Raw genomic sequence first — 57,671 nt, 5'->3', positions numbered from 1 at the left:
TAAATACTTTCCATCGATATATCTTGGCGGAAGATAGGAAACGACATCCGACAGCAATTCCGCTATTTTGCTGAGACAAGCGCCGATTATAATATTTCCCACCTCCGTTAACGTTTCCTTTTCCAGCAAATTAATGGACATGTTTGCAGGCATTTCATTATATTCTTCCAGCAATGAAATGAATAATTTACCGCTATTTCTGGAAAAGGCAAGATATGCAATACCTTTGAATTCAGATGTATAATGTTGTTCAACGATATGCAAATCTTCACCACTTTCAAAAGCGGTGCCAATAAAATCCCGCAGCTCTTTTGAATGCACTATCTTTATCTCAGGAACGTTTAATGTCGCATGCAATTCAATAACCTCGGAAAGTGACGCCGCCGCATTTCCAAATGCAATATTAATGATCTCTTTGAGCGCATCTATTTGTAATTCGCTCAGAAAATTCCCCGAAGTATCGTTCATTTTTTCTCTTTACTTTCCTGGATCTCTCTTGCCTTTGCTATGGCATTAATTATATCTTCTTTTTTAGGAGGCTTTCTCAACAATGTTAATGCACCCAACCCTTTCACTTTTTCAATAGTCTTTAGCTGAACATCCGCAGTTATCACAATGACCAGTGCGTTTTTATCGATTTTTTTTATCTCTTCAAGCGCCTGAATCCCGGACATAACAGGCATTGTTATATCCATGAAAGTTAAATCAGGCGAAACCCTTTTAAACTCCCCAACACCCATAAAACCGTCAAATGCTTCGTATATCTCATATGAGGCCTCTTTTAATATACAATTTTTTACCCCCAATCTGGCAACAATAGAATCATCTACAATCAAAATTTTTTTAATCATAATTTACCTTTTTCAATAAATATCATTAGGGATGTATAGCCATAAGCGTATAGTTTTCTAAAAAATGAATTGATACAAGAGGCGGCAATCCCTTGTTCAATGCGCTTACGATGTCATTATGTTTCGAAAAGACCTAATTTGTTTGGCTATATTTAATCTCAGGGCTATTGCATGACACAAAAACCCCTTCATTCCTATTGATATTGTAAAAATGACTCTTTATCGGAACCAAGAGGTGGAGGTTTCTTTTGGATTGAACTTGGCGTGGCATTCGTCACACCCATTCACCACTTTGAAAAATGCTGCCATTGCTTTATCCTTGTTCTTTTCCTGACATGCATTCACTAATTCAAGCGTATCTAAATGGAATTGGACGTCCAGCTTTACAAATTCTGTCGGCAAATCATCCTTATTTGCCCCTGTATATACGACGGGGCTTGAATTTTTCAATTTTTTTGTATCTTGCTGAATAGCTTTCCAGTCTTCTTTGTTAATAGAGGCCTGCAAATGTTTCAGCAATACCTTAATATCTTTCATGTGAACGATAAAGCCTTTTTCATTTTTAATAAAATCATGTTCCCCTTTGGAAGAAACCTCTGATTGATCCATCGCGGTTGCAGATATTTCTTCTTCATGCCTTTCCTTTTCACTTTTTCCGCAACCTGCAATACATAAAATGAGTATCGCAAAACTAATATATTTTTTCATATTCGGCACCAATTTACCTTTTTAAAAAAGTTAACACAATACGGACATATTAAATTTTTTACTTTGAAAAATCAATCGCATTAATGGTGTAAGGGTTTTTTAATTCAATATCCCCAATGTTTTCCCTATTTTTTCAAAACACCCTACAGCCCACAAAAGGTCGTTTTCGCTATGAGCAGCAGAAAGCATTGCACGCAGACGAGCCTTACCAACAGGAACGGTCGGATACCCGATTGATTGTATAAAAATCCCCTCTTCATACAATTTCCGGCTAAACTCTTTTGCCAATTTGGCGTCTCCAACCATTATTGGAGTTATTGGCGTTTGCGTTCTCCCTATGTCAAAACCTGTATTTTTCATTTGTTTCTGGAACAATGCGGTGTTTGACCATAGTTTTTCAACCCTAACCTTCGATTCCATAAGGATATCCACTGCTGCAATACATGCCGCTACATCAGGGGAGGTTGCAGCGCTTGAAAAAAGAAAGGGGCGCCCCTTTTGGGACAGATAGTCTGTCAATTTTTTACTCCCCGCTACATAACCACCCACTACTCCAAATGCCTTTGATAGCGTGCCAACCTCGATATCTACTTTCCCCTGCAGTTTAAAATAATCAACAATGCCTCTCCCGCCTTCCCCTAAAACACCCTCGCCATGTGCATCATCAACCATCGTAATGGCATTGAATTCATCCGCAATGTTAACAATTTCCGGCAAGGGGGCGATATCTCCTTCCATGCTGAACACGCCGTCCGTGATTATCAACCGTTTTCCGGCATTACTTTCCTGCGAAATTTTTCTACACAAGTCATCAGGGTTACAATGTCCATACCTGATAATTTTTGCCCCGGAGAGGCGGCATCCATCAATAATGCTCGCATGATTCAGTTCATCAGAAAAAATGACGTCATTTTTGCCAGCAATAGCGGGAATGACTGCCAGATTTGCGCAAAATCCTGATTGAAAGGAAATGGTACTCTCTACGCCCTTAAAAAGAGCAAGTTTCCTCTCCAGCTCACAATGCAACACAGTGGTCCCTGAAATAGTTCTTACCGCAGAAGGCCCTACGCCATATGCATCTATCGCCCCCTTCGCAGCAGATTTTAACCGGGGGCTATTCGCAAACCCGAGATAATTATTTGAGCAGAGATTTAACACCTTCTTTCCATCTGCGGTGATCCATGCATCCTGAGGGCCTTCAATGGTTCTTATGTTGACGAAAAGTCCCTCTTCTTCAAGTTTTTCCAGTTCTTCGTGAATAAAATTAAGGCGGCTCATGACTCCGGAGTCCTTTCTTTAACAGTTGCAGGGGTCTTTCAAATCCATGCAAACGGAATGAAATTACGGCATGACCTGCAAAATAACCTTTCCACACATACCATCTCTCATTAACTGCATGCCCTTTTCGTAATCTTCCAGTAAAAACGTGTGTGTAATAACCGGTCCAGGATCCACCAGCCCGGAAGACAGAAACCTGGACGTCTTATACCACGTAGAAAATATCTTTCTGCCGGTAATCCCATATATACGTATTTTTTTAAAAATAACCTCTCTATTCAAATCAATATCAACAGGGGTTTCATATATCCCCAAAACCGATATTCTTCCACCGGGAGTAAGAGACTTCAGCCCCTGATCAAGCGCCAGTTTATTGCCGGAAAACTCCAGAACCACATCTACGCCATTTCCCTCCGTAGCTTCCAGCACACAGTTCAGGATATCTGTGTTTTTCGGATTCGCCACAATATCCGCACCCATCTTTTTGCCGATATCCAGCCGATAATCATTTGGGTCAGAAACAATAATGAGAGAAGCCCCGCACGCCCTTGCTATGCCAACGGCAAAGAGACCAATGGGACCTGCCCCCAAAATAAGCACCGTTTTTGAAGATATGTCCTCAGACATTACCGTATCAACGGCATTTCCAAACGGCTCCTGAATTGTCGCCCATTCGTCAGGAATACGAGGATCATCTTTCCACAACACATGCTCAGGCAAGCTAAGGTATTCGGCAAACGTTCCATCGTAATCAATCCCTAATAATTTACTTTTTCTGCATACTTCTCTGTATCCATTCTTGCATTGGTAACAGTAGCCGCATGAAATGTGAGTTTCCGCAGAAACCCTCTCTCCTGCTTTAACAAACGTAACCTCTTTCCCAATCTCCTGCACATAACCGGCAAACTCATGGCCTATAATACGGGGTGGCGTAAAGCGCTGCTGCGCCCAATATGTCCAGTCATCAATATGAACATCCGTTCCGCATATAGAGGCAACCTGAACTTTAATCAAAACATCCTTTGGGCCAAGCTTTGGTTCCGGCATATTTACCAATTCCAGTCCTCTGGAGCGATTTGCTTTCACTACCGCCTTCATACAAAAACCCTTTCACAAAACACCGTATATTTATAACGCAACTACAAGCGGTATTAAGGAAACCTGCCTGCCGCATAATCAGACGTCGGAAGTCAGAATTCGGAGATCAGACTTCAGACTTTTGATTAAATCGATTTGCATTCATATTCATAGTCATAGACAATATTCATACAACAGCATGGAGGAAACGGCTATTGCGGCAGTCTCAATTCTTAGGGTAGAACTTCCCAGAGTTACCGGAATGCAGCCTTTTTCAACGGCACGTTCAATTTCATTATCAGTAAAACCACCCTCAGGGCCTATGAGGCAAACAATCTTTTTTGCAGAAGGCCTTTCGCGCAAAATAGCTTTCAGGGACAGTGCTTGATGCCTTAAACATGGAATGAGTGAAAGGTCGTAATCGCATAAAGTTTTCAAAAAATCTTCTATCGCCACACCAGCCGTAATTTCAGTAAGAACGTTCCGTTTGCATTGTTTGGAGGATTCAATGACTATCTTATTCCATCTCTCCCGCTTTTCCGCTGACGTTTCTTTTATCGCCACAACGCTCCTTTCACAATGAAGCGGAATCAAAGTGTGTATCCCCAATTCAGAACATTTTTGGATTAAGATGTCGGAAAATTTTCCTTTAGGAATAGAAACAGCTATGGTAATTGAGACGCTTGGCTCCCTGTCAATGGACTGGGAACTCTCAACAAATACTTTTAACCCGGCACGTTGCGTTTCAACAACAACCGCCTTGTATTCCATGCCTTTTCCATCGAAAAGGGTAATTCTGTTTCCCTGTTTTGCTCTTTTGACGTGTAAGATGTGGTGTGCTTCTTTTCCTTCAATCCAAATCTCTGAATGTATGGAAGCATTGGGTATGAAAAACCGATCCTGGTGCATTTATTGAGATGAAACCGTAGAGGCGTAACTTAACGCTCTTGCATAATTTATTATCGTATGATTGGGGCAGACATCAACACATTTGCCGCATGATGTACACTTTTGGTAATCAATTACTGCAAGATTGTTTTGTACATGAATTGCGTCATATGGACATTCCTTCTCGCAGCGTTTACAAGCAATGCAGGAATCCTGGCATATTTTCTTTGCAACAGCGCCTTTATCTAAGGATTTACATCTCACATGCACCATTTTTGATTCAGGCAATATGCTGATGATTTCCCTTGGGCATACTTCCGCACATTTTCCGCAACCTGTGCAACGTTCCCTTATTACTTTTGGCAAACCGTCCTTTCCCATGTACATAGCTTCAAATTTACATGCTTCAACACAAGTACCTAAGCCCAAACATCCATAATCACAGCCAAAAAAACCGCCGCTAATAATGTTTGCCGCACGACAATCCTTTACCCCATTATAGATAAATCTGTTCGTAACACCTTTTGCATGACACATTACAACGGAAAAAACCCGTTCCTTACTTTCAAATTCGACCCCCATAATATTGGCAACAAGTTCCGCCACAGAAGACTGTCCAACAGTACAGCCAGTAACAGGCGCTTTCCCTTCCACTACCGCCTGTGCAAAGCCACCGCACCCTGGTTGCCCACATGCCCCGCAATTTGCGCCGGGAAGCACCTCGTTAATCCTTTCGATACGGGAATCCACTTTCACGGCAAAGGTATCAGAGGCAATGGCCAAACCTATGCCAAAGATCATTCCTAATATGCCAAGTGTAATTGTTGCGCTTAAAATTAATTCCATTTTTTTTGTACCCTGTGCGTGCTTCGTATTTAATATATTTCTGGCTACAGATAAGTTATATCTAGTTATTATAACAATTTACTGTTATGCCATTGTTCCAATCATTTGATGAATTGGTTTGCCTGCAGGGACCATCGGAAAAACATTTTCATTCGGGTCCACCCTGAAATCCATGACGACGGGTTGTTTTGTGGAAAACGCTTTTTCCAAAGTAGGACGCACATCCTCCTTCTTTTCTATCAAAAATCCTTTCGCGCCATACGATTCCGCCAACTTTACAAAATCCGGATTCCCGTTTAAACTCACACTGGAGTAACGTTTATCGTAAAACAACTCCTGCCATTGCCGTACCATACCAAGGTACCCGTTATTAAGAATAACAATCTTTACCGGAATATTCAACCGAACAGCGGTGCTCAGTTCCTGAATATTCATCTGGATACTTCCATCCCCCGCAATATCCACCACAATTTTATCCGGACATCCCAATTGCGCTCCAATTGCCGCAGGAAATCCGTATCCCATGGTACCCAATCCCCCGGACGAAAGGAATGTTCGCGGCTTAGTATATGTATAGTACTGTGCCGCCCACATCTGATTCTGTCCAACTTCAGTAGTTATAATTGCCTCACCATTCGTTGCTTCATATATTTGTTCTATCACATACTGAGGCTTTATAAGATCCCCGCTGTTATTATATGTTAATGGATTTTGTTCTTTCCATTGCTTGATTTTATCGAACCATTCCCTTCTCTCGACAAAACTGATATGTTTATTAAGTTCTCTCAAGGTATTTTTAGCATACCCCACAACCGGTATATCTACCTTGATATTTTTACTTATGGAAGAAGGGTCTATGTCAATGTGGATAATTTTTGCGTTTGGCGCAAATTCATCAATTTTGCCCGTGATACGGTCATCAAACCTCGCACCAATTGCAATCAATATATCACATGCAGTAACTGCAAAATTTGCATATGCAGTTCCGTGCATTCCCAGCATACCCAAAGATAAATTATGATTTTCCGGAAAGCCCCCTAGACCCATAAGGGTTGTGGTGACGGGAATATTCCCTTTTTCCGCAAGTTCCAATAATTCCTTTGCGCTATCTGAAGCAATAATGCCGCCACCTGTATACAATACAGGGCGCCTTGCATTATTAATTACCTCTGCGGCAATTTTTATTTGACGAATATTACCTTCATACGTAGGTTTATATCCTGGCAAATCTACTTCGGGAGGTATTATTTCTTCACACTCACCCATAGTGACGTCAACGGGCAAATCTATTAAAACGGGACCCTGTCTGCCTGAATTTGCCAAATAAAATGCTTCTTTTACTACTCTTGCTAAATCTTTTACATCCTTAACTAAATAGCTGTGTTTTGTTATGGGGCGGGTTATTCCAATAATATCAACTTCCTGGAAGGCGTCATTACCGATAAGAAATGTTTTTACCTGTCCCGTCAAAGCAACCATCGGAACGGAATCCATGTATGCCGTTGCAATAGCAGTTGTTAAGTTTGTAGCGCCAGGGCCGGAGGTCGCCAAACATACACCTACTTTGCCCGTTGCCCTCGCAAATCCATCAGCCGCATGACCTGCGCCCTGTTCATGTCTCGTTAAAATAAATTTAATCTGCGATTCATATAATGCATCAAACAAAGGAAGAACAGCGCCGCCTGGAATGCCAAACACATATTCTACCCCTTCCCTTATCAATGCATTTATTAGAATGTGAGAGCCTGTTTTAATCATTGGTTTTTGTAGAAGATAACACAAAAGTTTAAAGCAAACATAAGAACACCTACAGAAAACACACTTTCGCGTTCTATTTCTTTACGGTATGTTCAAAGAGGTATGTTTAAATTGAACAGCAAGAAGCCAATTGATGTGAAAATATTGAGTTGTGAACTCTTATATTTCTAGCCGTAAGGTTTACTACTTTGCAGACCTCATACATCTTCGCTATCAAAATCGCTGGAATCCAAATCATCCATATCTTCATATTTTGGAGGCTTGTAACCTGGCAGTTTAGACCTTTCCACTTCCTCTTTATAGGCGGCAAGAACTTTTTCCTGTATTTCTTCTCTGCATTTTGAATTTATCGGATGTGCGGTATCTGCATGTAATTTTAACCTTCCCGCACCCTTTGATGCCCGCTTTTCATCTAGTCTTGTACCACAATCGTTACAGTATTGAGACATAAGGTGGTTTTTCCCGCCACAACCCGGGCATCGGTCTGTAAGCTTTCTGCTTGGCATTGCCACAAAAGCCCCTTTATGCCCCTCGATAACCTTCAGATCTCTAACAACAAAATCGTTATCAATCGTAATGCTGCAAAACGCTTGTAATCTGTTTTTTTTCGCTTCGGTCAGCTTCACCCTAACTTCAGTTATATTCACGGCCATCCCCTTTCCTGTTCACTTAGTTATGCCTTCGAAATCACTGGTTACCACAAAAACATCACCAATACCAAACGTTTTTAATTTTTGTCCTATATTATTTGCATCACTTCCACTTCTGCATAATCCATACATTGCAGAACCGCTTCCTGATAAAAGCACTCCACAAAAATCAAATTTTCTCAATTTCTGTCTAATTTCTTCAAGTTGAGGATAGAGCTTAAAAACGACGTCTTCTAACCGATTGTGCAAACACTTCCCCAGCAGAGTAGCATCGTCTGACTCTAAGAAACGCAAGGTGAAACTAACATCTTTCAAATTTTTTGTCAAGCCAATTTTGAAATTTTTATATATGGTAGCAGTACTTACCTCAAAGCCCGGATACACTATTACATAATGATATATTACCCGGGATGGGAATGGCTGAATAATTTCCCCCCTTCCTCTGCAAATAGCCGTATTCTCGCCTACAAAAAAAGGGACATCGGAACCAAGCCTGCTTGCAAACAACATTAATTTTTCACTATCATACCCAAGCCGCCACATCTTATTTATGCCGATTAAAGTAGCTGCAGCATCACTGCTCCCGCCGCCAAGACCTGCCCCTACCGGTATATTTTTTTCTAAAAATATCTTTACCCCTCTGGAAACTCCCGATTCTTTTTGCAATAATCGCACCGCTTTAACAATCAGGTTATTTTCACCCGTTTCAAGTCCTGGATTTGAACAACTGAGTTCCAGACCTTCATTGTCTTCCAAATAAAGGTAATCGCATAAACACACCTTTTGCATAACGGTTTCGATTTCATGATATCCATCTGGACGTTTCCCCAAAATCTCAAGAAACAGATTGATTTTTGCAGGCGCTGCAATTTTTATTTTCCCCCGATCTTCCCAAAACTTCATGACATGTTTCCCACGGTAATGTTTTTTTCGAAAAAAGATATTTGTGTTTCTCTATAACTTCTCGTATCGTACAACTTTAAAAACAAAGCCCCCGGCGGCATCTCCAGCGTTATCTTTCTATGCTGAAACACAACAATGCCTCCCGGACAAACAATGTCTTTTTCGAATAAGGTTGACAAGAGCATCAGCAATTTTTCTCTATAAGAACTATTGTCGGCAAGGGGATATGGCGGACAGGCAAAAACAATATCAATCCCGTCGGTATTTTGCTCCAGAAAGGGGATGGTTTTAAGCACATCACATCTTACGATTACCGACTTGTTAAGCAGTTTTGTTGCGCGGATGTTTTTTTCTATCGCCTGGATTGCAAACGTGCCATTCTCCACAAACAAACATGATTTTGCACCCCTGCTTAACGCCTCTATCCCAACAGCCCCCGTACCGGCATATAAATCCAGCACGCGACTATCCGGGAGGATCTCCGCCAATATGTTAAACAGTGATTCTTTCACATTATCCGGTATTGGCCTTGTTTTGTTCCCTTTAGGAGAACAAAGCAAAACACCCTTTGCACTTCCCGCAATTACACGCACAATTTTGTATCAGACTCTCTCTTGTTATTAATACATTGATAAAAACAAACGACGGCACAAAAACCCTCTGTTAATTCACAACATTGCCCACTTTTAGAAAACCTTGATATAAAGTAACGAATGCTTTCAAACCTCAGCCATCCCCAGGCAAACACCACACAACCCCTGATAAATTTACCTCCATAATCACAAACTGATTTTAGAAATTTAAGCATTCAACTATGGCTTAAAATTGTAATATTCTTTAAATACTTTCCGGAAAATATTTATTTTACTATATCTCCATCTCTTTCCAGATACGAACAAGCAACCCATGTTATTTTATAAAAATATCAAGCGCACAAATGGTACGTATATATTAGTCCCAAGTCAAATACAAATTCCGTATTGACACATTTAATAGTTTTTTGTAATATTCATCCTTATATTTTGGACATTTATTAGACATTACCGATACTATTTCACGTAAAAAACATCTTCATAAAACTCACAAATAAAACAATTCTATTTTCGCCCGGAATTTTTAAATAATGGTTTTTATATTCAAGAGTACCTCTTAAAATTACTAATTCTCTCTTTTATTGATTTCACACCAAAAATGCCCTTTTTGGAATCTTACAACTTTTTAAACAAAGAAACAGGAAAAAAATGACCGAAAATATCAGAAAAGATCTTCCTAACCTCCGTGAACGTCTCATTAACATAAAGGACTCTCTTTGATGTAGTAAGCAAAGAAAAAGAGCTAACCGAACTTGAAAACAAACTATCTTCTCCGGGGTTTTGGGAAAACAAGGACAAGGCGCAGCAGATTGTTAATAAATTAAAAACTCTCAAAGGAATTGTATTGCCTCTGCAGGAATTACAAAAAACTTACGAAGAGATAGAGTTTCTGGTTGACCTTATGGAAGAAGAAAGCGATGAAAGAACAACCGCGGAGATAGCTGGGGATATTGCATTATTTACACAAAAACTTGAAAAACTCGAGCTACATACAATGCTTGGCGAAGCCCATGACCATTGTAACGCCTACCTGAGTATTTACGCCGGGGCAGGAGGAACGGAATCATGCGATTGGGCTTCTATGCTTTTTCGTATGTATTCACGCTGGGCAGAAAAAAAAGGTCACACACTCTCTCTCATTGATTCACTCACGGGGGAAGAAGCCGGACTAAAAAGAATTACCGTTCTCATCGAAGGCGAGTATGTTTATGGGCATTTAAAATCTGAAATTGGTGTACACCGTTTAGTAAGAATTTCTCCATTTGATTCTAATGCCAGAAGACATACTTCTTTTGCCGCTGTTGATGTATTGCCGGAAATAGAAGAGGAAGAGGAAATAGAAATAAACGACAATGAATTACAGGTAGATACATACCGTTCATCAGGGGCAGGCGGGCAGCATGTAAATAAAACATCTTCTGCGGTTCGTATTACTCATTTGCCTACCGGAATTGTAATAGCATGCCAAAGTGAACGCTCACAGCATCAAAACCGAAGACGGGCAATCAACATGTTAAAAGCAAAGATATATCAAATAAAGGAGAAGGAAAAGAAAAGGGAATTATCTGCCGCCTATGACGAAAAAGGCGAAATCGCCTGGGGAAACCAGATACGATCATATGTATTACAACCGTACTCGCTCGTTAAAGATTTACGAACGGGCAAGGAAAGTGGTAATACACAGGCAATGTTAGATGGTGAAATAGAGGGGTTTATTGAAGCTTATTTAAAATGGAAAATGGCAAAATCAAATTTATTAACAAAAATGAGGAATTATGACAACGTTAAAACATGACGACCCGGAAGTCTGGAATGCTATACAGGAAGAAGCTAAAAGGCAGCAGGAAACAATTGATTTAATCGCATCAGAAAATATATGCAGCCTTGCCGTACAAGAAGCACAAGGTTCTCTTATGACCAACAAATACGCGGAGGGATATGTTAACAAGCGATGGTATGCAGGTTGTTCGAATGTAGATACCGTAGAGCATTTGGCCGTGCAAAGGGCAATGCAGATATTTGGCGCTGAGCATGCTAATGTACAGCCAAATGCAGGTTCGCAGGCAAATATGGCAGTATGTTTTGCCGTACTAAAGCCGGGAGACCGGGTACTGGGCATGGACCTCTCACACGGCGGACACTTAACACACGGCTTTAAAAAGAATTTTTCCGGGATGATGTACGAAATATCCCACTATGGGGTAAAGAGAGAAACTGGCTGCATAGATTACGATGAGTTACGCAACATAGCTCTTGAATTTAAACCAAAACTCATTATTGCCGGGGCAAGCGCCTATCCGCGAATTATTGACTTTAAAAAATTCAGGGCTGTTGCAGATGAAATCGGCGCTTATTTTATGGCAGATATCGCGCATATCGCTGGCCTGATTGCGGCAGGCGTTCATCCTTCTCCGGTTCCTTTTGCCGATTTTGTTACCACAACAACCCATAAAACATTACGCGGGCCCAGGGGTGGTCTTATTTTGTGTAAATCCAAATATGCAAAACAGATTGACGCAACGGTGTTTCCCGGAATCCAGGGAGGCCCTTTTATGCATAGTATCGCTGCAAAGGCAGTAGCCTTTAAGGAAGCGATGTCTGACGAATTTAAAAAATGCCAGCAACAAACAGTTAAAAATGCACAAGCCATGGCCAATGAATTTGTTAAAAAGGGATATGACATAGTTTCCGGCGGTACGGATAATCACTTATTTCTCGTTGATTTACGCAACAAGAACATCACTGGCAAAGAAGCACAAATACTGCTTGAAACTGCTAATATAGTACTGAACAGAAACACCATTCCTTATGATGAAAGAGGGGCAAATGAACCGAGCGGTATTCGTATCGGAACGCCGACAATTGCTTCCAGAGGAATGGACGAAAAGGATTCAGTAAAGATTGCAGAATGCATTGACAAAATTTTATCCCGCCCACATGATGACCATGCAAAAAATGCTGTTAAAAACATTGTAAAAGATTTATGCGCCGCTTATCCATTGCACGAATCAGGTGCTTGCCAGTCAACAAAATAGAGATTAATGTGCCCATTAGTTTTTATTTACAAACTATCTTATGCAACAGGCTGGATTAAATCCAGCCTGTTTTTATATGCAAATAAAAATGACTCAAAACTTTAGTGCAAAAAATATTACTGTCATTGGAAATGGTGGCTGGGGAACTGCTCTCGCCATTTTATTATACAATAAAGGCAATAAAATCAGTCTTTGGGGACATGACAAGTCTTATACTGATTATTTAAACGAAAAAAGGGAAAACACAAAATATTTAAAAGGCATTACCATCCCTCCGGATATTGCTATTACTTCTGAAATTACCGGCACATTAATGGATACACAATTTATCCTATCCGCGACTCCCACTCCTTATTTGCGTTCAGTGCTGCTTAAATTTAAGGAGGTATTTGTCGACAAAACTCCCATCATCAGTATTACCAAAGGGATCGAAAATGAAACACTCATGCGGCCAAGCGAAATTATCCACGATGTACTAGGAGACCCGCCGGTATCTTTGCTTTTGGGACCTAGCCATGCAGAAGAGGTTGCCCATGGCTTGCCAACGACTATTGTTGCATCTTCAAATGATTTATCTTTAGCACAAACCGTACAGGAACTTTTTACAACTGACCGGTTTAGAGTTTATACAAATACAGATATAATTGGTGTAGAAATAGGAGCTGCCTTGAAAAATGTGATTGCAATTGCCGCCGGCATATGCGACGGATTAAGTCTGGGAGACACTACAAAAGCGGCGCTCATCACCCGCGGTTTAGCGGAAATAAGCCGTCTTGGCACTGCTATGGGTGCAAAAAAAATAACCTTCTCAGGGCTTTCCGGACTGGGCGATTTAATAACTACCTGTATCAGCCCTTATGGAAGAAACAGATGGGTGGGAGAACAAATCGGCAAAGGAAAGATGTTGGAGGAAATATTACGTGATATGAAGCAAATCGCGGAAGGGGTGTGGACAACTAAATCGGTTATCGAACTTTCAAAGAAATACCGTATTGAAATGCCAATTACCCATGAAATTTATTCCGTATTGTTCTCTGGGAAAAAACCATTGGAGGCGCTCAACAACCTAATGCTGCGCACCCCAAAATCAGAGATAGAAGAAATTTATTAAAATGCTGCATTAAAATTTTTCCAACACTTTGGTTTTAAAAAAAAGCATGGGCGAAGCATTTGCCAGCCTGGATATGAACGCATTTATACAATTTATAGCAAATGCTTCGCCCATGCACTATGGCGTTCTATTAACAAAAAAATCCTGGCAAACCGCACTGTTCACCAGGATTTTTTTTGATCTACAAAGTTGATTATCTCCTTCTGGCCAGTTCAAAATCAATAGTAGCAGTTTTTCCCGTCTCTACCGTGACCTCTTGTGATAATCCTTTGAGTTTTTCATGCCAGGTCTTCACCGTATATTTTCCAGGAGGAATATTATTGATGGAATAATTTCCCTCCTTGTCAGTCATAGCAAAATAGGGATTTGCCAGCGAAAGAACATAACCGGCCATTTCCGCATGCACATTACAAAGAAGCGGTGTTTCTCCCAAAACATCAAATTTCACCTCTTTTACAACACCAGTTGGGTATGTACCCAGATTAAACTGTAATGCCGCGGTCGGCGGAGAAAAGACATTATGGCGAACCGCATCGCTATTGGGGAAATCCACCACCGTATCCTTTTGCAAAGCCACCACCCTTGGCACATACGTAAGATTAAGCTGATCAACAACAGCATGTTCAGACGGTGGGGGGAAATCATTATTGCCAACGGTTTCAAGGAACACAACAACATTCTCATTTGTCCTTTCCCTTTTACATGTTACTTTCCCTGTAATAGAACCACCGTTCTCAATCTTTGGGATATTTTGAACCACCCTCTTCAATTTTTGCTGCGCTTCTTCCAATTTCTTCAGGGCCTCAGCCGCCTCCTCGGCACTTAAAGCTTCTTTTTCTTCTGCATAGAGAGTTTTCAACGCAATTGGCATTGATACTGCAAATGTCATCGCAAGAATACCATAAATTAAAATCCTTTTCATAAGCCTTCGCCTTCCTCCATTTGAAAATTTACATAAAATTACACGAGCTAACAAATGTATCAACTTAAGTCAACATTTGTTAGCTCGTTATCACTATCACTTTATATCTAAAAAATTATGCATCAACTTTTATTAATTCACCATTCAAAAACTTCTTCATGAAATCATTCTCATTGCCGGCAGTGTATCCGGTTTTAACAGGATCCCAAACGCCTTTTCCTCCCATGCCACCATTCTCAGCCTTTGTGATCTTTACTAATGTTTCCTTAGGCACGGTATTAATACAATGATTATCAGCTTCGAAACCGAAAATAAACTTCATCCCGATTTTAGCCTTATGGAAAAGGCTATCCAACTGGTGCATTGGCATCGACCAATCCCTTGTAATACTCTGCTGTGAACCGTAGCGGAAGCTGGACTGATAACCGCTCGGAGACAACGCCCTACCATCCGGTCTTGTCTCATGTGCTTGTACCGTTTTGTCTGAGGAAATCCAGGCTGAATGTTTCATCATTGTACAATTATACGGGTACGCAGGATTATACTTCGCCCTCAACATAAGCCTTGATACCTTATAGAAAGAATCGTTTGGTTTCCATCCTTCATATGGTCTGTCGGCAGGGTTTGCATCAACATAAACATAATCTCCGTCCTCAATGCCTAAATCTTTTGCGGCCTGAGGATGAATATGTATTTGATGTTCACCGACGCCAGGCATTCTTTTATCCATCCTGTACGGATCTCCGAAGTTATTGTTCCAGATAAAGTTCCAATCCGTAACTGCCCACTGCGAATGCACCGTATGCCTTGACTTTGGAGTCACGCAGTAGAAGTGATACCCTTTTTCCCACAGGAAATTCTTAGTTTTCTTTGTCTCTTCCCATGATTTCTTGATATTCCTGACAGTCCTATCCTCCCAGTGTTCAGCACTTTCCGGGATGCCATAGTCATCTGGCCGAATATAAGGATTCGTACTCACAATCGCATTTGGTAAATATGGCGTAGCTTCAGGCCCTTCGCGATGGACAATAAAGTTTTCTCCATATTCAATAATTTCCGGCTCATCATTATAAGCCTGTAGCCTTCCCGTTGGGGTATAAAACGGCAAGCTTTCGTGTACCTGTTCCCAGAATGGCTGTCTCGGATATGTCCGGTATAACATTAACGCAACACCCGGCTCTCCATACTTTCCATTTAATATATCCTCGCATGTGTACCCTTTCATGGTCGTGCTACCATCTAGCAATCTGTTGATATATACACTCGCTCTTCCTTCAAGGGCAAATTTCCAGTTGTCTTCAAATCTCGTATCTCTTAGCAATTCACCCAATTTCGACGCCATACCCGCAAGTATTTTCACATCGTCTTTTGATTCATACACAGGGGTTATGCCCGTTTTCCCCCATATTTGAATAAAAGGATTTGAACAGGAAGTGGTGATTTCAAATTCCTGGAATTCAACCCATGAATTTGCCGGAAACGCAAAGTCAGCGTATTCTATCGAACCTGTTATCTCAATATCGGTTGACATAATCTGCTCAATGTTTGGATTAACATTCTTCAACATTTGGTAGACATGCTTCGCATTATTGATAAGATTTACGTTGGTAAACCACATAATCTTCGTTGGCGTTGGCATGTGCGTTTTCCCAGTAAACACCTTACGTCCATATTTTGGAGTATTCACAATCAAGGGCCTTTCACTGTGATTCCAATAGGCAACTTCTTCATCCAGTGCACGCCCTTTGATATTTAAGTCTTTTGCAGATGCATAAGGGTCTAAATTAGGTTTAAACACATCTTCTGCTACCCATCCATAAAACCCAGGACCACTCCATTTAGAAGCCTGAAAATTGCCAGCTTTATAATTTCCTGCCCACGTGTGCGAACCAGACCCAAAGTATCCAACATTGCCAGTTAACATTACCGGTAAATAGTAAGACCTGTTCATCAACGTTGCATGGAAGTAGTGATTTACCCCTTCCCCGTAATGAATTGCAACAGGTTTTATCGTGGCAATGTCTTTCGCCAGCCTTTCGATCAGTTCTTTAGGAGAATTGGTCATGTCAACCACAGAATCAATATCATAATCCCTAAGATGTATCTTATACATTTCGAGCAGCGTCATTACCTCGATTTCTTTTCCATCAACGGTTTTCAACTTAAACGAACCTTCCAAAACAGGATCTATACCTTTTTTAACCAACGTCTCACCAACATCGTCCCGTGTTATAGCTTTTGGTCCTTTTGATTTTGCATCCCAAACAACAAAATCCCCGATAATCTCTCTTTGTTCATCCTTCAGACCTTGAATATGATAGCTCGGACCATCGGAAATATCCTGTAATTTGTAATTTGGAATAATATCTTTTGGAGAAACTCTCTTTAAAGTATCAGTCCTTACCAGCAACGGGAAGTCGGTAAACTTCTTTACATAATCGGCATCATACCATTTGTTATCAATAAGTATTTTTGTAATACCCAGGAATAGAGCGGTATCCGTGTTGTTCCGAATAGGAATCCAGTAATCCGCCTTTTGAGCTGAAGGACTATACTCAGGGGTAATAACAACAATCTTTCCACCCCTCTCCATTACCTCTGTAACCCAATGCGCTTCCGGCATCTTGTTTTCTATTAAGTTCTTTCCCGTTTGAATCAACAACTTTGAAAACCGGACATCATTCATATCAACATCCGAAGTCTGCAGGCCGTGAGAAAACGGATGACCCGGAGCCTGGTCACCATGCCATGTATAGTTTGACCAGTTTCTGCCGCCCAATGCCTGCTCAGGACCAACACCCCTGTTATGTGCATCTACAATGGCAAGACAATTATTAAACCTATACATTCCATATTTTCCTATTACCCCAAGGAGCCCCATGCCACCACGTCCTTTGAATGTACGTGTGCCGGCGCCCTGCATCCTGTCAACCATCTCCTTTGGATACCCCTGGTCAATAAGTTTTTGCGCGCCTTCCGGACCACTGTATTTTTTTGTAATATGGAGAATCCCCTTTGAGGCATAGGTAAAGGCTTCATCCCAAGACGCCCTTAATAATTCATCATTGCCCCTGTTGTCAAACATATACTTCGACTTGTTCTCCGGCGTCAGTTCCGGAAAACCGTCATCCGCCCATCGCTTCCACCCTTTTCGAATCAAAGGGTATCTAAGCCTGTATGGACCATAAACCCTCCTATGAAACGTGTACCCCTTTAAACACATCCTCGGATTCCAGTTCCTTGTCGCCTGGTTTCCATACAAATCGGTATAATTCTGGTGGTCATAGTTTTGCTCAACCCTCATCATTACATTGTTTCTCACAAATGCCCGTATCCTGCATGCATGTGTGTCATTCGGAGAACAACAATAAGTAAATGTACGGTCATACTGATACTGGTCTCTGTATACACTTTCCCATCTTCGGTCGGGATAGGTATCTAAAGGATTATCTACCACGACTGCAGGCTTTAGCAACCTGAACGCCATTGCATTCTTAGCAAGCGTCAGGGTCGCTCCGGTTGCACCGGCTACCTGTAGGAAAGCCCTCCTCGTTAGCTTCATAATTTCCTACTCCTTTCTAAAAAATAATTATAGTAATACAAAAGTTATATGCTGTGATGAGAAATCGCTTTTCTCGATTTATACATTTCAACACATCGGTCACAAGCTCCGTCCTCCGGTGACCAGTTGGAAAAATCCTGCCTTATATCTTGAACCGTTTCTATGTCTTCTTCAAGATTTTCGACCCATTTGTATGTCCTAAACTGGCATAAGGGGCAAAGAGCGCCTGGCAAAAGTATTTTTTTCTTCTGTCTTAGATTTTCAGGAATTTTGTCATCAGATAATCTCAGAACTTTATTAACATCATCTGCCAATTCCAATATCCTTCCGTGGGTGAGGTTTTCATCATTCCAAAGTACATCAAAAATCGCCCTTTTTTCCTCTTCAGAGAACCCCATATAGAGGGCAGAAAACTCTTCAAATCTGCTTTCTCTACAACCAATAGTCTCTTTGCCATCCTTCAATATGCGGCTATCTACATAAATATCCCAAAAAGTGCTGTATCGCTCCGTTACAATGCACTGTTCCATGGGATTTCCTCCCAGCAACTCACTTCTATAACCAAACGCCTCGCTTAACATATCAAGGATGTGCATTATTTCGTGCCGCAAAAATTTTCCCAGAAAAATATGATCACGAAAACGCTCGGCCAAAAGCTTTACTTTCATCCTTTTTTTTGCACTTTTTCCACTCAGATCTCTTACCAGGTCAGAACCTTCATCATGCTTGTTTTTTGCTTTAACGATTACTGTGCCAGCCACTAATTCCTCTAACTCTTCAAATTCATCAAGCGCCTTTTCCACCAGCACGACAAAACCAAGTTTGTTAAAAAAATCCCACTCTACTTTTCTGAATTGTATTGGCCGTTCTTCAAGGGAAAAATTCTCATATATAGGATCAACCTGAAGATGATATTCCTCGGAAAGCTTTGTATCCCCTTGTTCTTCTTTGTCCCTAATCGCCATGAACACAACCTCTTCAATCAAACCTGGGTCAAACTCAAACTTCATCATTATTAATTATCTCCCATCTCGTCAACAGAAGAAGCGCATGATAAACATTCATCAGGAGCCCCTGCTACAACATCCTGATTTAGATCTGACTCTTTGAATGTTTCGGTCTGAACTCCCAACAAGTCCATCTCTAACTTTATAAACTCCTTCATTACTTCAGAAATGGCAAAATAAAAGCCGTCTATGGATTTTTTCCCGAAAAGAAGGGCAAAAAGGGGCATCCATTTACCTGCATGTTCTTTTAAAAATTTCTTCTGAGCGTCCAGGCAAATTTCAGCCTCTTCCTTTCCATGATTTTCTATTGCATATGCCTGTTTATAAAGAAGAAATTGCAGAAACTCTAATTCCACACTGATATGGTCACAACGCTCTTTTTCTTCCTCAGAAATATCCAGTCCAAACGCACGGTAAAACCCTTGTATATCCGCTAAATCCTGCACCTGCTGAAACACATGAGCAGCACCATATTGACCCTCATACAAAGGACAATCTTTCGATATGGTATGCCCAACCACACGATTATATATTCGCTGTAACTTTTCTATATCTGTTGTACTATAGAATTCCTGCACGTTTTTTAAAGACTTCAACATCGCCGTCAAACTATCACTTTCCGTGTAGCATCTTTCTATCCTCTCCACAAGTTCATTAAAATCTTCGCCCTTTAAAATGGAAAGTTTTTTTTCTTCAGGAAACAGATAGCATGTTGACAATACCTGATACAACGCGCTTCTCGTCAGCAAATTCCCGACTTCTGCAACTTGATCAGTTTCCCGCAGGTCACTATTATTCACAACCATAAAATACCTCTAAATTAAATCGAGTTATAATGTTTATCAGGTCTAATGTGTACCGGTTCTTCCACAGTGGTTCGTACTACTTCTTTGCCATCTTCACCAAATCCAATTACAGTGTCATTGTACATCGTAAATTTTTTACCGTGGATTTCCGTCTCAAACACCTTCGGACCTTCTTCGATCTTATATTCATACACAATTGTCTGAGTCATCCTGAACAATGACATTACCGCAAGCAATTCCCTTGAAGGCACCATAAACTTTTCAATTGCCTCGTCCACGCCTGGCCCAAACATCTGTCTTAAATATGCCCTTGGAGCCCATCTTGGAGGAATATAATAAACGTTAGGTTCCGTTCCAAACTGCGGATACAGTGGTAGTGCGATCTTATGATGCCTTATTAACCAGGTAATCGGATTCTTGGGGTTGTCGTCAAGGAATCCCTGTAAGCGTATCTGTCCAACACAGGCGGACATACATCTCGTTTCCATTGGACGGCCGCCCGTTAATGGATCTCGACCCTCAATCCTCGGATAACAGGCGATACACTTTTCACTAACCCTGGTCAAGCCCCTATACATCGGCTTCTTGTAAGGACACTGTTCCACACACTTCCTGTAGCCACGGCACCGTTTTTGGTCTATCAGCACAATCCCATCTTCTTTTCTCTTGTAAATAGCTTTTCGGGGACAGGCTGCCAGACATCCGGGGTAAGTACAATGATTACATATCCTCTGAAGATAAAAAAACCAGCGGCTATGCTCCGGCAACGTCGAATATTCTCCCGGTTGATTGCTGCTCTTCGCTGTGTCTTCTCCAAAGTTCGGAGCCCGCCATTCCTTGTCTTCAGGAATATACCCCACTGCCCACTGGTTAATATTTTTCTTTTTTGCCACCTCGAAAATGGTATCCCCCTCATAGGTGCCGTAAGGCGCTCCTGTACCATACTGCGAGGTCTCCTTGTCTTTATCATCTGTATACCAAATGTTGTCAGGACTATCAATTAACTTAAGCGTCTTAACATCCCATGATTGCGGAAATCCGCCATAAGGTTTTGTCTCGACGTTATTCCACCACATGTACTCCTGCCCTTTATTAAAAGACCAGGTACTTTTACACGCCATAGTGCATGTTTGACATGCAATACACCTGTTAATGTTAAACACGGCAGCAAATTGATGTTTCGGCCTGGATTCAAAATAGGGATATTCCATACGTCTCCCTAAATGCCAGTTATGTACAAGTGTCATTTTCTAACTCTCCTTTCGATCAACAACACAAATCTAACATTTTTAAAATTTATTTATTGCCATGCAATTCTTTCCAACGACAGCGGGTGCCATTGTATAGAAATGTTTTTTTGCCCGTTTCTATCTTCTCTATCACCATTCCACACTGCCATATTGAAGTAAGTGCTTTCCCCTGGCACAAACTGAACATCCAGAGGGTCTCCGGTATTTAATGATCTGCAAAACACTACCGTCCATTTTTTGTTTTCAAATTTACTGTACCCATCGACATCCTGATGATCCTGTGTCGTTAATGTACCAAAACCTTCAGCATTTAAATCTTCAACGGCTCTACCCCGAGGCAAAGAAAGCAAATTATGAGCAGAATAACCGCCAGCTAATTCAGCGGCACTCTGTATCAAGCCTTTATGATAATCTACGCTATACGGATTAGTGCTGAAATCATCATGCATGTTCGGATATCTTGCCGGGCATTCCTCTATACCACCGGCAGCGTGCAAATCTGCTTCCCAGTCAGCCTTCCAATGCCACAAATTTACAGGCTTTTGCCTATCGCCCATTCTAGGGCTGAATTGTTCATCAACGCTTATCACTACCTTCCCCAAGGGAAACATAAGGGCTGCCCCATCTCTAAACTCCTGAGTAGCGATAGCCTGTTTATTATCGGTGGCATCGTCCCATGTCACCTGGAAATAAATTGCTATGCCATCGTGAACAGCCTTTACCTCTGCAGAATTCACCGACCCACCCCCGTTGGGAAACGCCTTATCTTGCTTTTGCAATTGAACCTGCACCCCTTCGGCATTTTTAAACGCACCCTCCAAAGCATCAACCGTAATGTGCGCGGGGATATCAATCTGCATATATTTTACATTCAGAACTTCTTTTGCCGGCGTAAATTCTTCTTCCGCCATGCCCTTTACCCCTTCCGCCTCCTCAGCGATACATAGCGCAACGCTCAAAAATAAACATCCCAGGAGGGCTACACTACTACTCCCCAATAAGCGATAAAACTTTTTCATCCCTCTCCTCCCTTAAATTTTTTCTCTAACAATTAAGACTTTTCACAAAATGAAAACCATGATTAAAAATCGATCTCCTTAAAATTATGAATACTTACTTTCCTTCTTACCAACCTCCTTCCTGAAACACTGCCTAAAAAAATACTTTGGCAGAGCAAAATTAGCAAGTTTTATTCCCTTATGCTTCAACATTTTTGGTTTTTAGGGAAAAATAGACGATTTTTTTACCCACAAGAAGATAGAAGAGCGAACACCATTTTCTCATTAAGGTTCTTTTGTTTTTCCAAGACATTTCTTGCCTGAAATATTTAATGAAACACTGAACAACAAAACTGCCAACTTGAAAGTGTTATTGAGTATGAACATACCCTTTTTTGTTAGCATAATACATTCTTACAAGGCAAAGCAAGGAAATGTTTTATTATAGACACATCCCATCTATCGGCCTGGACCATGACTGCCTGACTGATCAAACAGCCAATCTCTGTTTTTTTTATGACAATCAAAACATGTTTTTTCTATCATGTCTGCAAAAGCCTTTAACGTTTCCTCCTGACTCCCTTCCACTGCCATCTTTCTCACATTTAAGGCTTTATAGACGATTCCGCTTTGGAATAAAACAAATTCCTCCCGCAGTTTTGTTATTTTCCCGGCATCTTCAGGGTCAATACCCGCGCGTTTAAACCATTCGTTTTTTTTGGGGTCAAACGGAAAGAATACCTCGCTTATTTTGTAACTTTGTTCTACGACAGCGCCTGCCTCATTTGCTACATATTTTAAATTATTCTCCAGAATACCTGACAGCATATTAGTCAGGCGTTTTTCAATATCTTTCATCAATTCCTGCGTTGGCTCAATAACCCCTTCATGTTCAGCAGCTTTTCCGCCTGAACCCATAGCCTTGCAAGGAAATATGCCATCCCCCATACCTACCATAATTAATGCCAACACGCCAAAAACAACATATTTCATTTTTGTCATACTCATAAAATCCCATTCCTTTCTTAGTAATTTCCACAAACAGAAAACATTGAGCGAAAAAAAGTTTTCCTAAGACCAAGGTTGAGACAGCGCAAACATCATTCCCTTTTAAAGATGTTCGCTTGCCAACAAACAAAAACAAACTATTACTCATTTAACTATGCTACTATACAACATTACAAAACTACCCTTTTTTATTCTGTCAGAAAATGGCTCCCGCAGCTAGGCATTTCTATTTTGAAATCTATAATTCAAAAATGCAAACGAACGTATCTTTCATATTTCGTATTTAGCATTTCGGATTTCACAATTTAATATTAGGGCGTATTTTAAGTTAACTGCATCTGTATCTAAAAACGATAGTAGCGCGTTGCCTGAACAGGACTAAAATGTGCAGCATGTGGCATGTGAAAATGCTTTTTGATATGGAAGGAAATTAACTGCAGTGGTATAAAAAATCAGTGTGAATGGGATAAATCTTTACCCATGTATTGAGATTTTACCTCATTTACTATTTCTTCCGTAATTTCCTTATAGCCCTTCTCATTGGCATATTTCTCTATTCTTTTCCTCACTATGCCTCTGATAAAAGAAGGTATGCGTTCGGTCTGTTCACGCGCCACATTTGTCCAAATTAAAGGCACGCATTCCTTGGAAGAATCTTTTCCCTCTTCCTCATCGGTCAAAACAGTCTTTAATGTCTGTTCTTCAATAACACGATTACTGAATCCAGAATGTTTACGATCTTTCATATCGCCAACAGATTTTTCCGTCACTACAACAGAATGCTTCGCGGGGTCTATTGTTGATGTTATGTTGCCTCCGGCTAACATAATATTGCACGGCGCCAGTCTTAGCAAGTTTTCGGCTGTACTGCCGATGTCTAAGCCATTTGTATTGTGAACCCCTGTCCTTCCCACAACCAGCAGCGAAGGCTGTCCTTTTTTCAAGTACCGTAACACCTGGTCAAAAGGCTTTCCGTCCAATAAGACAGAAGACATTGCTACGCCCTCTTTCTTTGCGATATAACATGCGTTATCAAGATGGCTTTGATAAATCTTAGCAAGTCCTTTATCTATTATTTCCTCATGAAGAGTTTCTTGTTCTTTAAATCTGAAAATTTTCCCGGCTTCTTCAGAAAGTACTTTTGCTATACTTGCAAATGCCACACGGTGATAATGAGGATCGTATATCGATATCGCATTGATCTTCAAGTGAAAAGACCTTGAAAAAGAAATTGCCGACTTAATCCCTTCTAACGATTGCATACTTCCATCGACCGCAACAACAACGCGTTCCCCCAAGCCTCTTTTCTTTACCACTAGAACATCTGTTTTTAAGCGCCTGACAACACGTTCGCAAACGCTTCCAATAAGATTTTCATTGACAGAAGCAAGACCTAGCGCCCCTATGATTACCAAATCATAACTACCGCGTCCTGCTTCCTTAATTATTTCACAATAATTTTTACCTTCCAGCAAAATGTCTTCATGTTTAACATTTGCGCTTCTGCATTTCTTTTTGAAGACGTCAAGGTACGACTCTGAAATCATCTTCAAACCCTGGTTAATAAGTGATGTATGTAATTCGCGCTGTCTTTGCAACTCTTTTTCATCCTGGTACTTTTCCGGCAATCCTTCTTCCATGTCACGAAAGCGCCTCTGGTGCAATGACGCGTCATAAACATGGCAACCGACCAGAAGTGAGCCGTATTTTAACGAGATCGCAATGCCTATATCGATACAATAATCAGAGTATATTGAATTATCTATCGGTATTAATATCTTTTTATACATAACTCTATTTCTTTAAATACAAATTAAAAAAAATTCTCTGCGATTTAAGCAGATTCGCTTTTCAACTTCTTCCACTCGCTGATTGCGCCGCCAGCTAAAGCCACAGTGATTACCGCAATAAATAACCATCGAAACGCAGTTTTCAAATCAGCAGTCTTTCCTCCCTCAACAACAGATTCTTTCTCGGCTGCAGCCACTTTTATTGTTTTTTCAACAGAAAGCCCCTTAATAAAACCTGCCAGCTCTTTAATTCTGTTCTCGGTAAAGACATTTCCCCATGGCGGACAAAGATTGGATTTCCCAATGGAAACCGTTCCACTGGTAATTGATTTGATTAAATCCGATTCCGGCCTCGTCGCCATGTATGCTGCATCCGTAAAATTCCTTGGTTTAGGGTTCAAATCTATCGTGTAAAAGGTACCCCTACCATCGCCGTTTTTCCCGTGACACGGCGAACAATAATACTCAAATGAAGCTTTTGCCGAGATCAAAAACTCTGTATCCCTTGCATAAGTTATCAATTCCTTCGCAAAACAGACACCGCCCGTCAAAAACAAAACAAACACCGGAATGATAAAATTTTTCCCTTTTAAAAACAAAAAATGATTCATTGTTAATTTCCCTCTTTTCCCTTGACGTGATCAATCAAGAATCCGACCAACGACTTGATTTCCTGATCAGATAAACCATAATTAGGTTCTATTGCCCTCGGATTCGCCAATATCGGATTCTTCAAGTGATGAAACATATATGCAGGCTGCAACCGGTCGCCAACGGTGCCCAGATTTGGCCCTACAACACCACCACCCTTAGTTCCTTCTGCGTGACAGGCATTGCATCCTTTATCGTAAAACAAGTTCTTCCCTGCCTCAACTATCTCCTGAGATGGCTTTTCATTGTCAAAAATTCCCGAAGGAAGCTTCTTGTTTGTAAGATATTTTTCCATAAACTCAGTAGCAAAAGTGGCATCTTCTCTCGTCAAGTTAAATTTTTGCATCTGCTGGCTCAGAGGCCGTATAATATCAGGAGCCTTTAGAAATTCATTTTCCCAATCCATTTTCATTTTTGTTCCAGCTTCTGTAAGATTGGGAGCATAAGTACCCCCTTTTTTCTGAATGGTGTGGCAGGTTAAACATCTAATTTCATACAAAACCTTCTCAAATCCTTCTAGTTTTACCCTATTTCTCTCAACAACCGGCATTAATTCACTCAAGCCTTTGATATCGTGACAAACGAAACAACGCGATCTTTCAACAACCTCTTTCCCTTTTGATATAAGGGCGCTGTCACCTTTAATTGTACTGTATTCAGCATTAGTCAAAAACTTTGTTTCTTCGATAGTTTTCGGAGTGCCACCATCACCCTGCTCGTCTTCGTCTTCGTATTCCTCTTCCGGCATAAACTGAGTGTCACGCATAACATACTCAACCAATCCTCGTATTTCTTCATCTGAAAATCTGAACTGCGCCATCATTGTATCAGGAAAATGCATCTTTGTATTTGCAAGCCAGTCATACAACCAATCTCTGTTAACTTTTGTAACAATACTTCCTAAATCAGGCCCTACGCCAACATTTCCGCCAAGACCTTTAACCGGATGACAAATGGTACAACGCGCACGGCCCCAAACCCCTTTTCCCATCTGGAATATTTGGTCCATTTTATCATATTCTTCGTCTGTCATATCGTCTTCGCGTTTTAACAAATATTCATCCCATTTAACCTTTGAAAGCCCATCATCTGCAATACTCCCCAAATACACAATCACTGCCTTAATCTCCTCAAACTCAAGACCCAAATCAGGCATCTTTGCATTCGGTACGACCTCCTTTGGGTTGGCGACCCATCTGGATATCCATTCAATGTTTGCTTTGTGCGTTACATTGGTGAGTATAGGCCCGTTTTTTACTCTTTTATATGGATCCTCAAGTTCAAACGGAAGAATAGACCACCCTTCAGGTATTTGGTATTTTTTATCTATTTCCAAAAACATTGGTTCAATACTTCTTTCTTGCGCCAAAGCTATACCAATACCAGCAAACAACGCAAAACACAGCAGTACCGCCGGCACAATTAATCTGTCACAAAATCCTGATATTAATTTTAACTGCATAAAAGCTCCTTGATATTATTGATCCTCTTCTTCTGACTTAGGCGGAAACCTTCTTAATCGAGCAAGGAACCAAAGCTCTACACTCGCTCCCATAACAACAGCAACTAATACATAGACAAATACCGTTTTAGGCATTGGTTTTTCAAGTAAGATATAATACCATGATGATACTGATTTTTGACTGCCCGCATCACCATTAGAACCATCCCACACTGCAAAGGCAATTGGTATCAGCTTACCTATCTCAAATTGTATATCCTTCTTCCCGCCCTCTGTCTTTAAAGGCCGTTTAAATACTACCTTCCACCGACCATTATCATGCAATCCTTCCCCCATGACATCTTGATTTTCCGGCGACTGTACAGAAATTTTCTTAAATCCCTTAGCATTCAGCTCTACGATCTCGCCTGGTTCATTTACAGGCGTTTCTGCTATTGAACCAAAACCTTCTTTCCAACAGGCCTTCCATTGCCACAGGTTGACCACCCCACCGGAATCACCCATTCCAAAATAAGGTTTTTTTAGCGATTCGGGTATTTTTACGGGAAATTGCAACGAAACGGCATCCCTGAAAATATCCTCCTGCAGGTTTGTACGATCATCCCATTCTACGAGAAAAGCAATCTCTCTGTCATTGTATAGCCCCCGAATCATCATAGAATCGATCGCAGGCTCCCACAACCGTGGATGTGCAATGATCTGCCCTGCTAATGGAATCTCCAGGGGCGCTGCCAACCCCCAAACTTCATCTGCAGGATGGTCAGGCAATTCACCTTCTTCCAAAAGCTTTACCTTTACAACAACATCAGAAGCCATTTTCTTTGACAGACTTTCCACATAGTGCGCCAGGCTCCACCGTTCCTCATCACTAAGCGTTTCTTTGTAAGAACCCATCGGAGTCTCGTTAAATCCGGTAGAAATCGTCCGATAAATATCACCAGCCGTGCTGCCCCCTTTATAGTTCCATGATTGCGTCAAATCCCTCGCACGATAAGACATGCCCCACTGCGTTTGCAAAGCAACCGTGAGCGGCCCATTGCCCCGTCCTTCTTCCCCGTGACAATTAAAACATTTCACTTGTTTAAATAGTTCTCGGCCTTTCTCAATACTCTCCTGAGTAGCAACTGCGCTTTCGACACCCAACACCGCAGGAGATGTTTCTTTCTTAAACTGTTCATTAAACGTCTTTATATAATAAATTACCTGCCATCTTTCCGCTTCGCTGATAGTACTCCAGAACGGCATCGCCGTTCCCTCTATACCGCTCGTTATAATACGGAAAAGATCTTCATCCGTCGGCACAGAACCAAATGGTGTGGACCTTACCTTAAACTCATTACGGGTAAAGTTCCGCGGTCTGGGAAACATAGTTCTGGAAGATGGTCCATCACCGGTACCGGTTATACCGTGACAATACCAGCATCTTTTTTCGTAAACCTTTTTTCCTTCTGCTACCGCATTCTGGTCTTCCGGTAATTTTTGAGGCGTCTCTCGTTTGTATGTTCTGAAAAAGTGAGATGCTTGCGCCTCAACCATTTCCACTTTGCAAAAAGCCACAACACCAAAAGCAATCAAGCTAAAATTAATTACTTTACTTTTAAACAGTTTTATCATTGTAGTCATTAGCTCTTCATTAAAATTAACATTAATTTCAAATTTTAAAATCCCGACAAAGATGGGACACCGTCAGACAAGGTGCCCTTATTCTGCTTTTTCTCTTTGCCGCGGCATCACGCCTGCCGTATCGTATTCTCCCATGATAATCTTCCACATTTGCTCATCTTCCAAATCACCTTCCCATGCAGGCATAGCAGAGTCCCACGGTGTGGATTCTGAAGGGAGACCAGGACCTCCCTCCTTAATTCTCCAGAAAAGATAGTTATCAACTACCGTTGCAATTGTACCAGGGTCCTGGAAATTAATTGGCCTCAGACGAAAAGAATTCGCAAACGGCCCGTTGCCGTCGGCCTTTGACCCATGGCATGGGCGGCAATACGCCTGAAAAAGCACTTTCCCTTCCTCAACACATCGCCTTTGAGTATCCGCATCTTTTCCTCTAAATGGATTTTCAAGCTTCTCATATTTTTGCGGCAGGGTAGGGTGCTGAATTCTTAATTCAACGGGTGAGGCGGCTCCAGGCAGAGAATAAGAATAAACAAACCAACCTACGACAAGCGGAAAGGCCATAAGAAATATTTTCTGCAAAAACATCTTAAGGAAGGCCCCTTTACCCGGCAATAAAAACCCTAAAAAATCGGCAAATTTCTGATTACTTGTCGTAGCGTAAACCAAACCTGCCAAAACCCCCATAATCAAGTACCATGTCATCAGAGTACTTGGAGTAGGCATAGGATGCCCTTTGCCCATTAGCACCTGAAAAACCCACGGAGATACATATTTCAGGAAGAAAAATAAAAATATGACCGCCGCAACAACCCAAAACATTAAATATGGACTTCGCTTATTCCCCATTAATAAACACTCCTAACGTTAACTATCGCCCTAACCATCTTCACCAAGACCTACTTTAAACTTCTCAAATATTCGATTACTGCATAAAACTGGCGTACACTTAGCAACTCACTTATATTCCCAGGCATAATAGAGACGTCCTGCTTCTTCATATCTTCAATCTCCTCTTTCGGAATAACCACCTCTTCCATAGATCCGCTTTCTTCTATTATCAATGTAAGTTCTTCTTCCGTATCGCTTTTTATTAATCCGTTGTAAGGGATACCATCTGCCGTTATTACAAAGACCGTCTCAAAACCCTTTACGATAACAGCGCTTGGATCCAGGATAGACTCAACAAAATACTGTGGAGTCTGAATTGCTCCAATGCCTGTGAGTTCTGGCCCGACTTTTTGACCCTTGCCGCTTACCATATGACATTTGCCACAAGTAACATCAAGCGATTCATCAAAAAATATCTGTTCCCCCTCTTCCGCGGTAACTGCCATAGGAGGTGTCCAAGGCGCCACCTTTGTCTTAGAAGCTTCCGGTATTTTATCCTTAAACTTCATAATGGCATCTAAATCCGGCTCCCCCCCAAGGGATTGCAAATAGGCCAGAACAGCAAGTATTTTCTCACGCGACAACATGATTGGGGGATCATACACCCTTGGCATAATCTTATCAAACCCCTCCACCACGTATTTTTCCGGGTCAATTATCGATTCTACCAAATACTCTAAACCGCCGGACAAACCAAGCTCTTTCGCCCTTTCCTCTGCCCTCTCTGCCAATCCTTCCTGATCAGGCCCTCTTGTAGCACTGCCGCTGGAACCTATTTTGTGGCACGTACTACACTGTCCATCGCCCCAGAAAATTTGCTCTCCGGCTTCAGCAGAAACACCGGTTGCAGTTCCCCCCCCGCCCGTACCAGACAAACCAGTAACATAGACGGTGATGTACATGTAAAACCCTATGACAGCAACTCCAAATGCAACAATTTTTAACATCGTCTTATTCATAAGCCTTCTTTTGCCTTCTTCTTACCACCATGATCTTAAAAATTTATCAACACAATCATTATTCATCATAATGAGTCCATCACTAAGGCCGCCAAATGATAGATCAACGAACAGTCTATACAACACTATACTTCTGCCTCAGTTTTTACTTTTTTATCTCCCAGATTTGCCAGCCAAAACACAAACGCCACCAAGCCAAGGAATAGCGCCACGATCAAGCCAACGATCCTTCCCATATAAGAAAGCGTCGGAGTATACGCCCATTGAGATGTATCCTGCATAAGCCCGTATACATGCCAATCCATACGCAAGCCAGAGCGAATAAACCCCATAAGCCCCATCAAAATGACAATTACTATACATAGCATTAGCAATGCATATTGAGACCTTACAGGCATTTTACCCCAAACTATGTCACCAACGACTTTTGCTTTACGGAATACCAAAATATCAATAACCGTATTCATAATTAAACAACTCATCACAATCGAAACCTGGGTCACCGATAAATAGCGCAGCACAATATTGGCCTTCTGCATAACCTGGAAACCATAATACCAAAAATAAAGAACCGCAATGCCTGCCGTCACTAGGAACAACATGGATTGCGCAAGCTTGCCTTTATTCCTGAATGTTAAAAAGGCTGCAAGGCAAACCGCAAAAGATTGTATATAAAGTGCTGTAATTAATGGTTTTACATAAACCTTCGTTTGCGCTTCCAGGTCGACAAAACTTAACGAAACCGCATAAGAAAGAAGCATTAGCAAACAAAAGCCCAGCGCAGAGAAAATACCTATCATGCCAGCCTTGCCTTGCTCAGAAAAACGCACCGTCTCACCCTTATTACTCCTGCGATATATGAGAAAGGAAAAAAACGTCGACAAGATAATAAGATTTACCACGGCATTCTTGGCAGCCATGACCCCAAAATATTTTGAGAAAGGGTGATACTGCTCGCCAATCATCGCCCTTTCTTCTCCGCTTAATGGTAAATTATGGGGAGTAAGCCATACTGCAAAACACATAAAAATAATAACATTGAGGTATTTAATATACCCCGTATATCTTTCTGATCCTTTTATCCTTCCCATCCCAAGCCATAAATAATAATTAGCGCCTATAAACAACATGCCGATGAGTATCGCCTGGATAATGAATGTCCATGAAAAAGCGCCACCCATCATAATATTCCCCATAACAGGACTCGCACTATATACCTCACGCCCCAACCAATATCCCGCAAAGGGCAATGGAATTAATGCTCCAATACCTATAAAATTCCCAACATAGCCCATCCAGTCATAATGCGCCCTTTCTTCTTTGGTCTTCGAATTTAAGAATTTAACCGCGGCATAAGCGCCAACCACAAAACCGCCAAAACATACATTCGCAATCAAACGATGAAGATTGACGGGCATCCACAGCTCATTATAAAATGCTTCGTACAAACTCAGCAGCCTGCCAGTTTTCATACTAACACCTGATGGGCTCATCATATATGTCGCCCATGAATTAGTTATAAACATAAGCCCTGTGCCAAAGAGATTAAGCATGACGCCAAGCGCAATGTGGCACCACTTCTTCGTCGAAGTCCCTTTTAGGATATCCCACGAATAATAGTAACCATACAACGTGAACGCCTCGCCAAAAAACATTAGCGAATAGACGTACATTGTTGGAGCAAACACACTGGTCATATGGCTCATAAATTCAGGATACAAACCGAACAAACAAAAGGCCAACAACCCCCCTAACGAGGCCGTCGTTGCAAATGCAGCTGACAGCAACTTGGTAAACTCCTTCGCCATCTTATCATATTTTATATCGCCGCCTTTAAATCCAACGATCTCGACAATCACCGCAAAAATTGGCACGCCAAGTACAAATGCTGCAAACATCAGATGCAGCTCAGACACGATCCATACAATTATACGAGAATCCAGTCCAAAGAAAGACCGATACTGAACAGGCTCCAGCTCGCCCTCCTCCTCTTCTTCGGCTGGCGCCTCGCCTTCTCCCACGACTTTCGCGGCGCCCTCTTCAGATTGTGGCGCTCCAGAATCCGTCTCACCCTCAAACGCAGGCAATTCAACACCGATATCTTCAGCATGCGCAACAGAGAGCAACGAGCCATCTTGCCGGAAAAGAGAAAGAGCCGCACCGAATGCAATAACCAACAAAAGTACAAAAATGCTTTTTTGCTTTATCGACAATAACTTAGAATTATTCATTATATGGTACGCCTTTTCACAAGTAAGTTACACAAACCATAAAAACCCATCATCACACTTATTTTTTCTGATACACAAAATCTACTACCACTTCCCCACCGGCCGTTACGACAGCCCCACCCTTCTTCTTACCCAGCTTCTCTTGCCATACCGATACCTCATACGTACCGGCAGGAACATTGTCTATCCTGAATTTACCGTCAGCATCCGTAACCGCAAAGTAAGGATTCCCCTTCACCAAAAGGTACGAACTCATCCACTTATGAACATCACACGTTATTTTCACTATTTCAGGAACATCAAACTTCTTTACCATTTTGCCATTACCGGAAACACCTTCATTAAAAGCAGGGTTTCTAATCGACCATGAGTGCAGATTATGCATAATGGGGTCGCTGTTCAGCAAATTCACTTCGGCACCCGCACACACCGCAACAACGTGCGGTTCAAACACGCAGCCTTTCTGGTCCAAGGAAACCGGTGTCGTATCCAATGCCTTTCCTTCTTCAATGCCGTCCAAAGACACCACCGTATTCTTAATGCCCATATTGCCCGAATTGATCACCAGATCTTCCGACGCCTTCAACCCATGACCACATGTCTGCTCATCTTTATCAATCTTCAACATTTTTGCCGCAGGCACGCCACCCTCAAACTTTACCGTGCCTGCAATTGTTCCGCCGTTTTTCACCTCAATCACATTATAGACAGGCGCTTTCCCCTTTGCCATTACCGTTTGATTAACGCTCACCAAACTTAGCACAATACCACTTACCAAGATAACAATGTTTACGCTTTTCATCACTCCACCCTCCATACTTCCAAATATCCTAAATTTACAACAGAAACTATTCTGTTAAATGCACAACAAAATATGAATCATATCAAAACGGTCGGATATAATACTTTTACGAAATTAAATTGTCAACCAGAAACTTACAGACAAACCTGTAAAATTTTTCAGGCTCGTAGAACTCCGGCAACAGATGAAACACATATACAATACGCGTGCCTTTTTTAAAAAAAATATAAAAAAAATAAAATAAATTGTGTAACTAATGAATCTTCCATTTCTTAGTTTCCTGAAAGGGTAAGGGTGGGCTACCACGACGCAAAAAAATGAGTTTCACAAATGAAATGCCCGTTTCGCTTTTAGAATGCAAGCCTTTCAGAGTAACGATGAAAAATTTTTTGTATTTTTTATTATTAGTTTAACGTTCTTTTCAAAACTTCAATGTCTCTCGGTTTTATTGTTTTCCCGGACTCCACTACAACATCAGGCTCCATTTTGAAACGCCTTACCCACGTTGTTTCCAGCGGAGGCTTCCAATATAATTTATATTCGCCAGGCATAACATTCATAAAATGATAATAACCCTCATCATTCGTTACTACTTCAAGTTCCAAGGCACCATCTACCAGGCGATACTCCCTTGATAACAGACCACTTTTCTCAAGTCTGCGCAGTTGCACCTGGCAATCTTTTATAGGTTTTCCGCTTTTTAATATCCTTCCTTCTACGCTGCCAAGATTAGCATCTTGCAAAGCCGTTGCCTCTTCTGCCACTTCCCCATTAGTATCAGCCGCCTCCCCTGTCAACAATTTACCTTCTTCAACTCCGCTGGCGCTAGATGTTTTTTCATCCCCTATCCGGATTGCCCCTTCGTCAACGCTCGTTCCGAAATCAACAAATTCATTTTTATCGAATGTATCTTCTTCTTCCTCCTCAAAAACTTTTTTTGTTTTGAAACGATAATATTTCTTTGCATTTGATTTACCAACGATGTCTGTCCTTAATTCATCTGCCAATTCTTCTTCTCTATCATTTGCCTGGTTTTGTATTTGAGACTCAAGAGATTCGCGCTGCCGCTCTTCTTTGTTATCTATGTGTTTCTCCATTTCCGCCACATGCAATTTGTACGTTTTTTTAGCCGGAAACGTTTCCTCAACGCCATTCCCCTGAAATGATATCTGCAGAGAAGATATCGCAAGCGTAGGAATCATTACAATTATTTCATCTTTTTTTATTTCTTTCACCTTACATTTTAAAGATATTTCCTCTGTATTCAGGTGTATCACATCCGGGAAAGCATCCCTTTGTAAAAACAGCATATCCAAAGACTTCATGTCTCTTTTTGGTATTTCTATACTCACATACTCGTCCGTGACTCCCAGTATCCTGAAATCAATCTTTTTATCGATATCTTTCAACACAATTATATCTCCACGGGCAACGGTGAAAAATTGTATGCCCAAAAACAAAACCGTTACGTATAGTTTAACCATTTAATTCATTTCCCCACTGCAATGTATTCCTTATAAAACAGTATAACTTTCTCAAATTGGCAAAAGGATTTATTCAATCTTTCGCATTAGTTTATCATTCATTAATTGCATATCAAATAAAAAAGGAGTGATATGTACATCTCGTAAACTGCCGCAAGGGCAATGCATGTACGACGGGCATAAAAAGGCAGAAATACAAATACTTGCATCGCTAACGGCCTTCAGGTCTGCGAAAAAATCCTGAAATACTTCCCTCCTTCGGATAGATGAAATTACTGTACCAAATTTCACACACACACCATGAACCTTTATACATGCACAGTTTATTCAACAAAAAAGGGACATCACACCTTCATCGTGATGTCCCTTTTCCAAACATTTCTAAAAGATATAGGTGCCTTTTATTTTTTTCTTACCTTCACTACCAGTTTTGCCTTGCCTTTTTTGCCTTTTATTCCATCGGCCTTAAATGTTACTTTTGCGTTGCCATTCTTCTCCTTGGCAGTAATTGTGAACCTCGCCTCCCCATTTTCATTCGTTTCCACACTTTCAGGAGATATTTCTACGCGTTTATTACCCGCCTTACTTAATGATGCAGTAACTTTCACACCTTCTGCCGCACAGCCATTCGCACCCGTCACCGTTACCGTCACTTCATCACTTTCCCCAAACAACAGCTTTATTTTTGAATTAGGGACCTCTATACTTTTTGCCGCACACGAACCTGGCACTGCATCTTCAGCAACCATTGAGGCCGTTGTCGTATAAATATAATCACCCTTATTGGTTCCGTTGCCATTTGCCTCATTCCCTGCGCCGTAAATTGTAACAGGGTCATCGGCAGGACTAGAAGGCGCCATCCACACTACCGTCCAGCTTGAACCATCAGTTCCTCTTTCTGTGTGTGAAATATAATCGCCTTCTCCGGTTTGCGTCTTATTATCAACATTGTTAAAAAGCCCGACATGCTCATTTTTTGCATCCAAAGCAGAAAGCTGAAAACCATGTTTTGCACTGCTGGAATCACTAAATGATACGGTAATACTTACTTCTTCTCCAGGTGTATATGTGTCTGGCGCAGAAATGGAAAACACCGCACTGCCGGAATTCAATGCAAAAGAATCATGACACCCTGCTGTCGCACAGGTAGCAAAATTATCTGCAGGAGATCCTGTGTGTCCATCTTCAGGCCCCTTAAGAAATGCATGCGCGACATTCATGCCAACACTCATCATCGATAAAGAAAAAACAACACTTGCTGCAAACGTAAAAAGGCCTTTCATAAAAAGCCCCCTTTCTTTAAAAAAGCTTTGATATAATCATCCTGCATATTTGCTGCGCCTTTAATCAAATTGCGCATATTATATTACGCACAACATTTCATGTCAATATAGGTGCTGGAGGGGCTATGCAAGGCGATTACTAAATCTTAAACATGCCTTGCAAACTGGGGGTAGGTTACGCGACAAAGTCAATGCTACGTTTTAAATCATGGCGTGCATCACCATCTTTAAATTTGGATTTAACCGTGTGCGGCAAATCCTTTTCCTCTTTGTCGCTAATATTAGATTTGTTAGACTGGCTTGACGACTGTACTTGCGCCATCTTCCGGGCGGCTTCTTTTTTGGGATTATAGTGTGGCACAAGAGCCGCTGCATTCGCAACTACGTTTGTATTATCCCCTACCCTCGCCAATGCGTTTAACATAACTTGCCCTTTATGTTAAAATATTTAATGATAACGAAATGAATAAAATTCTCCAATACACGCTGAATCCTATCATTTTTCATCTAAAGCGCAAGCTTTTTTTGGATTTTATTTCTTTGTTTAGCCTGAAATTCTCACATTTTACAGTAAGCCATCCATGAAAATGAAAATAAGATATCGTCCCCCCTCTCTCTTTTTAAACCCCACAGCATTATTTATCCATTTTCCCTTGCGTGCAAACATGCGGGGATAATATCTTCTGTTTAAACAATTGACATGCCACACATAAATCCAGCGTCCGAAAGGCTTTCATGTACGGCCGCTTGTTGCCTTGCTTATTCTACGATCTAAATCAATAAGCCTTACGTTGCAATTGCCGCAAGAATGATATTTTGCGTTTTTTGCCATGAAACAAAGTTCTTTGACGATTTTAGGATTGCCATCTGAAAATTTATAGATGTCTTTTCTGAAATCGTCCGTGTGGCTGACATTAATATTGAATTCTTTAACAAAATGATCTACCAGTTTATCTGTGGCGGGTTTTTCAAGATTCGTTATTTCCACCTTTATAAAATCAAATAAAATCATGCGTAAATGGTCGATATCTTGTTTCCTTATTCCACGACTTATCATTATGAGAGGAATCTTTTTATCCATCACATATACAAAGAAGGAGTAGAGTCTCGGCGTAACTAATTCTACATGGTCGAAAATGATATATGCGGGTTTTTCCCTGTCCAGCATGCTAAAGAATACCTTTCTCAACATTGAAATGTTCATGTTAGTAATATTTTTGTTCCCTTTACCATGAAAGAGGATTGGGTTTATTAATGATTGCTTTAATGTCTTACTGCTTCGGGAATACAGCACATTTCTCCCTTTCCTCCGGTGCATTATTTCATGAATAATGGCGCTTTTGCCAGTCCCTTCCTCCCCGTAAATAATGATATTCTTCCTGCCGTTCATTAAGCCGGTTATAAATTGGCACTCTTCTTCTCTTCCAAACAACACATCTTTTTCCACCTATACCCCGTTTCTGCTCATTTTTTTTCAACTCATCGCATAAAGGACTTTCATTTATTTTGACTCTTAATTATTCAATTCACTTTTTCACTGTGATTTAAGGATGTGCCTGTCTACCAAGTCCCTTGCCGTTCTCCCAACAATGCCCACTTCCAAATCAGATCGATTCACAATAAACTCGACAGCATTGGGAATACCTATTTCCCTGAGAGTATTGAGTATTGCAATCTTTAAAAATGTACTGTCCGTTTTTTTAAAGAGTGTAATAAGAGGTTTAACCGCTTTTTCACTTTTCAGCCTGCCTATGATATATACTGCCCGCAAAACTGTTTCCTGTTCTGTATGCCTTAGCGCATTTATCAATTTTTTCTCATAATTCATGCCTTCATATTTCAATATATCCGCATTACAGAAAGGGCATGTTTCCTCAACCTCATTTATTTCCTTCCAACATTCCGGACAATAAAATGTCATGATACATCCATCCTTTGAATTAAATGAGAATCCAGAGAAATGAAGCAGAAAACCGGATTGCTGCTTTCGCAGGAATAGCAACTTACTTTTATCACTTACTATAGCTGTTGTGAGGCCGCAGATAAACAAACCAGAATACCACGCCCACCAAAACAACACCACCCACAAAGTTTCCAATGGTGACCGGAAAGAGATTGTTTATAAAAAATCCCTTCCACGTGAGTTGAGAGAGGTCTAAAACCTTTCCCGTCATCTCTTCTGCAGCAGCAACGACAGCCTGGTTTTTTCGCAATACTACACCCATCGGGATAAAATACATGTTCGCAACACAATGTTCAAACCCACTGGCAACAAAACCGCCGATAGGAAACAGCACTGAAAGCACCTTATCTGCCATGCTTCTGCCACTATAACATAACCAAACATTAAGGCATACCAGGGCATTACAAAGCACACCTCTTGCCAGGGCTGCCTCAAAAGAGAGGGTAGTCTTTTTGTGGGCGATAAGCAACGCCTTTGCGCCTGTCATAAAATGAAAAAATTCCCATTGATGCGCCATATACATCCAGATGACCATCAAGATCCCACCTATAAGTTACCCACATACACAATAATCCATATCCTGAGCAAATCCCGGGTTGTAATACGTTTGCTAAGATTGCCCATAACGTTGAGATTGTTACCGGTAAAGAGTTCGGCCCCGGCGGTTTCAACCAGTATGAGTCCGAGTGAAAACACTATACCCATAATAAGAGAGGTAATGCCTAAATGGAGGGCAGAATCACTCGTTACAAAAGTAGCAAACTGTGCACCCATGGCAACAAATATCCCAGCAAGGATACTCAATATAAAAGTCTGCATAACACGCAATCCGGCCCTTGTGACAGCCTTGTTTTCAACAATGGCAGCGGTTTGTACAGGTGAATACGCTGCGCCGGTGTGTGCTACCCGGCTGAATTCCGGCATATCATTTTCCATCAATTTTACACCGCCTTTCCTTTCTCAGGAAAGCGTAAGTATACAAACCAGTAAGCGCCTGCAACTAACACCATACCTCAGATTACGTTCCCGAGAACGACAGGACACAGGTTATCGAACAAAAATCCTTTAAAAAATGTAAGATTAGAAAGGTCTAATCTCCCGCCATGTACCTTTTCCGCAACTGTCAATACCATTCGGTTGTCTTTCAGAACAATCCCCATAGGGATAAGCCACATATTGACAACACCGTGCTCAAACCCACATGCCATTAGACAGGAAACAGGCCACAGTAACGACAGTATTTTATCAATATTGCTTTTACCGCTGTAACACAGCCAAACACCCAGACATGTCAGTGCATTGCCCATCATGCCACGCGCGAAGAGGACTCCAAACGAGGTGTTTACTTTCTCGTTAGCCATGAGAATAATTTTTGCGCCCAGCAGGTAGTTACTCATTGTCCATTGCTCAGAGACATATATCCATACTACCATAGTTAATGCACCAATAAGATTGCCAATAAACGCTATAATTACATGCCTCGTAAATGCCCTGCCGGTAATTTTTTGGGATAGAAAAGATATTGCGATAAGAGGGCTTCCCATAAAAAGTTCTGCGCCGGTGATTACAATCAAAACCATCGCCAGAGTAAAAGCCGCACCCCCGACGAGTTGATTTAAACCATAGCTTGAGGTTGCGGTATGGGTTACTAACACGGATAGTTGCGTACCAAGCGCAATAAAAACCCCTGCAAATATACTGCGACCAAGCAGGGCTAAAGCGTCAAGATTCGTCCTTGCACTACCTACCAGCTCAGCTTTCTTAGCCGTTTCAAACGGCTCACAGGCATCGACGGCAGTAACCGGATTGCCATACTCCCGATTGTTTATATCAATATCTTTTGTCTCTATCATAAAATCGACTCCTTATCTGATTTCTTGTTGGGCTTTTCTAGTAAAAGACGTCCAATATGAAAGCAAGTATACCGAGAACGAGTAGGATTAATGCGAGAAGGTTTGCCTTGGCGGTACCTACCGGTGCCGCTTTCTTCGCCGTTTCTGAAGGCTCACAGGCATCGACCTCAATAACTGGCGTGCCATACCCCCGATTGTTTATATCGCCATCTTTTATGTTTATCATAAAATCGACTCCTTATCTGATTTTCCGCCTGGCTTTTCTAATAAAAGACGTTCCATATCAAAAATCAAATCAATAATTCCATTAAGGTGTGGGTCGAGAACGTCTTCAAGCTCATTTGCAACGACTCCATACCTTTTCAACTTCCTTGCTTTGGCATCTTCAAGGATACACCAGCATGAAGACATTTTCCCAAAAATCTCCTTTGCCGGGTCTCTCGGTTCCTTTTCAAGATCAAATCTTTCTGAAAGCGCCTTTATTCTGTCTTTTATAAGCAACGTCCTTTTAAAAATTTCTCTTTTGACTCCTTCGTCCATGTTGCACTTCGTATCGTAAAGGATGCCATTATAGTCGTCGTTATTGAATACTTGTTCAATATACCGGATATTTTCCTCCATAATACGAAGGGCTATCGTAAGTCCTCTTTTTTGATCTTTATTCAGCATGAGGCATCCTCTTTATCACTTTCCTTGCCATCCTTCTCATTACACCAGCATAGGAATCCATCACATTAGGTATTCACGGTAACAATTCACGTGAGTGACAAGGCACGCGTTGTCATTACGCGGTTAAAAGTCTCTGATGGACTAATTTACTAACTCCATTTTCTGCGCTTCGTTGTGTTATCCCCTCATGTATGGCTTGTTCTATTCGCGCAATAGGGTCATTCCCAAGGCCTTTCAGTTGCCGGGCATAATATTCAATCGTTGCACAAATCCCTGATGTGGCATCACAGAGTATCCTGTCGCAATTACTGCTGATGTTGGATGCTATTTCTGCTATCATCTCATGCAAAACCAGTTTTCGGCGGGCCGGTTGTGAAAGAACGGAGCGCAGAATGGAATGAAACTTATTACCGGAAGTTGTCGTATACTCATGGACTATGCAATAAAAATTACTATCCTTGCATATATCCACAGAATATTCAAATTTGCCCATCGGTATCTCAAAGAGAATTTCTACGGCTGTTTTAAACTCATGGATAATGTCACTGGAGTGCCGCAGAAGATAGTCAACTGTCTCCTGTATATGCTTTAAGATTGCCCTCTCAAAGTCATTTCTAAACACATCAAACCCCTTACCAATTTCCTGTCTGATAATTTTCTGCATTTCATTTCTCAAAACGGTGGGATTGGTATCCGGATTTTTTCCAAAAAAATCATGGAGACATTGCTTTGTCCTCAGTATTTCCTTTTCCTCAAAATCCTTTACTATTTTCTTTGCCTTTAAGCACAACATACCCAATTTGTCCTCGATCAAATACAAAATATTTTCCTTATCCTGTTTTAGGGTTGCGGCAAGGAGGCGGAAGGTGTCAAACACATTTTTCACGTCTTCCCAAGATGCATCTCGTATTTTTTTCTCAATAATGCCAATTGCTTTTTCCATATCTCCCTCCTATAAAAATTCGACAAGGGCATTATTTCTTTTGCTTATATTTCAGTTTGGAAATATAGCGGCATAACAAAAAACCCCTTGTCAAGACCAATGCTCCGACAAGGGATTTTCCCCAATAAAAAACTCCTATCGAAGCAAGACTTCAATAGGAGTTATCAGCTATCACATAGCAATCAGGCGAACGCCATCGCCTATTTATTCAAAACCACACCTTATACCATTACCATATTTATTTGCTCCTGCTTTGCGTCAACCAGATTAATGGCATCCCAAACATTTGTCAGTTTTCCTTTGTGTTCTTCCAGCTTCTTAGCCTTGTTTGCCAATAACTCTAACTCAATCCGTACAGACTCATCGCCTGCCTTTCGTCTCTCCTGACCCTTTTGAATAGCTTGTTCAATTTGCTCTATAAGGTCGCTTCCAAGGTCTTTCAATTGTTTCGCATAGTGGTTAATGGTCTTGCGAATCCTTGTTGTAAGGTCTGAGCGTGTTCTGCCGCAATTACGGCTTACATCAGAAGACACCCTTTCCATCATCTCATGAAAAACCATCTTCCTGCTCATAGATTTAGGCAGGAAAGTACGCAGAATAGACTTAACTTCTTCTTCGGTAGGCGCCGTATATTCCTGCACCATATAATAAAAGCTATTGTCTTTCGTAAGTTCCACGGCAAATTCCGTCGTGTCCATAGCTACCTCAAAGAGTAGCTCGGCAGCCGTTTTAAACTCCCGTATAATATCGTTGGAACGTTTCGTAAAACGGTTAAAGGTCTCCTGCATATTATTTGAAATTACCTGCTCGGAATCCTTTCTAAACACATCGAATCCCCTGACAATCTCTTCTTTGATAACTTTTTGCATCTCATCACGAAAAACTGTTGGACTAAGCTCGGTATTTTTCTCATAGAAATCCGCAAGACATTGTTTTATTCTCGCTGTCTCTTTTTCTTCTAAAACCTTTAACATATCCTCCACCTTCAAACACAACTTGTCAGATTCGCCCTTGAGCAGATAAGCAATATCCTCTCTATCCTGTTTCAGGTTTGTAACCAGTTTATAAAAGGTGTTTAGCTTATCCTCTAATTCTTCACCGGAAGCCTCCAGGGTTCTCTTCTCGATAGCTATCTGAGATAATTTCCGGGAGATAAACCGCTGTGTCTTGGATATTGCCGTATTCAGGATAATCTTCCCTTTTTCCGAAGAAAGAAAACTCCCCAACGCGTCTGCAAGTTCCAAAAGACCGCTCTGTAAAAGCTGAACGTCATTGTTGATTATTTTTGCCTTCAGTGCTTCTCTGGCAGAAATAGGCCAGATTTTATGGACAGCAAACCCCATCTCCTCTAGCACCTGTTTATTAAAGGCGGCTATTTCCTCCACCTCGTTCGAAGTCAGATTATCAATCTTGTTTAACACGAAGAATATCTTCTGTGTGGAGTCTTTGATGGTATCAAGGAGTTCCTTTTCCACCTGTGAGATAGGAACATCGGCGCTCATCAGGAACAATGCGGCGTCAAGGTGGTCTAAAAATTCATACGTCGTTTCCGTGTTATGCAGAAAGGTTGACCCCACTCCCGGGGTATCGACCAGCATCATCCCCGCTTCAAGAAAAGGTGACGGATATTCAATGATAGCGCATCGCACTCCGCGTACATTTCCGGGATTTTCCTTTTCAGTAACATAACAAGGCAATTCATCCACACTAATTTCCCTTTCACTGCCATCTTCCATAAAAATCACACACCTGATTTCCTTGCCAAACCTCAGGATCGTCACAATAGAAGTTAATGGCACTACCGATGATGGGAGGACTTCTTTGCCAATTAAGCTGTTGATAAGAGTCGTTTTGCCTCTTTTAAACTGTCCTAAAATCACCAGATTAAAGCTGTTTGTTACCAACCGTTCCCTGACCATAGCAAGCAGGCCGTCTCCAATCACTGCATCTTCTTTTGACAAGGTCTCTATATTTTCAATTACACTCAATATTTCTTTCTTATGTTCTACGAATTCATCTAACATGAAACTTCAAATCCTCCACAAAAACAAACGGATCTGTCCATCTACTTAATGGAATTAATTAGGTCTTCGGCTACTTTTAACTGAATAAACAAAACGAGGTGACGCATGCAATGCGTCTCTACAAAAACGTTGAAATTCCTAAACGTAAACTTAACAGAAAAACCCCTGCCAAAACCATTCGTTTGACAGGGGTTTTCAAAATAAAAAAACTCCTGCCAAAGGGAATCTTTGACAGGAGTTATTAGCCACAATTGCGGCAATTAAGCGAACTCCATCGCATATATATTCATTTCATCAACTGCGGGTAATGATACTCACTCTTTCATCTGTTGTCAAACACATTTTGCCATTTTGCGTATTACGCAACTTTTTTCTCAATCTCATCAAACTTCACGGCAATCTTTTTTGATACCCCTGGTTCCTGCATCGTGATGCCATAAAGCACATCCGCAATGCTCATAGTAACTTTATTATGCGTAATCATGAGAAACTGCGTGTCTCTGGTAAACTCTTTAACAATAAGACTGAACCTGTTGATGTTGCTTTCATCCAGGGCGGCGTCCACCTCGTCGAGGATGCAAAAGGGACTTGGTTTTGTCTGAAATACCGAAAACAGCAGCGCCACGGTGATCATCACTTTCTCTCCCCCGGAAAGGAGGGTAATTGAACGAAGTTCTTTGTTGGGCGGCTGCGCAACTATTTCAATTCCCGCTTCGAGAATATCAACGTTCTCCTCCAAAATTATATCTGCCTTTCCTCCGCCAAACAGCTTCCGGAACATCATTTGAAAATTTTCCCGGATTTCATGGAAGGTTTTTTCAAAAGATTCACGGCTCGTATGATTAATTTTTTTTATCAGATTCAGCAGACTCGTATGCGACTTTTCGAGATCCTCCTTCTGGGTGAGGAGAAAACCCTCCCGGCTTTCAAGGTCTTCCTGTTCCGCAATGGCTTCCAGATTCACATTGCCCAAACGCTCCACTTTTCCTTGTAATTCTTCTATTTCAACAGAAACCGCCTTCCAAAATTCCTCCGGAGAAACATCGGACTGCGCTTGCTTCTCCTTCAAACTGCTGAGTTCCTGCTCAATTTCTTCCTGGTTATTATGTAGTTCGGAAATTTCAAGTTTATATTCTTCTCTTATTCGTTCCTCAAGATTGGTTATACGGATATGATATTCATTTTCTTTAAATCGCAATTCCTGAAGATGCTGTTCTACACTCCCATATTCTGTCTGGTTTCCTTCCAGGGATGTACGTAATTCCGCGACATGACAATCATTTCTTTCTATTTCTGCAATCAGATTTTCCGTTCTTTCATCAAGCACAATTTTTTCTGATTGAAGCGTCTCAATGTGTTGTTCCGTATTTTTAATTTCTATTTCTGCATCAAATATTTTCTGCTGACAATTTTTATGCTCATCGGCTATATCCCGAACCTGTTCTTCCATTTCCTGCAGGTCTGCGGAAAGTTTGTTTAACGTCTCTGCCAGACTGTCTTTTTTCTCTTCTTTCTGTGCAAGCATCACCTTTAAAGACATAATTTCTTCCTGCATTTCCTTCCTTATAACTTCCTTTTCCTTAACAAGCATCGATGTCTCTTCGATTTGTTGTTTTAGTGCTTCATGGCGTTGATTGAGGGCTTCCAATCTTTCCCGCAATAAAATTTCGCGTTCGTGGGTATTTTCTATTTCTCCGTTTATTTCTTCTGATTCCTCTTCGTTCATCTTTTCTTCTGCCAGAAGTTCTTCCTGCTTTTGTTTGTTTTGCGAAAGTTCATTTTCCTTTGACATTTTCAGTAAATTCGACTGTTCTATCTTTATCGCCAATTGGGCCGTTTTCTCTTCAAGCCCGGTCAGTTCGCCCACATACGTATGCTTTTCCCCCTCAAGCCTCTCTAGCTCCTCCTGTATCCGGAGCAATTCATCTTCAATTTTCTCCAATTCACTTCTGCGGGAAATAATGCCCACCTGCCCCTGCTTTCTGCCGCCGCTGATTGTCCCGTCCAATTCAAACAACTCTCCATTCAGTGTTATACAACGAACATTGACGCCCTGGCTATTCAGCCTCATTGCGGCTTCAAGATTTTCAACAACAAAGGCATTTCCCAGAAATCCCTCTATTACTCCCCTAATATCTTCCCTGCAATTAACAAGGCGGCTTGCAGCGCCAATGACATTCGGTTTTTGTAAAATTTCCTCATTGATAGAAGATTGCCCATGCATACGGTCTAATGGGAAAAAAATGGCATTTCCCCTTTGATGTTCCAGTAGAAAGGCAAGCGCCTCTATCGCATTTTGTGTTGTATTCACAACAATGCCTTGCACTTTATCTCCCAATGCAGCTTCAATGGCAAGAGCATACTGCAAATCCACCTTCAGCATATCTACAATCATGCCTTGTATACCCTTCAAAACAGAATCTGTTTTCTGCGATTCTTCAACAATACATTTTGCCCCTGACTCAATACCCTCTGCACGTACCTCATAATCCTTCAGTACTTCATGCCGCGATTTTTTACTGCTTTGCAATTGCTTTTTCAGGTTAATTTGGTCTTCTAAGGAACGGATTGTATTGATAATTTCTTGTATACGGCCTTTTGAAGTGGATAAATTGCTTTCTAAAATATCATACTCTGTTGTAATTGCAATTTTTTCATCGGCAACGGTCTCATATCTCGATTTCAACATATTCAGAGAAGAAGCAATTTCGTCCTGCCTTTTTTGAAGCCTCATCTCCCTGCTCATCAATGCTTCTTTTTCCATAGTTAAACTGCCTATTTCATTCTGTACGCCGGACTCTTTTTGCAGTGTAGCAATAACCTCCGCCTTTTTTTCTTCCATACCCTGATACAACATATCGCATTCGAGGTTTATTTGTTTACTTGAAATTTCTTTATTCTGATAGTCGTTTTGTACAGTTGTTATATCCCGCTCCAATACATGCAGCATTTCTTCAGACTTTAAAATAGTGTTCTTTGTTTCGCCTATCTTATTTTCTAATGTCTTTTGCTGCTCAAGGAGTCTTTCGCGCCGGGTTTTTAATTCTTTAATACGTTCGGTATTATATTTTATTTTATCCACGTCTTTTGATATTTGCGCTTCAACATTCATTTTTTTAGTCTGTAATGCAGCAGATTGCAGTTCCAATTGTTCCAGGGCATCTTCAACTTCATTTATTTGTAATTTAAGATTATCTATAATATTGGTTACTTTTTGCTTTTGTGCTTCTATTTGTTTTATTTGTTCATAAACAGATGCCTTATTATCACCAAGCTCTCTGTAATTTTTAAGCGAAAGTCCTACCTTTAGTTTTTTTAATTGTTCTTTATACTCCTGGAATCTTCTCGCCTTCGATGCCTGAACTTTTATGGAACGAAGCTGCTTTTGCAGCTCCTCAATAATGTCGCCTATTCGCAACAAATTTTGTTCCACGTGTTCTAATTTAGACAAAGCCGCTTTTTTCTGTAATTTGAATCTGCTAATACCTGCGGCCTCTTCAAACAATGCGCGCCTTTCGTGAGCATTCGCCCTGAGTAACGCATCAACATTCCCTTGTTCAATCACAGAATACGCATTTGAACCAAAGCCTGTATCCACAAAAAGTTCACGTATGTCTTTTAATCTGCTGGTTTGCTTATTAATAAGATATTCAGATTCTCCGGAAGCATACAACCGGCGCGTAATACATACTTCAGTATATTCCAGAGGCAATAGTCCCTTATTGTTCAAAATGGTCAACGACACTTCCGCATAACCAAGAGAAGGCCTTTTTTCGGTACCATTAAAAATAACATCCGACATTTCATTGCCTCTCAACGATTTAACGCTTTGTTCTCCAAGCACCCATTTAACAGCATCCACTATATTGCTCTTGCCGCATCCATTGGGACCTACAATGACATTTATGCCGTCCTCAAAAACAACTTCGGTTTTTTCAGCAAACGATTTAAATCCGAACAGTTCCAGCTTCTTTAATTTCATAACACTGCGCTACTTTTTTTAATTAGGTTGGGTTAAAAAAAACGAAACCCCGACGGTTTTTATTTTACCTACCACTCAATCCTCTCCCGGGAAGAGACATCCAAAATTCTCCTCATTGACAGGACAAGCGTATTACATTTCATGTCATAAAACCAGGCAAGGATACCTGGCCTACCATAGGAACCGCGTTGAGTTTGTCAATTGCTTAACTAAAAAGATTGAAATTCCTTAACATCAAATTCTGCTATCTTTGGCAACGATTTTTTAAGGTTCCGCTCCAAAAAGAGAGGACTGGTGTATGTAAAGACTTTTTTACCTGCCCTAAATCCCCTTCCATGAGGGGACATCTAAAATTCCACTCTCGAGAGGGATAGGGATGTGTTTATTAATTGATTTGCTAAAAAGATTAAAATTTCTTGTGTTAAATTAATCTTTTGGCTAGCAGAGACGCGAGGCATTTGCATCTCTACAGACTCGATGCTATTCTGGAATTTTGAAAACCTTCATTCCGTAGCCCACGATTTACTGTTAAAAACGGGCAGGGGGGGCATAAAACACTATGATACTTTAGTTGGCTAATTAATGACAAAGAAGGGCGTTCCGATGGAATCGAAACGCCCTTCCCCCATTACACATAGATTGGTCCCACACCAATAAAAAAACGTATGCAAAACTGTCTCGTTCCTAATAACCTAGATACATAAATACTTTTGAATACATGTGTCTGCTAAAATATAAATAATATTAAACGGACTATTACTTTTTCGACTTCTTTGCAGCTGGTTTGGCTTTTGCTTTTGTCGTCGTCTTCGCTTTTTCTGTTGTTGTCTTTGCTTTTGTTGCGGTTTTTGCTTTTGTCGTTTTGGCGTCAACACTCTTTGTAGCTGTTTTCTTTGCTCCTGTTTTTGCGGAAGTACCACACTTCTTTACCGGCATTAAATATCACCCCCTCTCATAGATTATTGGGACCAACGGTATAATGAACCTACCAATTTCTAGATAAAACTTTTCCTTCATCTCCCCGGACACAGCAATAATTAACATATTTGCCTGCCACCATTGCAAATTCCCTGAGCATTTCAAAAGAATAGGGCTTTTCATTTAACATATCCGCATTCAGACAATGATTCGGCCTAAAGGACTGTAGGATATATCGTTCCGCACCCCTGATGGACATTGCGATATCCTCAATATCATATTGGTCCAATTGTGAAGGACAGACCGTAGTACGGAATTCATACTCAATGCCACTCTCCATAATAATATGAATACTATTTACAATATCCTCTACATTGCAGGGAGTTCCAGCTATTTCTTCATACTTATTTTTACGAAGAGGCGCTTTTACATCCATTGCAATACAATCCAAAAAGCCTTTTTCGATTAAATCTTTCAATGCATAAGGATTCGTTCCGTTTGTATCTAGGCGCACCAGAACACCAATATCCTTGAATATTTTCAGCAATTTGCCTAATTCCTTATACATGGTGGGTTCTCCGCCCGAAACAACAACGCCATCTATCCACCCAAAACTTTGCTGTAGTTTTTTCGTTACGGACTCCAAAGGTATTGATTCTAATTTATTCGGGGTTTGCACCAAATGAGGGGCATGACAATAATGGCAGAGAAAATTGCACGTTGGCAGAAAAATGATGGAGGCAATCTTTCCTTCCCACTCCAAGAGACTATTTTCAATAAAACCTTTAATTGGTATATTCATTCAAAAAATCCAAATAAAAATTTGAAAAATATCACCACTACCGCTGCCATGTTAAATAAAGCTCGTATTCTAACTTTTTGCCGCACAAGATTCTACAGAAGCACTCTTGCCTGGAAAAATATCCTCTACACGATAATTGCCCTTATGCCTGTCCGCCAATTCACTGATTTTAGATTTGTTCCAATTATTTATACGGCTGAAATAGCCTACAATTCTTGTTATACCATAGACATTTCTCGATCCGCAATAGCCGCAAACATCCGTAAGTTTTTTTGTGACTTTTTTACAATCGTTGCAAATGGTGAACTCAGGAGATATGGTAACCTGGGCGGCCTGTGTATTTTTAAATGTTTTTTTCACGAGATTCATAATACTGGCGGCAGGAGGCCTTTCTTCTCCTACAAATGCATGTATTATTGCGCCAGATTCAATCATCGTGTGAAATTTACTCTGAAGGTATATTCTGGTAATCATATCTACCGGGGCATCCGGGCGAAGATGTATGCTATTGGTATAATACAAGCCGTCTCTTTCGTCATTTCCCTTTACAACGTCCGCCGCTTCAGGGAAATTTCGCATATCCACCTTTGCCAATCTTCTGCTTGCACTTTCCGCGGGAGATTCTTCCAGAGAAAACTTCAACTTATGCTTTTTCCCTGCTTCCTTCACACGCGTATACATGTGGGAAACTACGCGCAAACCCTGGCGGATCATATCATCACCTTCGTGTAATTCTTTTCCCGTCATAAACTGCAAGCATTCATTTAATCCAATAATGCCTACAATATACGTTGACGCCTCAAGATCTACGTATGGACGACCATCTTTTGCTTTCTTTCCAATTTCCCAAAGAGGCATTTCCGGGCCCGACATTAGTTTGCTGATAAATTTCTTTTTCTGAAGATGCGCCTTTACCGCAATTTCAATTGCTTTATCAATCTCTTTGTAAAGCGTATCCCAATTACCTTTTCCCGCCTTATAGGAAGCCTGGGGTAGGTTAATCGTTATATTTTGAAAGCCGCAAAAACGCATGCTTTCAGGATGTTTGATCATATAATTATCATCAATTGTAGTACGTAAACGGCAGCATGCAGAGAGGGTTATCTCGTCCCTGTCAAATACAAAGTACGGTACGCCATTCTCACTGGCAATCTGACAGGCATATTCCAAAAGTTCATATTGTTTCGGATCTTTAAACGATTCTTCATTTATGTGGAAATCACATTTAGGAAACGCAAAAACATGGCCATAACAATCCCCTTCCCTCCAAACATCCAACATCGCAAGCGTAAACCTTCTTGCCGTTTCCGCATATTCTCCATACGTTTTTCCAGTCGGTTTCCCGCCAGGACCTATCGCAGGGATATCTTTTAAATAACCGGGAATGCCTGTGTGTATATTAAAGTCAAGAAATAACGTCTGCCCCCCCCTGGAAAAAGCGCTCTGCGAACAGCTAAATATGAGGTGTTGTGCCTCCTGCTTCATTTCCTGATGGCTCATTCCTTCAAGGTAAGGAGCATACATAATATTAATATACCCAACACCTAACGCCCCGGCATAATATGCCTGCATGGAAGCCAGGAAAGTATTTAAATGGCCTGTCAATGTACGCGCGTGCTTCGCCGGCGCTGAATCGGTATCTAAATTCTCAAGCGACAATCCATATTTTTTCAAATACTCCAAAGAATGAGAAGAGCAATATACTCTAGTAGGATATCCGAGGTCATGAAGATGTACCATCCCACTTAGATGTGCCTCAGAGACATCTTTGGAAAAAACCTCCTGAAGCGCATATTGTTTTAAAGTGTTTTCTGCAATTGCAAGATTTATTGCTTCCGGATTATTCGTGGCAATGTTGCTGTTTTCCTTATTTTTTGACAGTATTAACTCATCGAGATCATATTTGGGCATACCAAGCACGGCCTGTTTTTCCAGTTTTTTACTGTATCCACGCTCAAACAATTCATTATCCACCAGCTCCCGGATTAAAGACGTTGAAATACGGTTCAACCCTGAAGAAAACACCCTTTGCTCCACTACGCTTGCAATTTCTTCAGCAACCTCTCCGGAGATATCCGCCTCCTTTTCCAGCGCTACGGCGACTTTTCTTTTATCCCATGGAAAAGTTTCGTCCTTTGTTTCCGTGTCGACCATGAGAGAAACATCTGTAGTATCCACTCTTTTCTGGGATTGCTTTCTTACTCTCAGCGAATCACGAATTCTTGCCCTTTTGTCTCTATATATAATGTAAGCCTTCGCTGTTTTCGCATGCCCCGTCTCAATAAGTACCTTTTCCACCACGTCCTGGATATCTTCTATGCCCGGGGGATTTCCATTGTGCTTCTTCGCCAAAAACATGGAAACCACAACAGCCAGTTCTTCTGCCAAAGCACGGTCATTACCCCCAACAGCCTGCGCCGCCTTGAAAATCGCATCAGCAATCTTTTTTTCAACAAAAGGGGCTGTTCTTCCGTCCCGCTTTACGACATACTCTATCATATTACCCATATATTTCCGTACCTCCTGCCAGGATTAATAGTATATTCTTACAAACTTGTATTTGTTCTTTCATCGCATCTTCTTCTTGGTTCCCTGCATAAGCGGTTTTAGCTCATCTATAAATTCCGAAATATCTTTAAATTCCCTGTATACAGAAGCAAAACGAACATAAGCAACCATATCAAGAATCCTTAATTTTTGCATTACTAAGGAGCCAATAAAGTTTGCATTTACTTCACGGTCGAATTTGCTATATATTTCACGCTCTATTTCATCAACGATATTTTCTATTATATCGGTGGAGACAGGCCGCTTCTCACACGCTTTCAGCAAACCATTAAATACTTTTTTCCGATCATACATCTCGCGCCTTCCATCTTTTTTAACAACACGCAATGGATTTTCTTCAACTCGCTCGTATGTGGTATACCGACGACCACAGCCCAAACACTCCCGTCTGCGCTTAATGCTTAGACCATCCGCTGTTGTGCGGGAATTAATCACCTTGTCATTATCCGCTTTACAAAACAAGCATTGCATGTGTCCTTAACCTAACCTGGACAAGCCAGAACCAAACAAGCACGAAATACAAAACAAATCCAAACAACAATACAAATCACGAAATACGAAAGATGCGCTCGCTTAGAATATCAAATCATTTTATCATTAGAATTCGTTTCGTATTCAGTATTTCGGGTTTCACCATTAAATATTTTAACAAAACAATGTAAAGAAATTACAGATAAGGAACCAAAATACCTGTATCGCTATATATGTTAGTCTGAAGTATATATCATACAAGATATATGATGTCAAGGAGATTTATCAAAAAACCTGCTTTATTGATTTTCAAACAAAAACAATTCAACGTTTTTACTGTATTATTGCGCTTAACACGTATACTATCGGGGACAAAAACTTTTTATTTTTGAAAGGTGTTTTGTTACCATTTTTCATCGCCCACAACAGGTTCTTCAAGCCCTGCAAAGTCAACCGGGACATTTGCCATATGAAGTATTTCTTTTGCAAGGGCATCGGGGTAATCGGAAAGGGTAACAATACGCTTTATTCCGGCATTCACCAGCATTTTAGCACACAAAGAACATGGACAGGTTGTGCTATACAAGGTTGCTCCCGAAATTTTTATTCCGTAGCGCGCTGCTTGTATAAGAGCATTCATTTCAGCATGAAGCCCACGGCATAATTCGTGGCGTTCGCCAGGCGGCACTCTTAATTGTTCCCGCAAACAGCCAATTTCCAGACAATGCTGAAGCCCGCTTGGCGCTCCATTGTAACCTGTGGCAAGAATATGTTTTTCCAGCACAAGAACAGCACCTACCTGTCTGCGCAAGCATGTTGACCGCCGCGCAACTTCTTTTGTAATCCTCAAAAAATATTCGTCCCATGAAGGCCTCTCGTGCATGTCACTTGCCAATACAAAATTCCTGAAATATTTTATCTAAAATATCCTCTGTCGTAATTTCACCTACTACTTCACCAAGAATGTCCACTGCCATTCTCAGGTCTATGGCAATAAATTCATCGCTCATAGTATCCCTGAAAGACGCTATTGCTTGTTCTATTCGTTCGTACGACCGTTGCAAGGCGTCTTTTTGATAAACGTTAAAAAAATGAAGTGTATTTGATCGATCTATCTGCCCGTCCAGAACTTTATCAAGCATCAGTGTTTTTAATCTCTCCAGTCCCTTACCGTTTAATGCAGAAACATACACAACAGGATATTTTTTTACTTCCTCCGGCAGTTTAAAGGATGAACAGGCCGGCATTAAATCGCATTTGTTGACCACCACAATTACATTATTGGCAACCTCACTATGATTTATTTCCAATGATTGGATATCCATTTTCTCATTACCGGCAAAAACAAGCAATAACAGATGTGCACTTTTCAAGGCACTTTGAGCCTTTTCTCTTGCTTGTACAAAAACATGTTCTCTTGCTTCATCAAATCCCGCTACATCAGTTAATTTAAAATACACGCTTCCCATTTCTAAAACTCCGGTAACCATATCACGCGTAGTCCCTGGTCTGTCACTGACAATAGCTCTTTTCTCCCCCAGCAGCGCGTTAATCAAACTCGATTTTCCCACATTCGGTTTGCCATATAGTACCGTGCGGATTTCTTCAGAAGATATTTTATCCGCCGGCGGCTTATTCATAAGATTAACGATATCATTTCTAATATCTTCCATTTTGTTTATCATTTCCGCCCGGGATATTAATTCAATGTCCTGGTCTGAAAAGTCAATGGAAGTTTCAATATACGTACAAAGGGAGGTTATTTTGTTTTGAATATTTTTAATCCGCTGAGAAGCATTTCCCGACAATTGCAAAATTGCCAAATCGAGTTCTGAATCTGATTGCGAACGAATGAGATTTTTTATCGCTTCTGCCTGCGCAAGGTCTATCCGTCCGTGCAAAAATGCCCGTCTTGTAAATTCTCCCGGCCGCGAAAGCCGCAAACCGTCTTTTAATCCAGTTTTTTTTTGTAAAATATATTGCAGGATCATTTCTCCGATTGGCCTGCCTCCCAAGGTGTGAATCTCCACGATATCTTCTTTTGTATAGGAATGTGGCTGCCTCATCACATATAAAACAGCAGGAATTTTTAATGACTCCGCAGGCAAACAAATACATCCTTTTATAGAAATAAATGTTTGTACGTTTTCTAGTTTTATATTAGCGGAAGGAACAAATATTTCATGGATCGAGGGAATTGCCTCTGACCCGCTTATCCTGATCACTGCGTGAAAGGATCTGCCTGCCGGCGTTGCCACGGTAAGAATGGTATCCTGTACTTCAGGAAACATATGACGTCACGGTTATATTAGGGATATTTTTTGCCTATTGAATATTTAGCTATGGGAGCGCAAAAAAAGGGGGGCTCACACTAAACTATTTTTATCTTTTTAATAGATTTTCTAATGAAGAGGCTTTCAACGATGCTGAATATAGTGCTTGTTGTCCAATAAAGGGTAAGCCCTGAAGGCATTTTATATAAAATGAACGCAAACATAATTGGCATAAACGACATCATTTTTTGCTGCGCCTGCGCCTGTGGGTCAGTGGCTGGAGATTTCGGCGTTAATTTCATCTGAACAAAAGATGCGCCGGTCATTATTATCGGCAGGATATTCAGGGTATTACCGAGAAAAGGAATGGTAAACGGCAAATACATCAGTGTGTCGGGCATGGAAAGATCATTTATCCAAAAAACAAAAGGCGCCTGCCTCATTTCAAAAGAGAGCTGCAGCGTTCTGAACAGTGCAAAAAAAACAGGCAATTGCAATATCATTGGCAAGCAGCCGCTCATTGGATTTACGCCATATTTTTTAAACAACAATACCTGTTCCTGACCTATTTTTTGCTTATTGTTTTTATATTTTTCCTTGAGCTGGTTAATCAGCGGTTGCAACTGTTGCATCCTAAACATGGAAACCTGGCTTTTTCTCGTTAACGGAAACAAAAGCGCCTTGATAATTATCGTTAATACAATGATGGAAATGCCATAATTGGGAATTACGCTATGAACAGCATTTAAAAAACCAAGAAGCAATTTACTTATGGCATGCAACCACCCATAACTTATGATAGCATCCATGGTGCTATATTGCCCCAAAACCTCTTCTTTCTTCGGGCCTACAAAATAGAGATATCCATGCCTGACGGACGTGTGCGGAGCTATGTGTATTCTCCCCGTCTGCAAGCTGACCATAAAGTCACCCTGTTCCGATTTTCCCTCTGACGGCATACCTTGCATATCAAATGCCTGAAGGTGAACAGATGCTACCCATTCACTGGAAACAGGCTTCAACACAGTGGCAAAATACTTATTCGTTGAACCCGCCCAGACAATGCCGCGGGACTCATTTTTGGCCGGAAATCCTTTCGGTGCAGTGGATACTAATTTAACTTTATGGTTCCCCATATCGATGCCGACAAGCCCTGCAATGTCGGCTGAAATTTCACCTTCATGCGTAATCATGGATGAGGCAATGATATCGTATGCTAAAGAAATTTCAGAGTCTGTATTGTTTTCCAATACAATTTCCATATCCACATGGTATTTACCATCCGGTATGGAAACGGTCTTGATAAGATTAAGCCCGCTTTCCAGACTTGTACTAAATGAGATCCTACCCTTGCTTCTATCAATTATCCTGTATCTCTGTCTTTGGAAATTTGCATTTTGATATATATAGCTTATGGCGAGGGGACGATATTCCGTATCAGCATCTTTTATTAATTCTAAAGTATCTTTCGAATCCTGACTTTTAAAATCCTTTAGTTTAACCGACTTGAGCGCCGCTCCTTCATTTATCCACACTGTTTTAATATATTCATTTTCAACCACAACTTCCTCTTTATGTATATCCATCTCATGCAAAGTTTCCGGAGAAGTCAGCAACGAAGGAGCGACCGTTCTTGTTTCTTTTTTTGCTTCGCCACGTTTTTCGGCAGAGAGTTCCTCTTGTGTTACCTTTTCTGTTTTTGGCGACAGCAAGGGCAATATAATGGGGTAGTATAATAACATTATTACCCCGCAAATGATTAATGCAATCAGCGCTCTTCTATCCATTAAGCTTCCTTCTCTTTCGTTTCAGGCAATTCCGCTTCATCTATGAGCATAACCGGTATATCATCTTTTACAGGATACCTTCGCCCGCATTGTACACAGATAATCCTGTCTCCCTCCAGCCGAACATCTGTTTTGCACAGCGGACATGCGAGTATTTCCAACAATTCCTTAGAAACCATAACCTATTATCTCCAAAATGACATTTCAATGCCAAAAACATTTTTTTGAATACTTTTTAAGCAGCCGCAGCCAAAAATAAAACTCACATTTATGTCCGCGTGTTTATTTTTTCGGCGGCAATACCTGCCTTACGAGACAAACAAAGAAGCAGAGATACTAACAAACTAACGAATTAAATTCAAATTAAAACTATGTATGCCAATGTTATGGGATACGCTTGCACAAAAAAGAGGTGAAAAAGTGGCGAGTTAAAGTGTGTGTAATTAATTGTATAAAAATATTTGTACGTCGGAGTAATTTAATGGCTGTTCTATTCTTACCTTATTCTGCCTTACCAATTCTAATAGCGCCAAAAAAAAACCAATGATGCGATGTCTTTCTCTTATCCCTTCAAAAAGCGCAAAAAAAGAAACAGGGGCACCCTGTTGAACACGCAATAGAACGGCCTCCATATAATCCTTTACCGGGGTATCGTCGTAAACAATTGTCCTGCCCTGAACATCAAACAATGTTTGACTCATCAGGTCTGAAAATTTTTGCAACAAATCCCAAAGGCTCACCCCTTCAAGAGGAATTTTCTCTTCGTTTTCTGCCGCTGTTTCTAAGGGATTTTCATAATATAAACGTTTCCATTTTCTGCCCCAATGATCCGCTTTATGAGACAAGACGATAGAGGTTTCCTTGTATTTTTTATATTCTAACAATTGTTTTACCAAAGAAGTCCTTGGGTCTTCAATTTCATCTTCATCTTTCATTTCGGTCTTTGGAAGGAGCATATACGATTTTATATACATTAACGTTGCGGCCATTA

At 40.9% G+C, this 57,671-nt stretch carries 49 protein-coding genes and 1 pseudogene (2 of these 50 cut by a window edge); 3 read left to right on the top strand and 47 right to left on the bottom strand.

Features of this window, described 5'->3' with window-relative positions:
- The 11 genes from ABJL82_RS04235 to rsmD form a co-directional block, all read right to left on the bottom strand.
- Window positions 1-468, bottom strand: the 5' portion of a protein-coding gene (locus ABJL82_RS04235) for a hypothetical protein (protein WP_347273477.1). It extends 174 nt beyond the left edge of the window; only the first 468 of its 642 coding nucleotides appear in the window; it begins with the start codon at window positions 466-468; its stop codon lies off the left edge, out of view.
- Complete coding sequence (locus tag ABJL82_RS04230; RefSeq protein WP_347273476.1) at window positions 465-851, bottom strand: response regulator; 387 nt, start codon at window positions 849-851, stop codon at window positions 465-467. The genes ABJL82_RS04235 and ABJL82_RS04230 overlap by 4 nt, the downstream gene beginning before the upstream one ends.
- A 219-nt stretch (window positions 852-1,070) precedes the next feature.
- The gene (locus tag ABJL82_RS04225; protein WP_347273475.1) at window positions 1,071-1,559 is read right to left on the bottom strand and encodes a hypothetical protein; all 489 of its coding nucleotides are present in this window, start codon (window positions 1,557-1,559) and stop codon (window positions 1,071-1,073) included.
- Between the two features lie 99 nt (window positions 1,560-1,658).
- Window positions 1,659-2,837: a glycine C-acetyltransferase gene (locus tag ABJL82_RS04220; protein WP_347273474.1), complete on the bottom strand. Its 1,179-nt coding sequence runs from the start codon at window positions 2,835-2,837 to the stop codon at window positions 1,659-1,661.
- A gap of 63 nt (window positions 2,838-2,900) precedes the next feature.
- The gene (tdh, locus tag ABJL82_RS04215) at window positions 2,901-3,935 is read right to left on the bottom strand and encodes an L-threonine 3-dehydrogenase (protein ID WP_347273473.1); all 1,035 of its coding nucleotides are present in this window, start codon (window positions 3,933-3,935) and stop codon (window positions 2,901-2,903) included.
- Window positions 3,936-4,088: 153 nt separating this feature from the next.
- Window positions 4,089-4,823: an RsmE family RNA methyltransferase gene (locus ABJL82_RS04210; RefSeq protein WP_347273471.1), complete on the bottom strand. Its 735-nt coding sequence runs from the start codon at window positions 4,821-4,823 to the stop codon at window positions 4,089-4,091.
- Window positions 4,824-5,648, bottom strand: coding sequence for an RnfABCDGE type electron transport complex subunit B (locus ABJL82_RS04205; protein ID WP_347273470.1), 825 nt, complete (start codon window positions 5,646-5,648; stop codon window positions 4,824-4,826).
- An 84-nt stretch (window positions 5,649-5,732) separates the two neighbouring features.
- Entirely contained in the window at window positions 5,733-7,406 is a 1,674-nt protein-coding gene (gene ilvB, locus ABJL82_RS04200; RefSeq protein WP_347273468.1) for a biosynthetic-type acetolactate synthase large subunit, read from the bottom strand.
- A 197-nt stretch (window positions 7,407-7,603) separates the two neighbouring features.
- Entirely contained in the window at window positions 7,604-8,053 is a 450-nt protein-coding gene (locus ABJL82_RS04195) for a SpoVG family protein (RefSeq protein ID WP_099327001.1), read from the bottom strand.
- Window positions 8,054-8,071: 18 nt separating this feature from the next.
- The gene (gene ispE / locus ABJL82_RS04190; RefSeq protein WP_347273467.1) at window positions 8,072-8,959 is read right to left on the bottom strand and encodes a 4-(cytidine 5'-diphospho)-2-C-methyl-D-erythritol kinase; all 888 of its coding nucleotides are present in this window, start codon (window positions 8,957-8,959) and stop codon (window positions 8,072-8,074) included.
- Window positions 8,956-9,552 carry a 16S rRNA (guanine(966)-N(2))-methyltransferase RsmD gene (gene rsmD, locus ABJL82_RS04185; protein ID WP_347273466.1) on the bottom strand — a complete coding sequence of 199 codons (597 nt, stop codon included), beginning with the start codon at window positions 9,550-9,552 and terminating at the stop codon, window positions 8,956-8,958. Before rsmD ends, ispE begins: the two co-directional genes overlap by 4 nt.
- Window positions 9,553-10,200: 648 nt before the next feature.
- Here rsmD and prfB point away from each other — a divergent pair.
- From prfB to ABJL82_RS04170, 3 genes are all read left to right on the top strand, one after another.
- Window positions 10,201-11,347 (top strand): peptide chain release factor 2 gene (gene prfB, locus ABJL82_RS04180; RefSeq protein ID WP_347273464.1). Its coding sequence is split into 2 segments (ribosomal slippage): window positions 10,201-10,269 and window positions 10,271-11,347, totalling 1,146 coding nucleotides; the frame shifts between segments, so codons are not numbered across the junction.
- The gene (gene glyA, locus ABJL82_RS04175) at window positions 11,328-12,587 is read left to right on the top strand and encodes a serine hydroxymethyltransferase (RefSeq protein WP_347273463.1); all 1,260 of its coding nucleotides are present in this window, start codon (window positions 11,328-11,330) and stop codon (window positions 12,585-12,587) included. The genes prfB and glyA overlap by 20 nt, the downstream gene beginning before the upstream one ends.
- 88 nt (window positions 12,588-12,675) lie before the next feature.
- The gene (locus ABJL82_RS04170) at window positions 12,676-13,698 is read left to right on the top strand and encodes an NAD(P)H-dependent glycerol-3-phosphate dehydrogenase (RefSeq protein ID WP_347273462.1); all 1,023 of its coding nucleotides are present in this window, start codon (window positions 12,676-12,678) and stop codon (window positions 13,696-13,698) included.
- Window positions 13,699-13,891: 193 nt separating this feature from the next.
- Here the strand turns inward: ABJL82_RS04170 and ABJL82_RS04165 are convergent, their stop codons facing one another.
- From ABJL82_RS04165 to ABJL82_RS03990, 36 genes and pseudogenes are all read right to left on the bottom strand, one after another.
- A complete protein-coding gene (locus ABJL82_RS04165; protein WP_347273461.1) occupies window positions 13,892-14,620 on the bottom strand; it encodes a carboxypeptidase regulatory-like domain-containing protein in 729 nt (242 codons plus the stop codon).
- Window positions 14,621-14,735: 115 nt separating this feature from the next.
- A complete protein-coding gene (locus ABJL82_RS04160) occupies window positions 14,736-18,182 on the bottom strand; it encodes a molybdopterin-dependent oxidoreductase (protein WP_347273459.1) in 3,447 nt (1,148 codons plus the stop codon).
- A gap of 44 nt (window positions 18,183-18,226) precedes the next feature.
- The gene (locus ABJL82_RS04155) at window positions 18,227-19,195 is read right to left on the bottom strand and encodes a hypothetical protein (protein WP_347273458.1); all 969 of its coding nucleotides are present in this window, start codon (window positions 19,193-19,195) and stop codon (window positions 18,227-18,229) included.
- Between the two features lie 2 nt (window positions 19,196-19,197).
- On the bottom strand, window positions 19,198-19,995 hold the full coding sequence (locus ABJL82_RS04150) for a molecular chaperone TorD family protein (RefSeq protein ID WP_347273456.1): 798 nt from the start codon (window positions 19,993-19,995) through the stop codon (window positions 19,198-19,200).
- A gap of 14 nt (window positions 19,996-20,009) precedes the next feature.
- Window positions 20,010-21,242 (bottom strand): 4Fe-4S dicluster domain-containing protein, encoded by a 1,233-nt coding sequence (locus tag ABJL82_RS04145; RefSeq protein WP_347273455.1) that lies wholly within the window; start codon window positions 21,240-21,242, stop codon window positions 20,010-20,012.
- A 53-nt stretch (window positions 21,243-21,295) separates the two neighbouring features.
- Entirely contained in the window at window positions 21,296-22,264 is a 969-nt protein-coding gene (locus ABJL82_RS04140; RefSeq protein ID WP_347273454.1) for an ethylbenzene dehydrogenase-related protein, read from the bottom strand.
- 438 nt (window positions 22,265-22,702) lie between these two features.
- Window positions 22,703-23,251 carry a hypothetical protein gene (locus tag ABJL82_RS04135; protein ID WP_347273453.1) on the bottom strand — a complete coding sequence of 183 codons (549 nt, stop codon included), beginning with the start codon at window positions 23,249-23,251 and terminating at the stop codon, window positions 22,703-22,705.
- A 452-nt stretch (window positions 23,252-23,703) separates the two neighbouring features.
- A complete protein-coding gene (locus tag ABJL82_RS04130) occupies window positions 23,704-25,041 on the bottom strand; it encodes a universal stress protein (protein WP_347273452.1) in 1,338 nt (445 codons plus the stop codon).
- Between the two features lie 44 nt (window positions 25,042-25,085).
- Entirely contained in the window at window positions 25,086-25,652 is a 567-nt protein-coding gene (locus ABJL82_RS04125) for a hypothetical protein (RefSeq protein ID WP_347273451.1), read from the bottom strand.
- Window positions 25,653-25,654: 2 nt separating this feature from the next.
- On the bottom strand, window positions 25,655-27,154 hold the full coding sequence (locus ABJL82_RS04120) for a c-type cytochrome (RefSeq protein ID WP_347273450.1): 1,500 nt from the start codon (window positions 27,152-27,154) through the stop codon (window positions 25,655-25,657).
- Window positions 27,155-27,169: 15 nt separating this feature from the next.
- Window positions 27,170-28,777 carry an ethylbenzene dehydrogenase-related protein gene (locus ABJL82_RS04115; RefSeq protein ID WP_347273449.1) on the bottom strand — a complete coding sequence of 536 codons (1,608 nt, stop codon included), beginning with the start codon at window positions 28,775-28,777 and terminating at the stop codon, window positions 27,170-27,172.
- A gap of 78 nt (window positions 28,778-28,855) precedes the next feature.
- Window positions 28,856-29,626, bottom strand: a complete 771-nt coding sequence (locus ABJL82_RS04110; protein WP_347273448.1) for a cytochrome c — start codon at window positions 29,624-29,626, stop codon at window positions 28,856-28,858.
- A 50-nt stretch (window positions 29,627-29,676) separates the two neighbouring features.
- On the bottom strand, window positions 29,677-30,627 hold the full coding sequence (locus tag ABJL82_RS04105; RefSeq protein ID WP_347273447.1) for a c-type cytochrome: 951 nt from the start codon (window positions 30,625-30,627) through the stop codon (window positions 29,677-29,679).
- Between the two features lie 125 nt (window positions 30,628-30,752).
- Window positions 30,753-32,858: a cytochrome ubiquinol oxidase subunit I gene (locus tag ABJL82_RS04100; RefSeq protein ID WP_347273446.1), complete on the bottom strand. Its 2,106-nt coding sequence runs from the start codon at window positions 32,856-32,858 to the stop codon at window positions 30,753-30,755.
- A 58-nt stretch (window positions 32,859-32,916) separates the two neighbouring features.
- A complete protein-coding gene (locus tag ABJL82_RS04095; RefSeq protein WP_347273445.1) occupies window positions 32,917-33,660 on the bottom strand; it encodes a carboxypeptidase regulatory-like domain-containing protein in 744 nt (247 codons plus the stop codon).
- A 404-nt stretch (window positions 33,661-34,064) separates the two neighbouring features.
- Window positions 34,065-35,144 carry a carboxypeptidase-like regulatory domain-containing protein gene (locus ABJL82_RS04090; RefSeq protein WP_347273444.1) on the bottom strand — a complete coding sequence of 360 codons (1,080 nt, stop codon included), beginning with the start codon at window positions 35,142-35,144 and terminating at the stop codon, window positions 34,065-34,067.
- Between the two features lie 401 nt (window positions 35,145-35,545).
- Entirely contained in the window at window positions 35,546-36,427 is an 882-nt protein-coding gene (locus tag ABJL82_RS04085) for a choice-of-anchor V domain-containing protein (RefSeq protein ID WP_347273443.1), read from the bottom strand.
- 175 nt (window positions 36,428-36,602) lie between these two features.
- Window positions 36,603-36,851 (bottom strand): hypothetical protein, encoded by a 249-nt coding sequence (locus tag ABJL82_RS04080; RefSeq protein ID WP_347273441.1) that lies wholly within the window; start codon window positions 36,849-36,851, stop codon window positions 36,603-36,605.
- A 309-nt stretch (window positions 36,852-37,160) separates the two neighbouring features.
- A complete protein-coding gene (locus ABJL82_RS04075) occupies window positions 37,161-37,874 on the bottom strand; it encodes an ATP-binding protein (RefSeq protein ID WP_347273440.1) in 714 nt (237 codons plus the stop codon).
- An 87-nt stretch (window positions 37,875-37,961) separates the two neighbouring features.
- Window positions 37,962-38,348 carry a HEAT repeat domain-containing protein gene (locus tag ABJL82_RS04070; RefSeq protein ID WP_347273439.1) on the bottom strand — a complete coding sequence of 129 codons (387 nt, stop codon included), beginning with the start codon at window positions 38,346-38,348 and terminating at the stop codon, window positions 37,962-37,964.
- 91 nt (window positions 38,349-38,439) lie between these two features.
- Window positions 38,440-39,209: pseudogene (locus ABJL82_RS04065) on the bottom strand (formate/nitrite transporter family protein).
- 194 nt (window positions 39,210-39,403) lie between these two features.
- Window positions 39,404-40,243 carry a formate/nitrite transporter family protein gene (locus ABJL82_RS04060; protein ID WP_347273438.1) on the bottom strand — a complete coding sequence of 280 codons (840 nt, stop codon included), beginning with the start codon at window positions 40,241-40,243 and terminating at the stop codon, window positions 39,404-39,406.
- Between the two features lie 37 nt (window positions 40,244-40,280).
- On the bottom strand, window positions 40,281-40,469 hold the full coding sequence (locus ABJL82_RS04055) for a hypothetical protein (RefSeq protein ID WP_347273437.1): 189 nt from the start codon (window positions 40,467-40,469) through the stop codon (window positions 40,281-40,283).
- Complete coding sequence (locus ABJL82_RS04050) at window positions 40,466-40,912, bottom strand: hypothetical protein (protein WP_347273436.1); 447 nt, start codon at window positions 40,910-40,912, stop codon at window positions 40,466-40,468. Before ABJL82_RS04050 ends, ABJL82_RS04055 begins: the two co-directional genes overlap by 4 nt.
- A gap of 115 nt (window positions 40,913-41,027) precedes the next feature.
- The gene (locus ABJL82_RS04045) at window positions 41,028-41,855 is read right to left on the bottom strand and encodes a hypothetical protein (protein ID WP_347273435.1); all 828 of its coding nucleotides are present in this window, start codon (window positions 41,853-41,855) and stop codon (window positions 41,028-41,030) included.
- 221 nt (window positions 41,856-42,076) lie between these two features.
- The gene (locus tag ABJL82_RS04040; RefSeq protein WP_347273434.1) at window positions 42,077-43,879 is read right to left on the bottom strand and encodes a dynamin family protein; all 1,803 of its coding nucleotides are present in this window, start codon (window positions 43,877-43,879) and stop codon (window positions 42,077-42,079) included.
- A gap of 358 nt (window positions 43,880-44,237) precedes the next feature.
- Window positions 44,238-47,861: a chromosome segregation protein SMC gene (smc, locus tag ABJL82_RS04035; RefSeq protein ID WP_347273433.1), complete on the bottom strand. Its 3,624-nt coding sequence runs from the start codon at window positions 47,859-47,861 to the stop codon at window positions 44,238-44,240.
- Between the two features lie 756 nt (window positions 47,862-48,617).
- Entirely contained in the window at window positions 48,618-48,797 is a 180-nt protein-coding gene (locus tag ABJL82_RS04030; protein ID WP_347273432.1) for a hypothetical protein, read from the bottom strand.
- A 49-nt stretch (window positions 48,798-48,846) separates the two neighbouring features.
- Window positions 48,847-49,581 (bottom strand): anaerobic ribonucleoside-triphosphate reductase activating protein, encoded by a 735-nt coding sequence (locus ABJL82_RS04025; protein WP_347273431.1) that lies wholly within the window; start codon window positions 49,579-49,581, stop codon window positions 48,847-48,849.
- A gap of 69 nt (window positions 49,582-49,650) precedes the next feature.
- The gene (gene nrdD / locus ABJL82_RS04020) at window positions 49,651-52,089 is read right to left on the bottom strand and encodes an anaerobic ribonucleoside-triphosphate reductase (RefSeq protein WP_347273430.1); all 2,439 of its coding nucleotides are present in this window, start codon (window positions 52,087-52,089) and stop codon (window positions 49,651-49,653) included.
- A gap of 60 nt (window positions 52,090-52,149) precedes the next feature.
- On the bottom strand, window positions 52,150-52,620 hold the full coding sequence (gene nrdR / locus ABJL82_RS04015; RefSeq protein ID WP_347273428.1) for a transcriptional regulator NrdR: 471 nt from the start codon (window positions 52,618-52,620) through the stop codon (window positions 52,150-52,152).
- A 403-nt stretch (window positions 52,621-53,023) separates the two neighbouring features.
- The gene (locus tag ABJL82_RS04010) at window positions 53,024-53,503 is read right to left on the bottom strand and encodes a cytidine/deoxycytidylate deaminase family protein (RefSeq protein ID WP_347273512.1); all 480 of its coding nucleotides are present in this window, start codon (window positions 53,501-53,503) and stop codon (window positions 53,024-53,026) included.
- A gap of 1 nt (window position 53,504) precedes the next feature.
- On the bottom strand, window positions 53,505-54,911 hold the full coding sequence (gene mnmE, locus ABJL82_RS04005; protein ID WP_347273427.1) for a tRNA uridine-5-carboxymethylaminomethyl(34) synthesis GTPase MnmE: 1,407 nt from the start codon (window positions 54,909-54,911) through the stop codon (window positions 53,505-53,507).
- Between the two features lie 80 nt (window positions 54,912-54,991).
- Complete coding sequence (gene yidC / locus ABJL82_RS04000; RefSeq protein ID WP_347273426.1) at window positions 54,992-56,680, bottom strand: membrane protein insertase YidC; 1,689 nt, start codon at window positions 56,678-56,680, stop codon at window positions 54,992-54,994.
- On the bottom strand, window positions 56,680-56,859 hold the full coding sequence (locus ABJL82_RS03995) for a Trm112 family protein (protein ID WP_347273424.1): 180 nt from the start codon (window positions 56,857-56,859) through the stop codon (window positions 56,680-56,682). Before ABJL82_RS03995 ends, yidC begins: the two co-directional genes overlap by 1 nt.
- A 264-nt stretch (window positions 56,860-57,123) precedes the next feature.
- Window positions 57,124-57,671 carry the 3' portion of a segregation/condensation protein A gene (locus ABJL82_RS03990; protein ID WP_347273423.1) on the bottom strand. 190 nt of this gene lie beyond the right edge of the window, so only the last 548 of its 738 coding nucleotides appear in the window; its start codon lies beyond the right edge, outside the window; the stop codon is at window positions 57,124-57,126.

The sequence above is a fragment of the Candidatus Kuenenia sp. genome (genome assembly GCF_039794105.1).
Taxonomy (GTDB): Bacteria; Planctomycetota; Brocadiia; order Brocadiales; family Brocadiaceae; genus Kuenenia.
This window is presented reverse-complemented; position numbering and strand designations above follow the sequence as displayed.

Coding starts and splice junctions, on each gene's coding strand:
- ABJL82_RS04060 (WP_347273438.1), bottom strand. CDS start 40,243: ATGATAGAGACAAAAGATATTGATATAAACAATCGGGAGTATGGCAAT.
- ABJL82_RS04110 (WP_347273448.1), bottom strand. CDS start 29,626: ATGGGGAATAAGCGAAGTCCATATTTAATGTTTTGGGTTGTTGCGGCG.
- nrdR (WP_347273428.1), bottom strand. CDS start 52,620: ATGCAATGCTTGTTTTGTAAAGCGGATAATGACAAGGTGATTAATTCC.
- ABJL82_RS04145 (WP_347273455.1), bottom strand. CDS start 21,242: ATGACACTTGTACATAACTGGCATTTAGGGAGACGTATGGAATATCCC.
- ABJL82_RS04070 (WP_347273439.1), bottom strand. CDS start 38,348: ATGACATTTTATTGTCCGGAATGTTGGAAGGAAATAAATGAGGTTGAG.
- ABJL82_RS04115 (WP_347273449.1), bottom strand. CDS start 28,777: ATGACTACAATGATAAAACTGTTTAAAAGTAAAGTAATTAATTTTAGC.
- ABJL82_RS04220 (WP_347273474.1), bottom strand. CDS start 2,837: ATGAGCCGCCTTAATTTTATTCACGAAGAACTGGAAAAACTTGAAGAA.
- ABJL82_RS04085 (WP_347273443.1), bottom strand. CDS start 36,427: ATGAAAGGCCTTTTTACGTTTGCAGCAAGTGTTGTTTTTTCTTTATCG.
- mnmE (WP_347273427.1), bottom strand. CDS start 54,911: ATGTTTCCTGAAGTACAGGATACCATTCTTACCGTGGCAACGCCGGCA.
- ABJL82_RS04125 (WP_347273451.1), bottom strand. CDS start 25,652: ATGAATCATTTTTTGTTTTTAAAAGGGAAAAATTTTATCATTCCGGTG.
- ABJL82_RS04210 (WP_347273471.1), bottom strand. CDS start 4,823: ATGCACCAGGATCGGTTTTTCATACCCAATGCTTCCATACATTCAGAG.
- ABJL82_RS04105 (WP_347273447.1), bottom strand. CDS start 30,627: ATGAATAAGACGATGTTAAAAATTGTTGCATTTGGAGTTGCTGTCATA.
- ABJL82_RS04040 (WP_347273434.1), bottom strand. CDS start 43,879: ATGTTAGATGAATTCGTAGAACATAAGAAAGAAATATTGAGTGTAATT.
- ABJL82_RS04045 (WP_347273435.1), bottom strand. CDS start 41,855: ATGGAAAAAGCAATTGGCATTATTGAGAAAAAAATACGAGATGCATCT.
- ABJL82_RS04055 (WP_347273437.1), bottom strand. CDS start 40,469: ATGATAAACATAAAAGATGGCGATATAAACAATCGGGGGTATGGCACG.
- ABJL82_RS04140 (WP_347273454.1), bottom strand. CDS start 22,264: ATGAAAAAGTTTTATCGCTTATTGGGGAGTAGTAGTGTAGCCCTCCTG.
- ABJL82_RS04165 (WP_347273461.1), bottom strand. CDS start 14,620: ATGAAAAGGATTTTAATTTATGGTATTCTTGCGATGACATTTGCAGTA.
- ABJL82_RS04205 (WP_347273470.1), bottom strand. CDS start 5,648: ATGGAATTAATTTTAAGCGCAACAATTACACTTGGCATATTAGGAATG.
- tdh (WP_347273473.1), bottom strand. CDS start 3,935: ATGAAGGCGGTAGTGAAAGCAAATCGCTCCAGAGGACTGGAATTGGTA.
- ABJL82_RS04010 (WP_347273512.1), bottom strand. CDS start 53,503: ATGCACGAGAGGCCTTCATGGGACGAATATTTTTTGAGGATTACAAAA.
- ABJL82_RS04155 (WP_347273458.1), bottom strand. CDS start 19,195: ATGATGAAGTTTGAGTTTGACCCAGGTTTGATTGAAGAGGTTGTGTTC.
- ABJL82_RS04150 (WP_347273456.1), bottom strand. CDS start 19,995: ATGGTTGTGAATAATAGTGACCTGCGGGAAACTGATCAAGTTGCAGAA.
- ispE (WP_347273467.1), bottom strand. CDS start 8,959: ATGAAGTTTTGGGAAGATCGGGGGAAAATAAAAATTGCAGCGCCTGCA.
- yidC (WP_347273426.1), bottom strand. CDS start 56,680: ATGGATAGAAGAGCGCTGATTGCATTAATCATTTGCGGGGTAATAATG.
- ABJL82_RS04230 (WP_347273476.1), bottom strand. CDS start 851: ATGATTAAAAAAATTTTGATTGTAGATGATTCTATTGTTGCCAGATTG.
- ABJL82_RS04135 (WP_347273453.1), bottom strand. CDS start 23,251: ATGAGTATGACAAAAATGAAATATGTTGTTTTTGGCGTGTTGGCATTA.
- ABJL82_RS03995 (WP_347273424.1), bottom strand. CDS start 56,859: ATGGTTTCTAAGGAATTGTTGGAAATACTCGCATGTCCGCTGTGCAAA.
- ABJL82_RS04095 (WP_347273445.1), bottom strand. CDS start 33,660: ATGAAAAGCGTAAACATTGTTATCTTGGTAAGTGGTATTGTGCTAAGT.
- ilvB (WP_347273468.1), bottom strand. CDS start 7,406: ATGATTAAAACAGGCTCTCACATTCTAATAAATGCATTGATAAGGGAA.
- ABJL82_RS04100 (WP_347273446.1), bottom strand. CDS start 32,858: ATGAATAATTCTAAGTTATTGTCGATAAAGCAAAAAAGCATTTTTGTA.
- ABJL82_RS04030 (WP_347273432.1), bottom strand. CDS start 48,797: ATGCCGGTAAAGAAGTGTGGTACTTCCGCAAAAACAGGAGCAAAGAAA.
- ABJL82_RS04025 (WP_347273431.1), bottom strand. CDS start 49,581: ATGAATATACCAATTAAAGGTTTTATTGAAAATAGTCTCTTGGAGTGG.
- smc (WP_347273433.1), bottom strand. CDS start 47,861: ATGAAATTAAAGAAGCTGGAACTGTTCGGATTTAAATCGTTTGCTGAA.
- ABJL82_RS04050 (WP_347273436.1), bottom strand. CDS start 40,912: ATGCTGAATAAAGATCAAAAAAGAGGACTTACGATAGCCCTTCGTATT.
- ABJL82_RS04130 (WP_347273452.1), bottom strand. CDS start 25,041: ATGTATAAAAAGATATTAATACCGATAGATAATTCAATATACTCTGAT.
- ABJL82_RS04225 (WP_347273475.1), bottom strand. CDS start 1,559: ATGAAAAAATATATTAGTTTTGCGATACTCATTTTATGTATTGCAGGT.
- ABJL82_RS04120 (WP_347273450.1), bottom strand. CDS start 27,154: ATGCAGTTAAAATTAATATCAGGATTTTGTGACAGATTAATTGTGCCG.
- ABJL82_RS04090 (WP_347273444.1), bottom strand. CDS start 35,144: ATGGTTAAACTATACGTAACGGTTTTGTTTTTGGGCATACAATTTTTC.
- ABJL82_RS04080 (WP_347273441.1), bottom strand. CDS start 36,851: ATGTTAAACGCATTGGCGAGGGTAGGGGATAATACAAACGTAGTTGCG.
- glyA (WP_347273463.1), top strand. CDS start 11,328: ATGACAACGTTAAAACATGACGACCCGGAAGTCTGGAATGCTATACAG.
- ABJL82_RS04160 (WP_347273459.1), bottom strand. CDS start 18,182: ATGAAGCTAACGAGGAGGGCTTTCCTACAGGTAGCCGGTGCAACCGGA.
- nrdD (WP_347273430.1), bottom strand. CDS start 52,089: ATGGGTAATATGATAGAGTATGTCGTAAAGCGGGACGGAAGAACAGCC.
- ABJL82_RS04170 (WP_347273462.1), top strand. CDS start 12,676: ATGACTCAAAACTTTAGTGCAAAAAATATTACTGTCATTGGAAATGGT.